At 34.1% G+C, this 50,639-nt stretch carries 48 protein-coding genes, 1 tRNA gene and 3 pseudogenes; 30 read left to right on the forward strand and 22 right to left on the reverse strand.

The window, feature by feature from the left end; translation table 11 throughout:
* Positions 1–282 (reverse strand): annotated as a pseudogene (locus RT037_RS09400) (peptidase M28 family protein); the annotation flags it as partial.
* A 121-nt stretch (positions 283–403) separates the two neighbouring features.
* Entirely contained in the window at positions 404–1,237 is an 834-nt protein-coding gene (locus RT037_RS09405) for an ion transporter (RefSeq protein ID WP_312323021.1), read from the reverse strand.
* A gap of 63 nt (positions 1,238–1,300) precedes the next feature.
* Between RT037_RS09405 and RT037_RS09410 the strand changes: the two genes are divergently transcribed.
* Both RT037_RS09410 and RT037_RS09415 read left to right on the forward strand, forming a co-directional pair.
* Complete coding sequence (locus RT037_RS09410) at positions 1,301–2,407, forward strand: Nif3-like dinuclear metal center hexameric protein (RefSeq protein ID WP_313030353.1); 1,107 nt, start codon at positions 1,301–1,303, stop codon at positions 2,405–2,407.
* 3 nt (positions 2,408–2,410) lie between these two features.
* Positions 2,411–3,193 carry a hypothetical protein gene (locus RT037_RS09415; RefSeq protein ID WP_313030355.1) on the forward strand — a complete coding sequence of 261 codons (783 nt, stop codon included), beginning with the start codon at positions 2,411–2,413 and terminating at the stop codon, positions 3,191–3,193.
* A gap of 54 nt (positions 3,194–3,247) precedes the next feature.
* Here RT037_RS09415 and RT037_RS09420 read toward each other — a convergent pair whose 3' ends face one another.
* On the reverse strand, positions 3,248–4,135 hold the full coding sequence (locus RT037_RS09420; RefSeq protein WP_313030356.1) for a LysR family transcriptional regulator: 888 nt from the start codon (positions 4,133–4,135) through the stop codon (positions 3,248–3,250).
* A gap of 290 nt (positions 4,136–4,425) precedes the next feature.
* Complete coding sequence (locus RT037_RS09425) at positions 4,426–5,907, reverse strand: T9SS type A sorting domain-containing protein (protein ID WP_313030357.1); 1,482 nt, start codon at positions 5,905–5,907, stop codon at positions 4,426–4,428.
* Between the two features lie 184 nt (positions 5,908–6,091).
* Between RT037_RS09425 and RT037_RS09430 the strand changes: the two genes are divergently transcribed.
* Both RT037_RS09430 and RT037_RS09435 read left to right on the forward strand, forming a co-directional pair.
* Positions 6,092–6,418, forward strand: a complete 327-nt coding sequence (locus RT037_RS09430) for an RNA recognition motif domain-containing protein (RefSeq protein WP_079665471.1) — start codon at positions 6,092–6,094, stop codon at positions 6,416–6,418.
* 290 nt (positions 6,419–6,708) lie between these two features.
* The gene (locus RT037_RS09435; protein ID WP_313030361.1) at positions 6,709–8,250 is read left to right on the forward strand and encodes a T9SS-dependent choice-of-anchor J family protein; all 1,542 of its coding nucleotides are present in this window, start codon (positions 6,709–6,711) and stop codon (positions 8,248–8,250) included.
* A 34-nt stretch (positions 8,251–8,284) separates the two neighbouring features.
* Here RT037_RS09435 and RT037_RS09440 read toward each other — a convergent pair whose 3' ends face one another.
* A complete protein-coding gene (locus RT037_RS09440) occupies positions 8,285–8,809 on the reverse strand; it encodes a BlaI/MecI/CopY family transcriptional regulator (protein ID WP_313030365.1) in 525 nt (174 codons plus the stop codon).
* Between the two features lie 10 nt (positions 8,810–8,819).
* Positions 8,820–9,413, reverse strand: coding sequence for an ABC transporter permease (locus RT037_RS09445; protein ID WP_312323759.1), 594 nt, complete (start codon positions 9,411–9,413; stop codon positions 8,820–8,822).
* A 162-nt stretch (positions 9,414–9,575) separates the two neighbouring features.
* Between RT037_RS09445 and pdhA the strand changes: the two genes are divergently transcribed.
* The 3 genes from pdhA to RT037_RS09460 all read left to right on the forward strand — a co-directional run bounded on the left by pdhA (position 9,576) and on the right by RT037_RS09460 (position 13,100).
* Positions 9,576–10,580: a pyruvate dehydrogenase (acetyl-transferring) E1 component subunit alpha gene (pdhA, locus tag RT037_RS09450; protein ID WP_312323758.1), complete on the forward strand. Its 1,005-nt coding sequence runs from the start codon at positions 9,576–9,578 to the stop codon at positions 10,578–10,580.
* An 80-nt stretch (positions 10,581–10,660) separates the two neighbouring features.
* The gene (locus RT037_RS09455) at positions 10,661–12,292 is read left to right on the forward strand and encodes a 2-oxo acid dehydrogenase subunit E2 (protein ID WP_313030370.1); all 1,632 of its coding nucleotides are present in this window, start codon (positions 10,661–10,663) and stop codon (positions 12,290–12,292) included.
* 91 nt (positions 12,293–12,383) lie between these two features.
* On the forward strand, positions 12,384–13,100 hold the full coding sequence (locus tag RT037_RS09460; RefSeq protein ID WP_079665466.1) for a DUF2490 domain-containing protein: 717 nt from the start codon (positions 12,384–12,386) through the stop codon (positions 13,098–13,100).
* On the opposite strand, the gene RT037_RS09465 is transcribed toward RT037_RS09460, so the two are convergent.
* From RT037_RS09465 to RT037_RS09475, 3 genes are all read right to left on the reverse strand, one after another.
* Positions 13,097–13,555, reverse strand: coding sequence for a phosphohydrolase (locus RT037_RS09465; protein ID WP_079665465.1), 459 nt, complete (start codon positions 13,553–13,555; stop codon positions 13,097–13,099). The genes RT037_RS09460 and RT037_RS09465 overlap by 4 nt on opposite strands.
* 13 nt (positions 13,556–13,568) lie before the next feature.
* Positions 13,569–13,865, reverse strand: a complete 297-nt coding sequence (locus tag RT037_RS09470; protein WP_313030380.1) for a hypothetical protein — start codon at positions 13,863–13,865, stop codon at positions 13,569–13,571.
* 140 nt (positions 13,866–14,005) lie between these two features.
* Entirely contained in the window at positions 14,006–15,619 is a 1,614-nt protein-coding gene (locus RT037_RS09475; protein ID WP_313030385.1) for a M1 family metallopeptidase, read from the reverse strand.
* Between the two features lie 175 nt (positions 15,620–15,794).
* Between RT037_RS09475 and RT037_RS09480 the strand changes: the two genes are divergently transcribed.
* The 8 genes and pseudogenes from RT037_RS09480 to RT037_RS09510 all read left to right on the forward strand — a co-directional run bounded on the left by RT037_RS09480 (position 15,795) and on the right by RT037_RS09510 (position 22,594).
* Positions 15,795–16,211, forward strand: coding sequence for an SRPBCC domain-containing protein (locus RT037_RS09480; protein ID WP_312324340.1), 417 nt, complete (start codon positions 15,795–15,797; stop codon positions 16,209–16,211).
* A gap of 19 nt (positions 16,212–16,230) precedes the next feature.
* On the forward strand, positions 16,231–17,085 hold the full coding sequence (locus tag RT037_RS09485) for a VOC family protein (RefSeq protein WP_312324338.1): 855 nt from the start codon (positions 16,231–16,233) through the stop codon (positions 17,083–17,085).
* 97 nt (positions 17,086–17,182) lie between these two features.
* Positions 17,183–17,284 (forward strand): annotated as a pseudogene (locus RT037_RS13880) (glyoxalase/bleomycin resistance/extradiol dioxygenase family protein); the annotation flags it as partial.
* Between the two features lie 12 nt (positions 17,285–17,296).
* Complete coding sequence (locus tag RT037_RS09490; protein ID WP_313030395.1) at positions 17,297–17,620, forward strand: hypothetical protein; 324 nt, start codon at positions 17,297–17,299, stop codon at positions 17,618–17,620.
* 103 nt (positions 17,621–17,723) lie between these two features.
* Positions 17,724–17,855 carry a hypothetical protein gene (locus RT037_RS09495; protein WP_313030400.1) on the forward strand — a complete coding sequence of 44 codons (132 nt, stop codon included), beginning with the start codon at positions 17,724–17,726 and terminating at the stop codon, positions 17,853–17,855.
* Positions 17,856–17,931: 76 nt separating this feature from the next.
* Entirely contained in the window at positions 17,932–18,618 is a 687-nt protein-coding gene (locus RT037_RS09500) for a DnaJ domain-containing protein (RefSeq protein WP_313030403.1), read from the forward strand.
* 350 nt (positions 18,619–18,968) lie between these two features.
* Positions 18,969–21,827: an aminomethyl-transferring glycine dehydrogenase gene (gene gcvP, locus RT037_RS09505; protein WP_313030408.1), complete on the forward strand. Its 2,859-nt coding sequence runs from the start codon at positions 18,969–18,971 to the stop codon at positions 21,825–21,827.
* A 104-nt stretch (positions 21,828–21,931) separates the two neighbouring features.
* Positions 21,932–22,594, forward strand: coding sequence for a hypothetical protein (locus RT037_RS09510; protein ID WP_313030411.1), 663 nt, complete (start codon positions 21,932–21,934; stop codon positions 22,592–22,594).
* Between the two features lie 2 nt (positions 22,595–22,596).
* Here the strand turns inward: RT037_RS09510 and RT037_RS09515 are convergent, their stop codons facing one another.
* A complete protein-coding gene (locus RT037_RS09515; RefSeq protein WP_313030415.1) occupies positions 22,597–23,262 on the reverse strand; it encodes a DUF2461 domain-containing protein in 666 nt (221 codons plus the stop codon).
* Between the two features lie 191 nt (positions 23,263–23,453).
* Here RT037_RS09515 and RT037_RS09520 point away from each other — a divergent pair, with 191 nt between their 5' ends.
* Both RT037_RS09520 and RT037_RS09525 read left to right on the forward strand, forming a co-directional pair.
* Positions 23,454–24,893: an amino acid permease gene (locus RT037_RS09520; RefSeq protein ID WP_313030420.1), complete on the forward strand. Its 1,440-nt coding sequence runs from the start codon at positions 23,454–23,456 to the stop codon at positions 24,891–24,893.
* Positions 24,894–25,069: 176 nt separating this feature from the next.
* A pseudogene (locus RT037_RS09525) lies at positions 25,070–25,477 on the forward strand (ecotin family protein).
* 114 nt (positions 25,478–25,591) lie between these two features.
* On the opposite strand, the gene RT037_RS09530 reads toward RT037_RS09525, so the two are convergent.
* Positions 25,592–26,011, reverse strand: a complete 420-nt coding sequence (locus tag RT037_RS09530; protein WP_312323671.1) for a PaaI family thioesterase — start codon at positions 26,009–26,011, stop codon at positions 25,592–25,594.
* A gap of 110 nt (positions 26,012–26,121) precedes the next feature.
* Between RT037_RS09530 and RT037_RS09535 the strand changes: the two genes are divergently transcribed.
* The 3 genes from RT037_RS09535 to RT037_RS09545 all read left to right on the forward strand — a co-directional run bounded on the left by RT037_RS09535 (position 26,122) and on the right by RT037_RS09545 (position 28,636).
* Positions 26,122–28,230 carry a DNA topoisomerase 3 gene (locus tag RT037_RS09535; RefSeq protein WP_313030427.1) on the forward strand — a complete coding sequence of 703 codons (2,109 nt, stop codon included), beginning with the start codon at positions 26,122–26,124 and terminating at the stop codon, positions 28,228–28,230.
* 8 nt (positions 28,231–28,238) lie between these two features.
* On the forward strand, positions 28,239–28,394 hold the full coding sequence (locus tag RT037_RS09540) for a hypothetical protein (RefSeq protein WP_313030431.1): 156 nt from the start codon (positions 28,239–28,241) through the stop codon (positions 28,392–28,394).
* Between the two features lie 89 nt (positions 28,395–28,483).
* Positions 28,484–28,636, forward strand: a complete 153-nt coding sequence (locus tag RT037_RS09545; RefSeq protein ID WP_312323674.1) for a hypothetical protein — start codon at positions 28,484–28,486, stop codon at positions 28,634–28,636.
* 7 nt (positions 28,637–28,643) lie between these two features.
* Here the strand turns inward: RT037_RS09545 and RT037_RS09550 are convergent, their stop codons facing one another.
* From RT037_RS09550 to RT037_RS09580, 7 genes are all read right to left on the reverse strand, one after another.
* Positions 28,644–30,110 (reverse strand): serine hydrolase, encoded by a 1,467-nt coding sequence (locus tag RT037_RS09550; RefSeq protein WP_313030434.1) that lies wholly within the window; start codon positions 30,108–30,110, stop codon positions 28,644–28,646.
* An 86-nt stretch (positions 30,111–30,196) separates the two neighbouring features.
* On the reverse strand, positions 30,197–30,778 hold the full coding sequence (locus tag RT037_RS09555; protein ID WP_313030437.1) for a helix-turn-helix domain-containing protein: 582 nt from the start codon (positions 30,776–30,778) through the stop codon (positions 30,197–30,199).
* A 15-nt stretch (positions 30,779–30,793) separates the two neighbouring features.
* A complete protein-coding gene (gene cobC, locus RT037_RS09560; RefSeq protein WP_312324084.1) occupies positions 30,794–31,348 on the reverse strand; it encodes an alpha-ribazole phosphatase in 555 nt (184 codons plus the stop codon).
* Complete coding sequence (locus tag RT037_RS09565) at positions 31,333–32,118, reverse strand: adenosylcobinamide-GDP ribazoletransferase (protein ID WP_313030443.1); 786 nt, start codon at positions 32,116–32,118, stop codon at positions 31,333–31,335. Before RT037_RS09565 ends, cobC begins: the two co-directional genes overlap by 16 nt.
* Positions 32,119–32,202: 84 nt before the next feature.
* Positions 32,203–33,207: a nicotinate-nucleotide--dimethylbenzimidazole phosphoribosyltransferase gene (gene cobT / locus RT037_RS09570; protein ID WP_313030448.1), complete on the reverse strand. Its 1,005-nt coding sequence runs from the start codon at positions 33,205–33,207 to the stop codon at positions 32,203–32,205.
* Positions 33,208–33,250: 43 nt separating this feature from the next.
* Positions 33,251–33,697, reverse strand: coding sequence for a GyrI-like domain-containing protein (locus RT037_RS09575; RefSeq protein ID WP_313030487.1), 447 nt, complete (start codon positions 33,695–33,697; stop codon positions 33,251–33,253).
* 621 nt (positions 33,698–34,318) lie between these two features.
* On the reverse strand, positions 34,319–34,693 hold the full coding sequence (locus RT037_RS09580; RefSeq protein ID WP_313030450.1) for a RidA family protein: 375 nt from the start codon (positions 34,691–34,693) through the stop codon (positions 34,319–34,321).
* 141 nt (positions 34,694–34,834) lie between these two features.
* Here RT037_RS09580 and RT037_RS09585 point away from each other — a divergent pair, with 141 nt between their 5' ends.
* The 5 genes from RT037_RS09585 to RT037_RS09605 all read left to right on the forward strand — a co-directional run bounded on the left by RT037_RS09585 (position 34,835) and on the right by RT037_RS09605 (position 40,225).
* Positions 34,835–35,386 carry an NAD(P)H-dependent oxidoreductase gene (locus RT037_RS09585; RefSeq protein ID WP_313030453.1) on the forward strand — a complete coding sequence of 184 codons (552 nt, stop codon included), beginning with the start codon at positions 34,835–34,837 and terminating at the stop codon, positions 35,384–35,386.
* Positions 35,387–35,767: 381 nt separating this feature from the next.
* Positions 35,768–36,757, forward strand: coding sequence for a phosphoribosylformylglycinamidine cyclo-ligase (gene purM, locus RT037_RS09590; protein WP_313030458.1), 990 nt, complete (start codon positions 35,768–35,770; stop codon positions 36,755–36,757).
* 77 nt (positions 36,758–36,834) lie between these two features.
* Positions 36,835–37,398: a phosphoribosylglycinamide formyltransferase gene (purN, locus tag RT037_RS09595; RefSeq protein ID WP_312323234.1), complete on the forward strand. Its 564-nt coding sequence runs from the start codon at positions 36,835–36,837 to the stop codon at positions 37,396–37,398.
* A 188-nt stretch (positions 37,399–37,586) separates the two neighbouring features.
* The gene (purH, locus tag RT037_RS09600) at positions 37,587–39,101 is read left to right on the forward strand and encodes a bifunctional phosphoribosylaminoimidazolecarboxamide formyltransferase/IMP cyclohydrolase (RefSeq protein WP_312323235.1); all 1,515 of its coding nucleotides are present in this window, start codon (positions 37,587–37,589) and stop codon (positions 39,099–39,101) included.
* Positions 39,102–39,394: 293 nt separating this feature from the next.
* Positions 39,395–40,225 (forward strand): 5'-nucleotidase, lipoprotein e(P4) family, encoded by an 831-nt coding sequence (locus RT037_RS09605; protein ID WP_312323237.1) that lies wholly within the window; start codon positions 39,395–39,397, stop codon positions 40,223–40,225.
* A gap of 75 nt (positions 40,226–40,300) precedes the next feature.
* Here the strand turns inward: RT037_RS09605 and RT037_RS09610 are convergent, their stop codons facing one another.
* Positions 40,301–40,549: a hypothetical protein gene (locus tag RT037_RS09610; protein ID WP_313030466.1), complete on the reverse strand. Its 249-nt coding sequence runs from the start codon at positions 40,547–40,549 to the stop codon at positions 40,301–40,303.
* 6 nt (positions 40,550–40,555) lie between these two features.
* Complete coding sequence (locus RT037_RS09615; protein ID WP_313030470.1) at positions 40,556–40,882, reverse strand: DUF2752 domain-containing protein; 327 nt, start codon at positions 40,880–40,882, stop codon at positions 40,556–40,558.
* 329 nt (positions 40,883–41,211) lie between these two features.
* Here RT037_RS09615 and RT037_RS09620 point away from each other — a divergent pair, with 329 nt between their 5' ends.
* Positions 41,212–41,745: a glutathione peroxidase gene (locus RT037_RS09620; RefSeq protein WP_313030474.1), complete on the forward strand. Its 534-nt coding sequence runs from the start codon at positions 41,212–41,214 to the stop codon at positions 41,743–41,745.
* Between the two features lie 29 nt (positions 41,746–41,774).
* Here RT037_RS09620 and RT037_RS09625 read toward each other — a convergent pair whose 3' ends face one another.
* Both RT037_RS09625 and RT037_RS09630 read right to left on the reverse strand, forming a co-directional pair.
* On the reverse strand, positions 41,775–42,122 hold the full coding sequence (locus RT037_RS09625) for a DUF4377 domain-containing protein (protein WP_312323241.1): 348 nt from the start codon (positions 42,120–42,122) through the stop codon (positions 41,775–41,777).
* A gap of 116 nt (positions 42,123–42,238) precedes the next feature.
* Positions 42,239–43,906 carry an APC family permease gene (locus RT037_RS09630; protein ID WP_313030479.1) on the reverse strand — a complete coding sequence of 556 codons (1,668 nt, stop codon included), beginning with the start codon at positions 43,904–43,906 and terminating at the stop codon, positions 42,239–42,241.
* 399 nt (positions 43,907–44,305) lie between these two features.
* Between RT037_RS09630 and RT037_RS09635 the strand changes: the two genes are divergently transcribed.
* The 4 genes from RT037_RS09635 (at position 44,306) to RT037_RS09650 (ending at position 50,223) form a co-directional block, all read left to right on the forward strand.
* Positions 44,306–47,281 carry a tetratricopeptide repeat protein gene (locus RT037_RS09635; RefSeq protein WP_313030483.1) on the forward strand — a complete coding sequence of 992 codons (2,976 nt, stop codon included), beginning with the start codon at positions 44,306–44,308 and terminating at the stop codon, positions 47,279–47,281.
* Positions 47,282–47,350: 69 nt separating this feature from the next.
* Entirely contained in the window at positions 47,351–48,235 is an 885-nt protein-coding gene (gene bla / locus RT037_RS09640; RefSeq protein ID WP_312323853.1) for a class A beta-lactamase, subclass A2, read from the forward strand.
* 106 nt (positions 48,236–48,341) lie between these two features.
* Positions 48,342–50,114 carry a TonB-dependent receptor gene (locus RT037_RS09645; protein ID WP_313030486.1) on the forward strand — a complete coding sequence of 591 codons (1,773 nt, stop codon included), beginning with the start codon at positions 48,342–48,344 and terminating at the stop codon, positions 50,112–50,114.
* Between the two features lie 35 nt (positions 50,115–50,149).
* Positions 50,150–50,223: transfer RNA gene (locus RT037_RS09650), tRNA-Arg, on the forward strand.
* Positions 50,224–50,639 lie beyond the last annotated feature (416 nt).

The raw sequence follows: 50,639 nt of genomic DNA on the forward strand, positions 1-50,639 counted from the left end.
TAAAATTGTGTTAATTATTTTAACATTTGTTGCACTAAATTTCTGAAACGGCGTTTTTATTTTCTTCCAAGATCCGTTAGCGGTTTTAATGTTCAAAGATTCTTCACCGCGATACCAATTAGGAACCATAACTTCTTCTAACCAAACTTTATCTGCGCCAGCTTCTTTTAGTTTCTGCTCAGCCCATTTTACAGCTTTCGCATTAGCGTCGGATCCGCTTAATCGATGGCCGATATTTTTCGTTAAATCATAAAGTTGATCGTAGGCTTGACCATCTTTCATAATTAAATTTGAAATTGATTTAAACTGAATCGAATCTTGTTTATTCTGTGAAAAGGCAAAAAAACTTGCTGAAATAGCTATGGAGAAGAAGAGTTTTTTCATTGATTGTTTTAAATTTAATTTAAGCGAATTTTTCACCGCATTGTTTACAATATCTTGCATCGTTGTCGTTGTCATCATTACCGCAACGACCGCACATAAAGTGATAACGTTTTCCTTTTCTGAACTCAGAAGTTACAATCCCAGTTGGTACTGCAATGATGCTATAACCGCAAAGCATTACAATAATAGATAAGAATTTCCCGACTGGCGTTGCAGGCGAGATGTCACCATAACCAACAGTTGTAATGGTCACAACTGCCCAATATATACTTTGAGGAATACTCGTAAAACCGTTTTTTCCACCTTCTATCAGATACATCATCGAGCCAATAATGACAATGAAAATCACCATAAACAAAAGGAAAATATAAATTTTTCTAGAACTATGGTTAAGAGCAGTCAAAATATATCGACCATCGTGCATATAATCGGCAAGGTTGAAAATTCTAAAAATCCTTAGCATTCGCAACATTCTCAAAATGCCGATGTAATGGATAATTGGGAAGAATAAACTTAGATAAAAAGGGATAATAGACAAGAAATCTATAATACCGATCGGACTAAAAATATATTCTTTTTTATCCTTGATACAAGCAATTCTTAGAATATATTCCACTGTGAAAATCATTGTAATAATGAACTCCGCAGTGTAAAAAAGATTATGATATTTAAGATTAACCAATGGGATTGTTTCCACCATTAGTAAGCCCACACTTATCAATATTAAAATAAGAAGACTAACATCAAAAATTTTCCCTTGGCGTGTGTTGTCAAGGTAGATAATGTTATAAACTTTTCTGAGCCATCCGTCTGCGGGTATTAAGTCGAACTCAGGTTTTATTATTCGTCTCATATTTTTTAAAATAACTGTAAATTTACACTTAGTTTTTAAATGAGAAAAAGTTCCTGTAAAAATATGAGCGCAAAAACACTAAAAGAAGTTTGTAGTCAGTTAGATAAAATTTTTAAAATTCGACAAGCCGAAGATTTTGACAATGTTGGTTTGTTATGCGGAAATCCTGATCGCGAAGTAACAGGGATTTTGGTGACGCACGACGCCTTAGAAGATGTTGTGGAAGAAGCCATTGAAAAAGGATTTAATATGATTGTTGCTTTTCATCCCATTATTTTTTCGGGTCTAAAATCTTTAACGGGAAAAAATTATGTTGAGAAAGCTGTTCTTAAAGCCATCGAAAACAAAATCGCTATCTATGCCATGCACACGGCTTTTGATAATGATTATTTTGGTGTTAATTATAAGATCTGTGAGGTTTTAGGTTTAAAAAATCAAAAGATCTTGATGCCCAAATCCAAGAATTTTAAAAAGCTTGAAGTCTTCGTTCCTAATGATCATGCTGACCAAGTAAAAAATGCAATTTTGGAAGCAGGAGCGGGCAGTATTGGCTTCTATGACGAATGTAGCTTTGCAGTGGAAGGGACGGGAAGTTATCGAGCGAAAGAAGGGGCGAATCCTTTTTTAGGAGAAATTAACGAACGTGAAGTTGTCAAAGAAAATGTGTTGTCTTTTATTTTTGAAAATTTTAGACAAAATGATATTCTAAAATCGATGTTCGCTGCCCATCCTTATGAAGAAGTTGCTTACAATATTATTAGTCTCGAAAATGATAATCAGTATGCTGGGCTCGGACGTTATGGCGATTTGGATACAGAAATGCCGTTGGATGAGTTTTTAAAATTTGTAAAGAAGATTTTTAATTTAGAAATAATTAGGTATAGCAATACCAGTAAAAAAACGATAAAAAGAGTAGGCGTGCTTGGTGGAAGTGGTGCTAGCGGTATAAAGTCTGCAATGGCAGTTGGTTGCGATGCTTATCTGACAGGCGATGTCAAATACCACGACTTCTTTTCGGGAGAAAACAAATTATTAATTGCGGATATTGGACATTTTGAGAGCGAACAATTTGTAACTCAACAATTATATGAAATATTGTCCGAAAATTTTACTAACTTTGCAATCGCTAAAACGAGCAAAAAAAACAACCCTGTAAATTATTTTATTTAAGATATGGCTAAAAAAGCAAACGATATCTCGGTTGAAGAGAAACTAAGAGCACTTTACGACCTACAAATCATTGACTCTAGATTAGACGAAATTCGCAATACGAGAGGAGAGTTGCCTATCGAAGTTGAAGATTTAGAAATCGAAATCGAAGGCTTAGATAAAAGAGCTAGCAAATTCGATGCTGAAATAAAAGAGCAAAATGCTGAGATTAACGCTAAAAAAGAGTTGATCGCACAAGCTCAAACACTTATTTCTAAATATAAGTCGCAACAAGATAATGTTAGAAATAACAAAGAGTACGAATCTTTAGATAAAGAAATTGAATATCAAACTTTAGAAATTGAGTTGGCTGAGAAAAGAATTAAAGAATTTGGTTCTAAAATTTCTCATAAAAACGAGATGCTAAGTGAGTTGACAACTAAGATTGAAGAACTTCGTAATCACCTGGCACACAAGAAGAATGAGTTGGATGAGCTAATTGCAGAAACTCAAAAAGAGGAAGAATTCTTGTTAGCAAAATCTGAGGAATTCTCAGAAAAAATTGACTCTAGATTGTTAAGCTCTTACCAAAGAATCCGCAAAGGTTCTATCAATGGACTTGCTGTTGTTGGTCTAGAACGAGGTGCGCCAAAAGGATCTTTCTTTACAATTCCACCACAAAAACAAATGGAGATTGCCCAAAGAAAGAAAATTATTATCGACGAAAATAGTGGTAAAATCCTTGTTGACGACGAATTGGTAAACGAAGAAAATGCTAAAATGGAAGAAATCATCAACTTCGGTTAAGATTTCGAAATTTAAAATATGTAAAAATCCGAGTGGTAAAACGCTCGGATTTTTTTATTTTTTCATTATGCCACAAGTTTTCATAAAAAGCCGAACCAACTCCGACTGTTCACCTTTTAAAACGATGAACTGAAATTGTCTTTTAATTTCAAAATGTTTGATATCGATAATGTTTAACTTGTTGTATTTCAGTTCGTTTGTGATGCTGCTAACCGACAGAAAAGCCATAGCATCCGATTGCGCCAAATAATTTTTGATGCTTTCTGTACTGTCAAGATTCATGATAACATGAAGCTTTGATGCTAGAAGTTTGCTCTTCTGAAGTTCGGAATCGATAAAATCTTGCGTGCCCGATCCTTTTTCACGGCTCACAAAATCAAGTTCTGTAAGATCTTTAACAGAAATAGTTTTGCTAGACAAAGGATGCCCAACTCGTGCAACCAACACAATTTCGTCTAACATAAACGGAATATAATCGAATTGCGCCGATTGAAAAGGACCTTCAATAATACCAATATCTATTTTGTTTTTCTTCAATAAATCTGAAATTTTTTCGGTGTTTTGAGAAGTCAAATCGATATGGATATCTTCATAATAAGAATGAAATTTTACCAATATTTCTGGTAAAATATATTGAGCGATGGTTGTGCTAGCACCAATTTTTAAATTGCCTTTTAGTTTATTATTAACTTTGTTAATTTCGAATTCGGTTTCGCGATAGATTTCAAAAATCTGATTGGCCTTTTCTAAAAGAATTTTTCCACTTAAAGTTAAATCGATACTTGTGCCATTTCGGGTAAAAAGTTTGGTGCTAAGTTGTTGTTCTAATTCTTGAATGTGCTTTGTAACAGCTGGTTGAGATATGTACAGCTCTTGGGAAGCTTTTGTAAAACTAAGTCGTTTTGCAACCGTTGCAAAGACTTTTAATCGAAAATCAAGCATTTGATTTTTATTTAAACAGTAAATATAGGAAAATGCTAGTCATTGTTTTTTTTGAAAAAGTAAGCCGTTGTTATCTTTCGTAATATCAGATGAAAAAATTATCCAAGATCCCTCGAATATTAAGAGGATGAACTATTTTTGAAACAATAGTAGACAGATAATATTAGTTTTTACGGTTATTATGATGGAGTGACTAAGTGTTTTTATTATCAAGTTTAAAGCTATAAATCTTTTCTAAATTTTTAACATAAAAAAAAGGTTAGTGTAAATATTTACACTAACCTTTTTTGTTACTTCACAAAAATTTTACTTGACGCTTTCGAAGTTCCGTTGTTGAAATTAAGAATATAGACGCCAGGTGCCGCCTTTAAAGAAATTTTATTTTCACCTTTTATAACAATGGCAGAATGAATTAACTTTCCCGATAGGTCTGTTACAACAATATTTCCAGAAGTTTCTGATTTGAAACTAAAATCACCCTGACTTGGATTTGGATATACTTGCAGTTTTAATTTATTAACATCATTAACAGCTTGTGTTGCAGCGCAGTCATAATGTTTAAAATTAACCAAACCATATTTAGTATCATCAACCTGATGCGTTACAACATCTTCAACCATGATGTCATTTGATAATTCGCCCTCTCTCCAGCAGTTGAACTTGGCCTCCAAATTATTCGGTGTATTGTTGAAAAGCGCGTAAGTCACCCCGTTATTAATATTATCTTTAAAAATATTTTTACCGATATTTTCTTTACCAGGCAAGTCGCTTCCAAAGTTAGCTTGCGCTGTTCCTTGCAAAGTTACACCCCAAAGATTTCCGCGAAGTTGGTTTTCGCTGACTTTAACATCCATCACAGTGGTGCCACTCCCGATAAAGTTGATGCCGCTTCCGCCAAGCATTGGGTCGTTTTGGGTATTGTTATTTTCGATAATGTTTTTAGCAACGGTTCCGTATGATGAGTTCCCAGCGACTGTAATTCCGTAACGATTATCACGAATGGTGTTATTTTCGATTTTTACATTGTTAGCGCCACCCACAAGTGCTGAAGCCGAAATTCCGCCTGTCATAGGGAGATTTCTGTTACCAATAATTTGGTTGTTTGTGATGATAATTCCGGCACTTCCGCCAGGTCCCATATTAATTTGCGGACGGTTTTGATTACTTGTATTGTTTCCGTAAAAATAGTTGTTATCGATAATTCCGGATACGCTGATGTTAGCGCCAGAACCGATCGCTGATCCAACATTTTCTAAAAATTGTGAGTTTGTAATGGAAATTCCAGTAGTGCTTCCAAACTGAACTGCTGCGCTCGAAGCCGCTCCGCCACTTACGGTTTGGTTATTTTTAATAATACAATTATCCATAATAAAGTTGGATGTATTAACGCGAAGTCCGCCGCCGTTTTCGATGGTCGTATTTTTTAGACTAACATTAGAAGTGTCTTCGAAGCGGATACCTTTGTAAGCCTCACCTGCAATATTTGTGGTATAAATTAGTTGTGTTGCATTGGTTTGATATTGTCCAAAAACGAAAAGCATGACGTCTTTACTAAGTTTTACAGTTGTATTTTCGTCGATTATAAGCTTGTCGTTGGCAGAAATCGTTACATTTTGAGATATTAAAAAATGATCGCCATTGTTAGTAACAGTCCCCGAAGCAGCTTGCGCTAAGCTTGTTAAATTATAAGTTATCCCAGTATTAGGACTTGTAAATTGCGCATTAAGCCCAAAATAGGCTACTGCAGCGAAAAGTGTAAAGGTCTTTTTCATAACTAAATTTTAAATCAAATTTATAAAAGAATTAATTAATCAATAATTTTTTTTAAAATAGTAGGTGAATTGAAAATAAAGTGTAAATTGCAATGTTTTTATAGTCGAAATCCAAGTGTTCAGTCAGTTGTTGTTTTCTCCTTATAACAACAAATTTTTTATACCAATTTAATTTTTTTATACAATGAACATTTTTGTTTCAAACATCAATTACGCAACTAAAGAAGAGCAGTTGTTAGAATTATTCCAAAATCAAGGAGAAGTTACTTCTGCAAAGATCATTATGGATCGCGAAACTGGAAGATCTAAAGGATTCGGTTTCGTAGAAATGCCAAACGACGCTGAGGCTAAGCAAGCTATTGAAGCGCTTAACCAACAAGATTTTAACGGTAAAACTCTTAACGTTAGCGAAGCTAGACCAAGAGAAGAAAAACCAAGAAGATCATTTGATAATAATAGAGGTGGTGGTTATGGTAACAACGGTGGAAACCGTGGTGGTAACCGTTGGTAAAATATCATTAAAAGATAAAAAAGCGATTCTTAGGAATCGCTTTTTTTTTGGGTTGAAATCGCTTTCTATTAATGAAATAATTTAAAAAATAGAAATTCTAACGCAAAAAAAATATTGTATATGGAAATATTGATATACTAATAATTTTTTTCATATTTATCTTAGTTTAATATTAATATTGTTAATCTTTATAAAATTTATTATGTATGTGTTCTAAAAATTATTAATTACATATTGTGTGTGTCGTGAAAATGATTTAGTTTGGTCTCACCATTCAAAAATTAATAATCATGAAAAAACAATTTTTTATTTTAGCGGTAGCTTTACCGTTAGCATTTAATGCGCAATTTTTTCAGAATTTTGACGCTAATACTAATATTCCCACAGGATGGGCTGTCATTAATGGTGGAGATACTAATACTTGGCAGATAGTAAATTTTACAGGATCAACTGGTATTGCTGCCTACAGTGGTACTAATACAGTTTCTATTGGTTACAATGCTGTTGCGCATGATGATTATTTAGTCACTCCTGCTATAGCTGTAACAGCAGGTGTTAATGATTATTTTAGCTTTTATGCTAGAAGTAGAGATCCTTTATACCCTGAAAAGATTGCTCTAAAGTTATCAGAAACTACACCTACTGCAGCTGCCTTTACAACTGTTTTAGCGGCTAACGTGGATCCCGCCAGTGGTGCTAATTTTTATAAGTATGAATATGATTTATCATCTTATGTAGGAAAAACAGTGTATATCGCGTTTCATTCGACAACTCAAGATAAATTCTATTTTGATATTGATGACGTTGCGTCTTTGGCGAAACCTTTATGTAATATACCTGTAAATGTGACCTATAGCAATGTTACTAGTAACTCCGCTAAGATTAATTGGGCTGCAAATGGAACTGGTAATAACTATCAGGTAGAATACGGGCCTGCTGGATTTTCACATGGCGGGGGGACAGTCTTATCAGTTTCTGACGAAACTGCTAATCTAAGTTTAACACCAAATACTGCTTATGATGTGTACGTTAGAAAAAACTGTAATCCAACATTCAGTGATTGGTCTAATAAGATTAGTTTTACAACAAATTGTTCAGCCAATACAGTTTTCCCAATGATTGAAAAATTTGATGCCAATGCAGTACCCACTTGTTGGAAAAATGAAACAGTGAGTGGTGGTGGATCTGCAGTTTGGACGTATGTGACAACAAATGGTAATGCTACGATTACTCCTAAATCTGCCCCTCGAATGGCAGAATTCAGAACAACGACAGTAGGTAACAAATCGATGCTGGTTGTAAAGCCGTTAGATTTATCTTCAGTAACCAACCCAGTTGTAAAGTTTAGTTATGCCAATACTAATTGGTTTGGAGATGTTGACGAACTAAGAGTCTACTATAAAGCAAACAGTTCGGATCAATGGACGCAGTTAGGTCCTGCTTATACTACTGAAAAAACTGCGTGGACTGATGTTACTTTGCCACTTCCAAATAAATCGTCTAATTATCAAATTGCATTTGAAGGTATGTCAAATTGGGCAAGAGGAATTAATTTGGATGATGTAATGGTCGGAGATGCGACTACTCTTGCAGTCGGAGATTTATTGAAATCTAAAGTGAAATTATATCCTAATCCGGTAAAAGATGTTTTAAATATTGACGTCAATACAAACATCAATAGCATTGAAATCTATACAATAACAGGACAATTGGTTAGATCTTTAGATAAAAAAACGAAGCAAGTGGATGTTTCGCACTTAGCAAATGGTGTTTACATTTTAAGACTTAAATCTGATTCTACTGATGAATCTTACAAAATTGTAAAAGATTAAAATTACAATATCATTAAAAGATAAAAAGCGATTCTTAGGAATCGCTTTTTTTATGATTGTTTTTCTTCTTTTCTTTTTTCTCCTTTTCCTTTTTGTCTTTCTTCTTTTTACCAGATTTTTCTGATGGTGTGTCTAGTGTAAGGACTTGTGCATCCAGTATCTCGATCTCTTTTTGTAGAGCTTCGTCATTGGATTGCGTCGTTTCTTCGATGATTTCTGCAATACTTTTTTCTTCAATTTCTATAGCTTTTTCGGGGACTTTTAAGTCTTTAAGAAGAAGATCAACATCATTATGATAAAATATTTCTAATAAATTTTCTAACTGAAATTTTCGATAATCCTCAAAGTTTATTTTAGGAATATATTTAAAGATGCGACCTTTCTTTTCAATTTTTAAATAATTTTTTTCAACTAAAATTTTCAAAAATGTCGAAACTGTATTTTGATGCGGTTTCGGTTCTGGATAAGCCGTCATGATGTCTTTCATAAAGGCTGCTTCCAAATTCCAAATCACTAACATGAGTTGTTCTTCCGAACTTGTCAAACTAAGAATTTTCATATTTCTATTTTTAGATTACAAGATAATAAGCCAATCCGACCAAGCTTCCCAATACCGCTCCAGAAATGACTTCTGCTAAGGTATGTCTTTTTAATATAATTCTTGTAATGCCGATGATAATTGATAAAATTATCCAAAATATTCCCCAAGGCAAGCTGAATTTTAAAAATAAAAATGCAACAAAAAGATTAAGAGAAGTGTGCATTGAGCTTTTAATAAAGAAGTTGCTGATCTGCATCAAAATCAACAATATCAAAAGAAAGAAAACTGTCGTGTCTTTGTTTCCGTTTCTAAAAAATTCGTAGGCTAGATAAATCGCGCAAAGAATGACAATGACGATGTACAGGCTGTTCCGTTGCTTTCTGTTGGAAACATCCATGTTGGTATAATGCCCTTTTTTGACGTTCCAAATTATCCAAACCACAACTGGTATAACAAGGATAAAAAGAATAGGGAAGAAATCGGTAACGTTGAGATTACTCGCATGTGGCGTATAGGAGAGAACAATATAATAGATGATTAACGATACAATCGGATTGGAAAAATTTGATATAACTTTTGATATTTTTATTAAAAGTGAATCCGAAGTTAGGTTGTCTGTCATTTTTTAAAATAAAGATTATGTTGCAATTTACATTTTAGAAATTTAAAATAAATCATCTTTTAGTTAATTAATTTTATCGATAGCGGCAAGATATTAATTTAAGCATAACACTATTAATAACTAAAGATATTTTCTTATTTTTGCTAAATATTTCGAAATCATATGAAAGAATTTTCCAAAGAGATTTACCTTAAATGGTACGAGGATATGACGATGTGGAGAAGGTTTGAAGACAAATGCCGTTCTCTTTACTTAAAACAAAAAATCAGAGGTTTTTTACATTTATATAACGGACAAGAGGCAATTCCTGCAGGTTTTACCCATGCGATGGATTTATCAAAGGATAGTATGATCACAGCTTATCGTTGTCATATTCATCCAATGGCAATGGGCGTTGATCCTAAAAGAATCCTTGCCGAACTTTGCGGGAAAGCTACGGGTACGTCAAAAGGTATGGGTGGATCGATGCATATTTTTAGCAAAGAACACCGTTTTTATGGTGGTCATGGTATTGTAGGTGGACAAATTCCTTTGGGAGCAGGTATCGCTTTTGCTGATAAGTATTTTGACAGAAAAGCTGTTAACATTTGTTTTATGGGAGATGGTGCAGTACGTCAAGGTGCTTTGCATGAGACTTTCAATATGGCAATGAACTGGAAACTTCCTGTAGTTTTCGTTTGTGAAAATAACCAATACGCGATGGGTACGTCTGTTAAAAGAACAGCTAACCACGAAGATATTTACAAATTAGGTTTAGGTTACGAAATGCCTTGTTTACCTATTGATGCGATGGATCCTGAGAAAGTTGCAGAAGCTGCTTTTGAAGCAATTGAAAGAGCAAGACGTGGTGATGGCCCAACTTTTATCGAAGCTAGAACTTATCGTTACAGAGGTCACTCTATGTCTGATGCTGAGCCTTACAGAAGTAAAGACGAAGTTGCAGAACACAAAAAAGATGATCCAATCGAAATTGTAAAGCACAGACTTTTAGAAAACAATTGGGCTACAGAAGCGGAGTTGGAAGCTATTGACGAAAAATCTAGAGCTTTTGTTGACGAATGTGTTGAGTTCATGGAGAATTCTCCGTATCCAGATTTGTCACAAGTTTACGATTTCGTATACGCGACGCCGGATTATCCATTCTTAGATAAATTAGAAAATAACTAAAATTATTAATTTGGGATTTGATGTTTGACTTTCAATGAATTTCAAATCTCGAATCTCGAATCTCAAATCAATAAAAATATATGGCTGAAGTAATCACAATGCCTCGTCTGTCGGATACGATGACAGAAGGAAAAGTTTCCAAATGGCACAAAAAAGTTGGAGACGCAGTTAAAGAAGGCGATATCTTAGCAGAAATTGAAACTGATAAAGCCGTTCAGGATTTTGAATCTGAATTTAACGGAACTTTATTATATATCGGTGTTGAAGAAGGTGCACAAGCGCCAGTTGACAATGTTTTAGCAATTATCGGTAACCAAGGAGAAGATATATCTAGCCTTATTGGTGGCGGATCATCAGCGACGGCTGCAGAAGCTAAAGTTGAAGAAGAAAGTAAAACTCAAAATGAGTCAACACCAGTTGAGAATGCACCAGTTGTTGAGGCTACAATGCCAGAAGGTGTAGAAGTCATCACGATGCCAAGACTTTCTGATACAATGACAGAAGGTAAAGTTGCTAAGTGGCAAAAAGCTGTTGGCGATGCTGTTAAAGAAGGTGATATCCTTGCAGAAATTGAAACAGATAAAGCGATTCAAGATTTTGAATCTGAGTTCAACGGAACTTTATTATACCAAGGTGTTGCCGAAGGTGACGCTGCGGAAGTTGATAAGATTTTAGCAATTATAGGACCTGCGGGGACTGATATTTCTGCGGTTGTTGCAGGAGATGGAAAACCTGCTGCTGCGCCAGCGCAAACGACGCAAACGCAAGCTCCAACAACTCCAGCTGCAACGACATCAACAGAAACTGCTCCTGTACAAACTGGTGCTAATGGAGAGCGTGTTCATATTTCGCCTTTGGCTAAGAAAATGGCGGAAGATAAAGGTATCGATCTTCAATCAGTACAAGGTTCTGGTGAAGGTGGTCGTATCGTTAAAAAAGATATTGAAAACTATCAAGCACCGGCGCAAGCTGCTACCACTGCAGATGCTCCGAAAGTTGTTGCTGCACCAGCGCTTAATTTCACTCCAGGTGAAGATACAGAAACTGTAAATTCTCAAGTTAGAAATATTATTGCAAAACGCCTTGCTGAAAGTAAATTCACGGCGCCTCATTACTATCTAATGGTTGAGATTAACATGGATAAAGCGATCCAAGCGCGTAAAGAAATCAACAGCATTCCTGATACGAAAGTATCTTTCAATGATATGATTATCAAAGCGACTGCGATGGCGCTTAGAAAGCATCCACAAGTTAACTCATCTTGGGCTGGTGATAAGATTATCCACCACGGTAATATCAACGTTGGTGTTGCGGTTGCAATTCCTGACGGATTGGTTGTTCCGGTTCTTAAGAATGCAGATTATATGAACTATAATCAAATCTCTGCTTCGGTTAAGGATATGGCTTCTAGAGCGAAAAGCAAAGGTCTTAAAGCTAACGAAATGGAAGGTTCTACTTTCTCAGTTTCTAACCTTGGTATGTTCGGTATTGAGACATTTACGTCAATTATCAATCAACCAAATTCAGCTATTCTTTCTGTTGGTGCGATTATCGAAAAACCAATTGTTAAAGACGGACAAATCGTTGTTGGTAACACTATGAAGTTATCGCTTGCATGTGACCACAGAGTAGTGGACGGTGCAACTGGTGCTGAGTTCTTACAAACTTTAAGATTGTATTTAGAAAATCCGCTTTCTCTTTTATTAGGTTAAAATGTAGGTTTCTAAATCTTTATGATATAAATCCTCCTGAATTTCGGGAGGATTTTTTTTTTAGATTTTAGAAAAAGAATATCTTTGCAAAATGAAAAAATTCCTGCTCCCATTAGTTGTATTAATCAGTGTTTTTGGAAAAGCGCAAGACAAAGAGAATCTTTCTGGTTTTAACATGGTATCTTTCACTTATAAATTTGCACCAGAATGGATGGCTTACGCTGAATTTCAAACGCGATCAATAGAAGATTACACCTATATCGATTACTACGAGGCGAAAGGAGGAGTTGGCTATAATATTAATAAAAATAACCAGGCTTTCATCGGCGTTGGTCGATACGGAACTTACAAAAATCACAAGATTTCTCAAGAAGAGCATCGTGTTTGGTTACAATATACACTAACCAACCGTATCAAAAGTTTAAAACTTGATCACAGATTAAGAGCTGAGCAACGTTTTTTTCATAATTCAATCACGGATGTTAACACCAATACACAACGTTTTCGTTATCGTCTGAGTGGGACTTTACCATTAAATAATACAAAAGTGCAATCAGGAACCGTTTTTGCCAACGCTTTCGAAGAAGTTTTTGTCGGTCCCGAAGATAAATTCTTCAAGCGTAGTCGTACTTTCGGCGGAATTGGTTATCAGTTTAATGATAATATGAATGCCACTGCAGGTTATATGTTCCAGAGAGAATTTGCTTCTAAAGGAAACACCAACCTACATTTCTTATATTTTGCACTCAACTTTACCATCGATCCATCGGATGACGAAAAAGACATCCATATCCCAATGGCCGATTAATAGGTACTTGTTAAATATTGATAAGCTTTCAAATATTTGTTAAGACGTTTTAGATCTTTCGCTTCGATAGGTCGAGTGAAACGTCTCAAATCCATATTATCTTTAAGATCATTGATTTTTACTTTAACCGCAAGTGGATTTTGCTCTATTCTTTTAACAAAATCTTCATAAGGTTCATTAAGTTCTGGATCTTCGGATTCGCGCTTGGTAAGGCATTCGACAGCATCGATAATATATTGGGGAAATCCTTGTTCCAGAAGATATTCGAACGAAAATTCTGGATGATCTTCCACAACGTCGTGTAACGCGCCAACAATTTTTTCGTCGATAGTTTTTCCTGCTTCCATAACGCGGAAAACGTGTCCTAGATAAGGCGCATCGTATTTGTCGGTTTGTTTTTTGTGCGCTTTTTGTGCGATTTTAATCGCTTTATATAATAATTGAATATCTGCCATTTGGGGTTTTTGACTATTTGTCGGATTTTTCTTTTAAATCTTTTAATTTCAAGTTGGGAGTTGTTAACTCGATTTGTTTTTGTTTTTTTAAACTTGAATAATTTTCAGATTTAGGTTTCTTATTTAACATTTTGTATTGCGATGCTTTTGCAGAATCTATGTTTTTATAAAAAGGATTACTATTGGACAATTTTGGAGATTTAGTAAAAGGTTTCGCTTCCAAAATCTTTACAGAATCTTTTTTTGGTGTTTCTTGTGCAGCAATTGTCACGCCTATTCCTATTAATATAAAAGTTAGAATCGTTTTCATCACGTTCGGTTTTAAAAAGTAAATTTAAAAAAATGAATGTCGTGACAAAGATTTTTTTCGAAAATTTATCAACAAAAAAGCCATCATTTCTGATAGCTTAATTTTTTCTAAAAAAGTTTGATTTTAAACAAAACTAAAATTTATTGCTTATTATAAAGAATGTAATAGTTGTTATTAAATTCCACGGGATTATTCGATTTCAAATCTGTGGTTTGCCATTTTTCAGTTGGCGTAATCATTTCGCCAGAAGCTAATCTTAGAGGCATTTTAAAATCTTTAACCGTATGTGTCCAGCGATAACTTAATTTATTATTTTCTTGTTTATATTCCAAAGTTGGGATATAAGTTGTTCTCAAATATTGGTCAAAAATCGTTGATAAATCCATCCCTGATTTTTGACTAAAATAATCTTCAACTTGCTTTCCTGTAACCGTTTGATGATAAAAATCTTTGTTAAGTCCTCTCAAAATTTGACGAAATTTTTCATCATTATTTATCACTTGACGAATCGTGTGTAACATGTTTGCACCTTTGTAATACATATCACCGCTGCCTTCATTTCTCACGCCATAAGTTCCAATAATAGGAATGTCATTGTGAATATTTTTTCGCGTTCCAGTCACATATTTATCGGCATCTTCTTTTCCAAAAAGACTTTCGGTGTACAAGGTTTCTGAGTAACTTGTAAAAGCCTCATGAACCCACATATCCGCTTGATCTTTTGCCGTGATGTTATTAGCAAACCATTCGTGTCCAGTTTCGTGGATGATGATAAAATCCCACTTAAGTCCCACGCCAGAACCCGAAAGATCGCGACCTAGATAACCGTTTCCAAATTTATTACCATAAGCAACGTTGCTTTGATGTTCCATCCCAAGATGCGGCGATTCAACTAATTTGTAAGAATCTTCGTAGAAAGGATAAGCGCCAAACCAATACTCAAAGGACTTCATCATCGGTTTTACCTGTGCAAATTGCTTTTTAGCTTTGTCAAGATTGTAATCCAAAACCCAATAGTCTAGATCTAGTTTTCCCTTTTCGCCATCATAAGTTTCTTTAAAGTTGACATACTTCCCAATCGACGGAATGATAGAATAAGCGTTAATCGGATTTTTGACTTCCCACAGATAAGACTTTTTGTTACCAAGTGTTTTAGTCTCAACTAATCGGCCGTTGGCAACGCCAACTAAATCTTTCGGTGTTGTGATTTTAAAACCAATGCCATTGTCGGGTTCGTCACTCCAGATATCTTTACATGGCAACCAAATACTCGCGCCAATCCCTTCGTCGGCAGCCGTCATCCAAGGATTTCCGTTTTTATCTTTTTCAAAAACCCAACCGCCATCCCATGGTGCTTTTTTCGCAACAACAGGATTTCCTTCAAAAGTGACAACGAAATTTAGTTTTTCACCTTTTTTAAATTTTCTATTTGTTTTAATAAAAATGAAATCGTCTTCTTGTTGATATTTTGCTTTTTTGTCGAAGCTAGCGGCAAGTTTTGCGACTTTCATTGGCTTTTGCAAATCGATTTGGAAGGTCGGATTAACCACATCTTTTGTAATTTCAAAAGAGATTTTGTTAGTTCCTGCGATACTTCTATTTTCGAAATTTGCTTCTAGATTAATGTCATATTTTTTTACGTCCCAAAAATTTCGGAATTCGGTATCAGAACCTTTTAAAGTATCTTGTTTTGTAAAATTTTGAGCAGTGAGACTTAACGATACAAAACTTAGTAATAGCGTGGCTTTCTTCATAGTTTAAAAAAAATAATTTGTCCTAAAGACAGGATAAAGTTACAAATCATTTTTCATTTTTAATACTAATAAATTTTGTTAAAAGATAATTGAATTGTCTTATGACAAGTGCTTCGAATATTCTAAAGGATTAAATTTGATTTAATAATTTTAATTAATAATTAAAATATTAAAAATGGGAAAACTCACAATATCAGCAGAAATCAACAAGCCAGTTGACCAAGTTTGGGAAGCTTATAACGATCCAAAAGATATCGTGAATTGGAATTTTGCACACGAATCTTGGTCTTGTCCAAGCTCCGAAAACGATTTGCAAGTTGGTGGAAAATTCAAAAACAGAATGGAAGCCAAAGATGGAATTTTTGGGTTTTATTTTGAAGGTGTCTATGACGACGTTAAACCTTTAGAATTAATAAAATACCACATGGAAGCCGGTCGCGAAGTGGAAACAAATTTTAAAGCTTTGAATCTTAATAAAACAGAAATCTCAGTGAAATTTGATTTAGAAACTCAAAATCCAGAAGATATGCAATTGCAAGGCTGGCAGGCGATTCTTAACAGTTTTAAAAATTATGCAGAGACAAAACTGTAACTAAAAAAAATTTAAACTTATGATTAATCCAAATATTTTCCCTTGTTTTTGGTTCAATGGCAATGCGAGTGAAGCCGCAAAATTATATGCAGATGTTTTTCCAAATTCGCATGTTAGTGTAGATTCGCCAATGGTAGTTAATGTTGATTTAAATGGTCAAAAATTAATGTTATTAAATGGTAGATCAATGTTTCAGCCAAATCCTAGTATTTCGATTATGGTGATGTGCGAAACGGACGAAGAAGTCGAGGATTACTACAATAAATTATCTTCTGATGCTAAGGTTTTAATGGAATTAAATTCTTATCCGTGGAGTGAAAAATATGCATGGATTAACGATAAATTCGGTGTAAGTTGGCAGTTCTACAAAGGTGATAAAATGGAACAAAAGTATATCCCAACCTTTATGTTTATTCAACAAAGTAATGGTAAATGTCGCGAAGCAATGGATTTTTATGTTTCAAATTTCCCAAATTCTGAAATCAATGGAATAATGGAGCATCCTCAAAATTCTGGAGATTTAGCAGGAATGGTGGCACATGCGCAATTTACAATCGACAATTATGCTTTGTATGCGATGGATGGCGGCACGACGCATGATTTTAATTTCACCGAAGGCGTTTCTATGGTCGTTATGACGAATGACCAGACGGAAACCGATAAATATTGGAATGCTTTTACAGAAAATGGTGGGCAAGAAAGTCAATGCGGTTGGCTCAAAGATAAATATGGTGTAAGCTGGCAAATTGTGCCACATCGATTGATTGAATTGATGGGCGATCCTAATCATGAGAAAGCGCAAAAAGTTGTTGAAGCAATGCTAAAGATGAAGAAAATTGTCATCGCTGATTTAGAAGCGGCTTATAATTCTTGAAAATGTTTTTGAATTATGAATTATGAATTATGAATTATGAATTATGAATTATGAATTATGAATTATTTTCACTAATCACAAATAACACATTATAAATATCAACGAAGTTTACGTCAATCTCCCAATAAAAGATGTCGAAAAAACAAAGGCTTTTTGGAAAGCTTTAGGTTTTGAAATTAATCCTCACATAACCGATGAAAAGGCGGTTTCCATGATTCTAAAGGAAGAACTTATCAATGTTATGTTTTTAACCGAAGAGTTTTTCGAAACTTTTTCTGAAAGACCAGTTCCAAAAGGTGATACGACGCAAGTTTTGGTTGCGATTAGTCTTAATAGTCACGAAGAAGTGGATAAAGTCGTAAATGCCGCACTTGCTAACGGAAACAAATCCAGTTTGTTGGTTCGAGATTTATGTTCAAGATATGAGCAGACCTCAAAAATTTTATTAAGAAGTTTTGCAAAAGAAAATTATGCAAATGACCGATCCTACGTACGAAAATATGAATATGGTTGGCTTCCCAATGGAAGGCGCTAACGATGAGATGCTTCCTGGTTGATCTGCCGCTTTAGTCCAGATGCAAGGCGTGCCAAGCGGCAGAAATAGCACCATTGTATATTTTAGTTGCTAAGATTGTAGTGTGGAAGAAGCTAGAGTAGAAGCTGCAGGAGGAAAAGTTGTTAAACCAAAAATGGGGATCGGTGAGTTTGAATTTATGTCTTTGATTACCGCTACAGAAGGAAACATGGTTGGACTTCATTCTTTGAAGTAGAAGTATATAATTTGAAAAATATCTAGAAACGAAGGGAAATCTCTCTTCGTTTTTTTATTTTTGTACTAGAATTAAAATGAAGAACTATTATTATTTTTTAGGTGTTAGCGAAGATGCTTCCGCAGAGGACATTAAAAAGGCTTATCGAAAATTGTCGATGAAGTATCATCCTGATAAAAATGATAATGATGAGTTTTTTGAATTGCGTTTTCGCGAAGTTCAGGAGGCGTACGAAGTTTTGATTGATGTGGATAGACGCAAATCTTACGACAACCAATTTAATTCAGTTCAAAGAAATATAAAGTCGACGCTACCTCCGAAGATTCAGAAGTTTCATTCAGATAAAATTCGGGCGCGTGTTGGTGATGAGATTAGATTGTATTGGCAGACTTACGATGCTGACTTGGTGAAGATTATTCCGTTTGGACTAGAAAAAGTAAATGGAGAAAGACGCTTTAAGATTACACAATTTGATAGCCAAGGCAAGTTCCAGTTGTTGTTACATGCGACCAATACGGCGATTCATAAAACTGTTGTACAAGCCATTACCATTACACAATTACTAGTTGGAGAGGTTGATGAAGAACCTCAGGTTAAAGAACGTCTTAATAATAGGAGAGAAGAACATCATCCTAGACAAGCGAGTTCTCCATTATTTATAAAAGATAAACGGTTTTTAGCTTATAGAATTAAAGTTGTAACAATTGTTCTGTTAATTGCTTTTATTCTGTTGGTACTAAAAAAAGTTTTTGCTTTGTTCTAAGCCGTTTTGGCTCTACCAGGACATTTTTTGCAACGTTTCCCTTTTTTAAATTTTTTGCAACAATTCTTTTTTTCGCAATACAATTCGGTATTGTTAGAAAATGCTGGCGTCAAAGCTGGAATTTTAAAAGCAATAATTGGGTGATTCATACTGCAAATATAAATTAATTTAGAATAATTACAAACAATATTTTTAATAATTCTAAATTAGTCTTTCAGATTTGAATATTTTATAAGTTTTATCAATTGTTGCGATTGCTAATATGTCATGAATAATAGGCTTTGTAATTTCTGTTATTTATCGTAAATTTACGCTCATTAATATTTGATAATTCCTAATAAAAAGTATAAATGAATACACAGCAGTTTGTGAACCGTCACATAAGCCTGAACGACGCTGATAAAGCGGCAATGTTAAAAAGAATAGGCGTTGATTCTGTAGAACAACTTATTTCGCAAACCATTCCAGATGCTATTAGACTAGAAAAAGACCTTGATATTTCGGCGCCACTTTCGGAGTACGAAATGTTATTGCATTCTAAAGATTTGGCGTCTCAAAATGCAATGTTTGACAACTACATTGGATTTGGATATTTTAATACAATTTTGCCATCGGCTATCCAAAGAAATATTTTGGAAAATCCATCTTGGTACACAGCTTACACGCCTTACCAAGCTGAGATTGCACAAGGTCGTCTAGAAGCTTTACTTAATTTCCAAACGGTTGTTTGCGATTTAACAGGTTTCCAATTGGCAAATGCATCATTATTGGATGAGTCAACTGCGGCTGCTGAGGCGATGCACATGTTCTATAACAACAGAACTAAAGATCAAAAAAAAGCCAATGCTAACAAGTTTTTTGTTTCGGATTTGGTTTTGCCACAAACGATTTCAGTTCTTAAAACTAAAGCAGAAGGATTAGAAATTGAGCTTATCGTTGGCAATTTTGAAGAGCATCAACTTAACGATTCTTATTACGGTGTACTTTTACAATATCCAGGAAAAAATGGCGTTGTTATCGATTACACAGAAAAAATCGCTGAGTACAAAAACTTAGATCTTCAAGTGGTTGTTGCTTGTGATCCAATGGCTTTGGTGAAATTAAAATCACCTGCTTCGATGGGCGCAGATTGTGCAGTTGGTACAACACAACGTTTCGGTATTCCGATGGGTTATGGTGGTCCACACGCAGCTTTCTTCGCTTGCAAAGAGGATTACAAAAGAGATATTCCGGGACGTATTATTGGGGTTTCTCAAGATATGTACGGAAGACGTGCGCTTCGTATGGCATTACAAACGAGAGAGCAACATATTAAAAGAGAAAAAGCAACATCTAACATTTGTACAGCGCAAGTATTGCTAGCGGTTATGGCTGGTATGTACGCTGTGTATCATGGTCCAAAAGGTTTAGATTTTATCGCTAACCAAATTCATTATAAAGCGAATGCCCTTCGCGATGCGCTTAAAGTATTAGGTTATGATGTTGTTGCTGAGCCAGTATTTGATACGGTTAAATTTAGAATTCATGAGGAAGAGAAAGCATCTTTAAAGCTGTTAATGATTGATCAAAAGATTAACCTTAACTATTTTTCGCAAGGCTTTATAAGTATTTCGATCAACGAAACTTCTACGATTGATAAACTTCAAAAATTAGTTGAAGCTTTTGCTAGTTTTAAAGGTAAACAAGCTTACCAATTAGAATTAAAAGAGGAAATCACGATTCCTGCTGATATGCTTAGAAATGATGAAATCCTTAAAGAAGAGGTTTTCAACAAATATCATACAGAGACAGAATTGATGCGTTACATCAAGCGTCTAGAGCGTAAAGATTTGTCATTAACGCATTCGATGATTTCTTTAGGTTCTTGTACAATGAAGTTAAATGCAGCAACGCAAATGATTCCTTTATCTTGGGGAGAATGGGGAAGTGTTCATCCATTTGTACCAAGAGAGCAAGCTGGAGGTTATCAAAAATTAATTAAAGAATTAGAAAAAGATTTAGCAGAAATTACAGGTTTTGCAGGAACTTCACTTCAACCAAACTCTGGCGCGCAAGGTGAATATGCAGGATTAATGGTAATTCGCGAATATCATAAGTCTAGAGGAGAACTTCACAGAAATGTTGTGGTTATTCCTCAATCTGCACATGGTACTAACCCAGCATCGGCTGCAATGGCAGGAATGAAAATCGTTGTTGTTAAAAATTTAGAAAATGGAGAAATCGATTTCGAAGATCTAAAAGCTAAAGTGGAGCAACATTCAGAAAACCTTTCTGCGATTATGATTACATATCCATCGACTTATGGTTTCTTTGATAAAAACGTAAAAGAAATTACAGATCTTATTCACCAACACGGTGGACAAGTTTATATGGATGGCGCGAATATGAATGCTCAAGTTGGCTACACAAGCCCAGGTAACATTGGTGCTGACGTTTGCCACCTTAACTTGCACAAGACTTTCGCTATTCCTCACGGTGGTGGAGGTCCAGGTGTTGGTCCAATCTGTGTTGCTGAGCATTTAGTACCATTCTTGCCAAGCAACGCGAATATCCAAACTGGTGGTAAAGAAGCTATTGACGCGATTTCTGCAGCACCTTACGGATCAGGTTTAATCCTAAACATTTCGTATGCTTACATCAAATTGTTAGGAACTTCAGGGCTTATGAAAGCGACTGAACACGCGATTCTTAACGCTAATTATCTTAAAGAAATTCTTGCGGATCACTTCCCAATTTTATATTCAAATGAGCACGGAAGAGTAGCACACGAGTGTATCGTAGATTTCCGTCAGTTCAAAGCTTTAGGTATTGAAGTTGCTGATGTTGCAAAACGATTGATGGATTACGGATTCCATGCGCCAACAGTGAGTTTCCCAGTTGCTGGAACTTTGATGATCGAACCAACAGAATCTGAATCTAAGTCAGAAATTGACAGATTTGCTGAAGCTTTAATTTCTATTAAACAAGAGATTGACGAGATTGCAAATGGTGAAGCTGACAAAGAAAATAACGTGTTGAAAAATGCGCCTCACACAGAGCAAGTGATTATTTCTGATGCTTGGGACAAACCTTATGGTAGAGAAAAAGCGGCTTATCCATTAGATTGGGTACGCGATCATAAATTCTTCGCAACGGTTTCTAGAATTGATGAAGCTTACGGAGACAGAAATTTAGTTTGTACTTGTGAGCCAATCGAAGCTTATATGTAATTAATTTTTCTCAACGAAAAATTTAGATATTAACAGCAGCAAATTTAGTTTTGTTGCTGTTTTTTTATGATTAAATATTATCTTTCAATCTATTAATCTTCTTAATGTCAAAACGGAAATTTTCACTTGATAAGCTTCTAAAAGATCCACTATTTTGGAGCATTTTATTATTGAATCTTTTCGTGGTTTTTCGTTACGGAAGTAATATTGAGTTTCAGTACAATCTTGTTGTTATTCAGATTATCCAAACTTTCTGTTTGATTGTTGCACATTATTTCTTAATCCGAAATACACCGATAAAATATCTCAAAAAGAAATACAAACTCAACAGAACCCGCAAGAAAACAGATAAAAATAGAAAAGAATTTGGATCTTACATCGACAAAGACGAAACGGGAGATTCAATTTTTGCTGCTATTTTTTTAATAATGGGATGCTTTGTCAGTGTTTTCTTGTTAGCCATTTTTTATGCATTTAATCTTTGGAAAAATGAAGGGGAATTTATTTTTCAATGGTCAGATTTGTTGTCTTCATTTTGGGCAATCGCGAATGGAATTACATATTATCAAAACAATAAAAAACGCTTAACATATTCCAATGCAAGTGCTTCAGATCTTATCGCAATACCATTTTTTAAGTTTTATATTCCGTTGTTTGCAATGTTGTCTGGTTATATTTTGGTAATGAAAGTTGTCGGCGATATTATTAGTTTTATCCTTTCAAATCCTAAATATTGGGAAAATATGGAAGAGGAAAATGAAGTTTAATTTTAACTCAAAGCCTCATTTAAAAACTGATTAAATGGATAAATTTCTTTAAAAATCTTAACAGCTTTTTCCACAAATTTTTTGTCTAAAACATCGTCATCCGTCAATTGATGAAAAACCGTGAACTGCTTGTATTTAAGGTAATCTGCCATCGGATCTTCTTTGTCAAATCCTTGTGGAACTTTAACCAGTCGATCACCACGAAGTTCTAGATTTTTCTTAAAGTTTTTGTTATTTAAAATATTTAAAAATTCTTCGGATTCATCACTTATTTTTTGTCGAATTAATTTTAGATTAACCGTTTCGGTCATGTAAACGCCGCCAGCTAAAAAAGATTCACCAGGTTGCAGATGGATGTAATAACCAGCGTGACTCAGCGTTTTAGTTCCTTTTTCTGCTAAAGAAGCGCCCATATTGGTTTTGTAAGGTGTTTTATCTTTTGAAAATCGCGTGTCTTTGTATATTCTAAAAACGCAATTTTTAGCTTCCAATTTTTGAACGCTACTGTCAAAATTTGAAATCCCTTGAATAATATCGTCAACAACTGTAATGAAATTCTGTTGCGCTTCAACGTACAAATTTTTATTTTCATTAAACCAATCGCGGTTGTTATTGATTTCAAGCTTTGAAAGAAAATTTAAAGTCGTGGTTTTAATCTGGTTTTCCATCTTTAATATTTTTTATAAAATTAAATGTTTTAAAAATTAGATTGACTTTTTATCGAATTTTTTTCTAGCATTTCGTTACTAAATTTCTTTCTGAAAAAAAATCTTAACAAATATTTAAGGATTCAAAATATTTCGGTTGTTGAATGCAATTAAATTGCTATTTTAGGGACTTTATTTCAAAAGAAAAGAATTTGGAAACACAACAACAATCTGGTGAATCTAAAACCGAATTAAAAAGAGGTCTCAAAAATCGTCATATTCAGCTAATTGCCTTAGGAGGAGCAATCGGTACAGGTCTGTTTTTAGGGATTGGCCCAGCTGCTGTTTTGGCGGGGCCATCAGTAATTTTGGGTTATGCTTTTGCAGGACTTATCGCTTTTTTTATCATGCGTCAACTTGGAGAGATGGTCGTTCAGGAGCCAGTTTCAGGAAGTTTTAGTCATTTTGCGTATAAATATTGGGGCTCATTTGCTGGTTTTGCTTCTGGTTGGAATTATTGGTTGTTGTACATTCTTGTAAGTATGGCAGAGCTAACGGCAATTGGCGTTTATGTCCAGTTTTGGTGGCCCGAAATCCCATTATGGATGTCAAGTTTATTTTTCTTTTTTGTCATTAATGCGTTGAATCTTGCTTCGGTTAAAGTCTATGGCGAAGCCGAATTTTGGTTTTCTATCGTTAAAGTTGTTGCAATCATCGCGATGATTATTTTCGGAAGTTATTTGTTGATTAGCGGAACTGGCGGTGATCAAGCAACTATTTCTAACCTATGGAATAATGGTGGTTTCTTCCCAAAAGGATGGATTTACACTGACGGAAAAGGTGGTTTTGTAGGGCTTTTGGCTGCAATGGCTCTAATTATGTTTTCATTCGGTGGATTAGAATTGGTTGGTATTACGGCAGCAGAAGCTGAGAATCCAGAAAAAAATATACCTAGAGCGACCAATCAAGTTATTTATAGAATTTTAATTTTTTATGTTGGAGCTTTGATAATCTTGTTTTCGTTGTCGCCTTGGGAAAAAATTACAGCAGGAAGTAGCCCATTTGTTATGGTTTTTGAAAGGTTAAATAGTTTTCAATTTGAAATATTTGGTACGACAATCCAGTTTACAAAATTAATTGCTAATGTTCTTAATATCATTGTTTTAACAGCTGCTTTATCAGTTTATAACAGTAGTGTTTATAGTAATAGTAGAATGTTATTTGGTCTTGCCGAACAAGGTAATGCTCCTCGATTTTTGTCTAAATTAAATAAAAATCACGTTCCTGTAATGGCGATTTTGGTGTCAGCTGCGTTTGCTGCAATTTGTATCGTTATTAATAAAATAATACCAGAGCAAGCTTTAGAAATCCTAATGTCATTAGTCGTTTCTTGCCTTGTAATCAATTGGATAATGATTAGTTACACGCATATTAAATTCAAACAAGCTTATAAAAATTCAAAAACCTTATTCCCATCTTTCGCTTATCCTTTAACCAATTATATCTGTCTTATTTTCTTATTAGGAATTTTGGTGATCATGTGGTTCACAGGACTAAAAATTTCGGTAGAACTTATTCCGATTTGGTTGGCATTCTTATTTTTATGTTATCTAGGTGTTAAGAAGAACAATGCCAAAAAGCTTTCAAAATAGTTAAATTTAAAAGTCTCATTTTTGAGGCTTTTTTTATTGAAAATACTTCTGCGATTGCTTTTCATTAAAAAGGTTAAATTGATTCTTGTCAGTTTTTGAAAGATTGTTTTGTTATGTTAATTGCGTCTTAGCTTGTAGCAAAAAATAAAGAAATGAAAAGTACATTAACTGGCGGAATGCTTTTAGGATTGAGTTTATTATCAGGTTTAGCATTTGCTCAGTCGACGCAAAATGTTGATATTATACCTTTTCCAAAAGCAGAAAAAGGCATGAAACAAGTGGTTATCGAAGTGCCACATTCTAACAATGAAGTGAACAAAAAGATCGAAATATTTGTTGTTAAATCCATGCAAACGGATGGTTGTAACAGAATTGGGTTATCTGGGCAATTTTCTAAGTCTTAGTTGAAAGGTTGGGGTTACGATTATTTAACCTTTAAGACTGATGGATCAACTCCTTCGACCAATATGGCTTGTCCAAATGCAGCGCCTAAGAATGAGTTTGTAAAATCACAAGGATACTTCACAGACTATAATGGACGAATGCCTATCGTGTTATACATTCCTGATGGTTACGAAGCATAATTTAGAATTTATAAAGCCGAAAAGGATCTTTATAGCGCACCAGAAATTATTTCAAAATCGAAATAAAATTTATAAATATTCTACATAAAAAGCAGTCAAAGGAGTGTTTTTTTTTTATTTAATTCTCATCATGGTTACAAGCGAAGTTGCAACATGCGATTCTTTTTGATTTTCGGAGATGCAATAGATTTCGGTGCGGACAACGCTGATGCTTTTTCCACCTTTTATAACATAGGATTTGCTAAGAAGTGCATCGCCAATTGCAGGTCTTAGATAATTAACTTTTAGTTCAACTGTTACAACATAACAATCGTCGTCATAATGTGTAACCGCCGCATAACCTGAAGAAACATCGACCAAAGACGCCATCATTGCACCGTTAAACATTCCAGCTTTGCGCGTCATTCTGTCTTGTTTGGGGATTTTAATAGAGATATAATCGGTGTCCAATTCTTCCAAAGTTGCTTTGTAGAACTTTAAAGTTTCGGAATTGTTAAAACTTTTCTCGACCAATTGTCGTTTTTTGGGTGTCATAATTTTAATTTAAGTTTTCCTAATTTCTGAAAAAAAATCAAAACAAGACCAATTGTCTTTTAATGAAAAATTGTCGACCTTTGTTTGTTCAAATTTAGAACTGAAAATCTATGAAGTTGTGTATTGCCGAAAAACCAAGTGTTGCCCGAGATATCGCCAAAGTTTTGGGTGCAGATATGCCTAAACAAGGCTATTACGAAGGTAACGGCTATTGCGTAACTTGGACTTTTGGACATCTTTGTACACTAAAAGAACCACATGATTACAGTCCACATTTCAAATCCTGGGATTTAGTTTTTTTACCGATTATTCCACAGAATTTTGGAATTAAATTAATCCCTAATAACGGCGTTGAAAAACAATTTAAAACCATAGAAAAATTAGTTGAAGATTGTGATGAAGTCATCAACTGTGGGGATGCTGGGCAAGAAGGAGAGTTGATACAACGTTGGGTTTTACAAAAAGCAAAATGTAAAAAACCGATGAAGCGTCTTTGGATTTCGTCTTTGACAGAAGATGCGATCAAAGAAGGTTTTGAAACTTTGAAACCTGCGGAAGATTATCAAAATCTTTATTTGGCGGGAAATGCGCGCGCGATTGGTGATTGGCTTTTAGGAATTAACGCGACAAGATTGTTCACAAAAAAATATGGTGGCAATAAAGCGGTTTTATCAATTGGACGCGTACAAACGCCGACTTTAGCGATGTTGGTGCAACGTCAAAAAGAGATTGACGCTTTCCAAACAGAAGAATATTGGGAGCTAAAAACTAAATACAGAGATGTTGTTTTTAATGCTGCAATCGACCGTCTAAAATCTTTGGACAAAGCTGAAAAAGGTTTAGAATATCTTAAACAACATTTATTTGAAATTTTATCTTTTGAAATAAAAGAAGGTCGCGAAAAAAATCCTAGATTGTTTGACTTGACGGCTTTGCAGGTCGAAGCCAACAAAAAATATGGTTTTTCTGCGGAGAACACTCTAAAATATATCCAAAGTCTTTACGAGAAAAAACATACAACTTACCCAAGAGTTGACACGACATATCTATCCGATAGTTTGTATCCCAAAATCGTTGGAATCCTTTCTTCTATGAAGTTTTATACAGAATGGACAAATGTTTTGCTGAGTCAGCCAATTCCCAAGTCTAAAGCGGTTTTTGATGATTCTAAAGTAACAGATCACCACGCAATTATTCCGACTGAAATTCCGCCAACTTCAAATCTTAGTAAAGAAGAAAAGCTGATTTATGATTTGGTAGCAAAACGTTTTATCGCTGTTTTTTATCCAGAATGTAAAATTTCGAACACTTTGGTTGAAGCGCAAGTTGGGACAATTCCTTTTAAAGCTTCAGGAAGACAAATCCTCGAAATGGGTTGGCGCGAAGTGTATGCGAAAGATAAAAAAGATGATTCTGAAAAGAAAGAAAAAGACGAAGAACAATCGATTCCAGAATTTGTTATTGGTGAAAAAGGGGAGCACGAACCTCTGATCCATCAAGGAAAAACGAGTCCGCCAAAACCTTATACCGAAGCGACTTTGTTGCGCGCTATGGAAACTGCGGGTAAACAAGTTGAAGATGAAGAACTTCGCGAAATGCTCAAAAACAACGGCATTGGACGACCATCAACAAGAGCGAATATTATTGAAACTTTATTTAAAAGAAAATATATTGATCGCAAAAAGAAGAATATTTTTGCAACAACAGTCGGCATTGAGTTAATTGACACGATCGAAGATGAACTTCTGAAAAGCCCCGAATTAACTGGAGAATGGGAGTCCAAACTTCGTAAAATTGAAAAAGGGGAGTACGAGGCCAATCATTTCAAAGATGAGTTGATACAAATGGTGACAGATTTAACAAGGAAAGTTATCCATGAGAAACCAAAAGTTATTGTACATCAAGAAGTTGAAGCTCCAAAAGAGAAGAAAGAACGCGCTCCGCGAAAATCGACAAGCATAGTTTGGGAAGAAGAAGATTGTCCAAAATGCAAAAAAAGCAAGCTAATGAAAGGGAAGACCGCAATTGGTTGTTCGGATTTTAAAGTTTGTGGTTTCAAAGTTGGATTTGAGGTTTTTGGAAAAAAGCTGACCGAAAAACAGATTGTTGATTTAATAAAAAAAGGAAAAACCTCGAAGCTAAAAGGTTTTACAACTCATCCTGAAAATATTGAAGAAGGTGTTTTAAGTTTTGACGAAAATTTTAGTTTAATTTTATAAACATGAAAATGAATTTTCTCGCTTTTAGCATCATTAGTTACGCCATTAGTTTGGTGACGCCTGTGTTTCAGATATTCCGCCAGATTTTACGAGATCAGAAACTTTTGGTTATCAGTATGCAGGTTTGGGTTGGATGGCATTTTCGACAGTGCCAGATTTTGTAACCTGGTTGTGTAATTTTACTTTAATAATTTCTTGAATACTTTATACTGCGAATGTTGGAAAATATTAAGCTTATTTTACAATAATTACAATGTTGGTTTATGGTCTAGATTATATTTTAAAACTAGATTTTTATGCAATGACAGAATATCATAAAGTGCCAGTTGGTTATATATTTTGGTTGCTTTCAGGATTATTGAATGCTTATTATTTCTATAATAAAACTAAAATATCATCCATTTAGTCGAGAGTTATTTAGTCTCTATTTCAATTATTTGTTTTCCAATATTTCCAAGAAAATATTCTAGAATTGGGGCAAAAACCGCGTAACCATTATCTTTGTTTGTGAAAATTAGCAAGCCTGATTTTGTCTCAGGAAGTAGAAAAAAAATAGTCTGTACACCTTTGTCAGATCCGCCATGAGAAATTGCGATTTCGTTATTTTTAAGTTTATAAATTTCGAAACCTAAACCAAAAGCTTTGTTATCTTTTGTTTTCACTTGTTCGGTTATTATTTGGTTAAAGCTGTTTTTATTTAAAATTTGATTATTTAGAATTGCTACTAAAAAATTGGCGTAATCATCGATCGTTGTTAGCAAATCATCGGCAGAATTGATGTTGTTATTTTTTACAATACCATAATTTTCTCCAGAATCGCTAAAGCCACTTAATAATAAAGATTTGTCTTTTACTTTATTAAAAGTGAAATGTGTATCATTCATTTTTAAATTTCTGAATACATAAGATTCAGCCAAGTCTTCCAAAGACTTTTTAAATTTAAACTCAATAGCTTTTCTCAGATATTCGAAACCTTCTCCAGAATATTGGTACTTTGTATTTGGTTCAAATTTAAAATCCAATTTTTTATCATGGTTTTGCCATCTCCAGTTAGGAAATCCCGTCTGGTGGCTTAATACGCTTCGAGTTGTAACTTTGTTTAGATAAGGATGATTTTTGATATCGGGATCGATCCAATATTTAGAAAGAGGTTCATCTAGATTCCAAAGTCCGAGTTCTACAAGTTTTAAAACCGTAACCGCAGTAATAGGTTTTGTTAAAGAAGCCACATTAAAAACGCTATTTTGCGGTGTTTTGATACCATTATTTATTTCATCAAAAACTTTAGAAAAACTAATTTTTCCATTTTGAAATAAAGCAAAACCTAAAGTGGGAATCTTATTTTTTATTCTTAAATCATCAATAAATGCAGAATCCAACTGTGCTTGACTTTTTTCTTGATGATTATAGCTTAAGACTTCACTTAACTTCCAGTCATTTTTATTTTTCAACCAAACGGAAGTGAATTGTGCCGTTCCCGTTATACTATCAGATTTATTATTCTGTCGGATAAAAAAATCATGTGTTCCTGTTTGTATTGCACCATAAAGTTTTCCATTATTATACAACGGAAAAACGTTTAAGCTTTCAACATTAGCTTTTCTAATAGGTTTCTTATTGAGATTAGAACAAATGTATTTTTTAGTTCGCGTTATAAACTCTTTTTTATTTTGAAAACCACCAGTATCATGAAAAAATTTTAAATTATCAGCTGTTGTATTTTCTAAATATTGGATGTCACATTGGTTGAATCCTCTCTCAAAAAGTAGACTGTCTTGCTTTTCTAAATCTAAAAAAAGTGCATCAGTTTTTGAAATCTGAGCATTGAAAAAATTGGTAAAAAGTAATAGAACTAAAGTTGATTTAAATAGAATTTGCATTTTGTTTTTTTTGCAAATATTCTTTTAAACTAGAATTTAATGCAAAAAAAGAAGCCGACAATAACCCGCCAAATTCCTGACAAGTTTTATAACATATTAAAATTCAGCTTAAAATATAGTTTTTGTTTTCTGTCGATTTCCATTGCATTTCTGAGAATTATGAAAATATTTGACAGAACTAAGACGATCATTGTGATAATTGTGGAAGATTTGCCGAGCTTCATAAAGATGATAATCATAAAAATAACAGGTGCCAAAATTGACCACAATATTTGTAAAGAAATTATCTGCTTTATGATGTTTGACTTTTGTTTATAAACCAACTTTAAGATTAACGGTGGCAAAAAACATAAAATCGGAATGAACGAAACTGGAAGCGAAGAAAGGTTAATGATTTTAGTTAAACCAAAATTAGCATCGATTTTTTCTTCTGAAGTAGTGATCGGAATTTGAGAATTGTTAACAAAACTTTCTTGTATTATTGGAGTTATTTCTAAAAAATCTTGCGCAGCAACGTCCAAAGATTTCGCAAGCGCTTTTAAAGTAAAGCCTTTTGGAGGCGTTCCAGCTTCTATGCGTTGGATGGTTCTCACCGAAATTCCTGACAATTCTGCCAATTCTTCCTGAGTTAGGTTTTTCTGCTCACGTATTTTTTTGAGTTTCGACATTTTGTTTAATAAAGATTAAATAAACCATTGATCCATTAGCGAATCGTCTTTAAGGTCAAATTTGTAAACCTTTCCAAAGCCAACTTGGATTTTAAAAATGTTCTCTAACGGAATTTGTAACATGTAAGCTATCATGCAACGGATAACGCCAGCATGTGCAACAATCACAATATCTTGATCATCATACATTCTTAAAGTATCAAAAAATTGACTGGTACGTTCAAAAAGTTTTAGTAGATTTTCTCCTTTTGGCGGTTTTTCGGTAACAAAATTTTCGCCCCAAATTTTTAGTTCATGTTCTGGGATATCTTGCCAAAGCATGCCTTCCCAATCTCCAAAATTGAGTTCTAAAAGTGCTTTTTCTGTTTTAAAATTAGGACTTAAAAACTGTGCTAATTCTGTACAACGTTGACTCGGACTGCTGTATACAACATCATAAGACTTCGGTAAAAGTCGTTTTAATTTCGCAAACTCTTTCTCTGCATTTTTCTTCAAAGGCACATCTTTTTGCCCATAACAAGTCCCTTTCGGAACATCCACTTCTGTGTGACGAATTAAATATATCGACATACTGCAACAATCGTTAATAAAATAAATACTTCCGCAAACTGCTCAACAGTACCCAAACAATCGCCTGTAAAGCCATCTATCCATTTGTTAAAATAGTATTTGGCATACATAACCAACATCATTAAAACGGGAATAATTGCGAAAAAATATAAAGAGAAAGATACTAAAAATAACAACGTTAAACAACCAAAAAAATAAGCGCCAAAAACTTCCTTCCAAGTATAAGAAACTGCCAAAGGTTTACTTTTACTACTGGCATCTTCGCGAGAATAGGGTATAAGAAAACTTAGTGTAATACCTGCAGTTCTGGCCAAGGCATGATAACAGATAAATCCAACAAAAATTAAAAACCAATCTGTATTTGCAAATTCAACAAACTGAAGAAGTGCATAAAATTTAAGAGCAAACATTAGTAAAAGCGCCACTGTTCCGTAAGTTCCGAGGCGACTGTCTTTCATAATGTCTAGGATTTTGGTCTTCGTCCAACCACCGCCAAAACCATCAAAAACATCAGCGAATCCATCTTCGTGAAAAGCGCCTGTGGTCAAAATACCAGCAACGAAAGAGAAAATAATGGCTATTTCTACTGAGAAAAATAAACTCGAAATCCAAAATGCTAAAAATGAAATACTTCCCACCAAAATCCCTATCAATGAAAAATACCGCGTACATTGGTTAAGTAGTTTTTCATCGTAGTTTTTGAAACTCGGGATCGGAATCCTAGTGAAAAACATTAAAGTCGTTAAAAATATATGGAATTCTCTTTTCATTGATTAAAATAACGATTTACGAATTTTGAAATAAGATTTGTAAATTTATCATAAAAGATAATGACACAATCGTAAATCAAAAATCTATTTATTGCTGACACCAGCGCTTTCAAAACTCGCCATGTCATTTAAAAAATTAACAGCAGCCTCGATCAAAGGATAGGCGAGTGCACAGCCTGTACCTTCACCCAAACGTAAATCCAAATCTAACAAAGCTTTTTCTTCAAAATAATCAAGCAGCAATCGATGGCCAACTTCCTGACTTTGATGACAAAAAATAGCATTATTTTTTATTTCAGGATTGATTTTGTAAGCGACTAAAAAAGCTGCACTTGCAATAAAGCCATCTATCATCAACAATATATTCTTTTCAAATGCAGCCAACATTGCACCTGTAATTTGGGCAACTTCATAACCTCCAAAAGTCAATAAAACTTCTTTGGGATCAGAAATATTCCCGTGAAAATCTCTAGCTCTCGTAAGAATTTCTAGTTTTTTAGTAACGCCTTCATTATCCAAACCAGTTCCTCTACCAACACATTCCTCCAACGAAATATCTGTGAGTGCATTAACTATCATCGAAGCGGAAGAAGTGTTGCCAATACCCATTTCACCAAAACCGATAATATTGGTGCCTTGTTTTGCAATGTCGTTGACTAAGCTTCTCGAATATTCAAAACATTGTTCTAAATCTTCGTTTGACATTGCTTTATCAGACGAAAAACTCTTTGTTCCTTTTGCAATTTTATGATGAATTAAATTCTTATTTCCGTCAAAATCTCCATTAACGCCAGCGTCAACAATCGATAAATTGATATTATTTTGTTTACAAAAAATATTTATTGCAGCACCATTATTTAAAAAGTTTAAAACCATTTGGTAAGTCACTTCCGGCGGATACGCGCTGACACCTTCTTTTGCAATGCCGTGATCGCCAGCGAAGACAATTAAATATGGATTTTTAAGTTCTGGTGTTAAGGTATTTTGTGCTAAACCAATTTTTAAAGCTAATTTTTCAAGTTGTCCCAAAGCTCCCAAAGGCTTGGTTTTAAAATCTATTTTATGTTGAAGATCTTCTTTTAAAGACATTTTTTACGAATTGAATTATGAATTAATTTACTAAAAACTATATCTATTTAATGCCAATAAAAATTTCAATTTTGGCATTATTTGGATCTTGAGCTTTTTCGCCATAGACTTCATAATCGTAAAGATAAGTTCGGTTAAGTTCTTTATCTTTTGCCCAAATTTGACCCCAAGTTTCGCCAACGGCTTTATGGATTTCACCTTTTGCAACAAACTTTTCAGATTTTTGTGCTGCAAATTCTCTTCCGATTAAGCCATCGGGGATGTTGTCTAAGTTATCAACTTCACATCCTATAATTGTGGTGTATTTTCCTTTGTAATCGCTTTCATAATCGGTATAGACTGCGTAGATAGTATCAGAAATTTTGTTCGGAATTTTAGAAGCAATATTTTCGCTGAAGAATTGTCCCCATAATTTTCCTAAGTCCTCGATGGCGACACCATTTTCGTTAGAAGTTCGAGTTTCAATACCGATAATTTTTAAAGCTTTCATAACAATGTAATTTCTACAAACATAAGCTTTATCAATCGCGTTTACCAAGCTTTTCATGGTTGAATTTTTATATTTTTGTAAAAAATAAAAGATGACTAAAAAAAAGACTTTTTCAGAATTTTCATTAAGATTTTAGCTCTTCTTGTGTTTATTCAAACTGTTTTTTCGTTAATAAAGACTATTGCGAATTCATTGACAAGCGAAATTCGGTTTTACTTAATAATAGTAAACTTAGTAGCAATTTTAGCTGTTTTACTACTTTTAAAGTTTGTAATAACAAAACCTGACTTTATTATTAACTTATTTAAGCTGGATAAAAATTTCGATGATGATAATATAATTTTAGGAAATCTTACTTCTCAAAAACTTTTGAATCTCGGACTTTTTACAGTTGGTGTTTATTTTGTGATAACTAGTCTTAGTTTGTTGATTTCCAGTGTGTTTTTGCTTTCTGGTGATTCTTCAATAATGCAGAATCCATATTTTAAACATATATGGTCAAAACAAGAATTTATAATTTAGCTTATAAATATACTAATTGGTTTAATATTAATAATTTACAAGAAAAATATTACAACATATTTTGAAAAATAAAAGACCATTTAAAAATGGTCTTTTATCTTAAACTCTCTCCGCTGTACATTCAACTTCGATAAGGCAACCACCATTTAATGGACCAATAGGAATGATGCAACGCACCGGCTTATGATCACCGAAAAACTCGGTGTAGACTCTGTTAACGTCTGCCCAATAAGCAATATCTGTTATATAAACCACCATTCTGATAACCGATGTTTTATCTTGTCCAAAAGCTTTTAGGACATTTTCAACATTTTCTAGAGATAATTTGGTTTGTGATTCAATACCTTCAGGAACTTCTTTCGTTACTGGATGTTTTGGAAGTTGACCAGATAGGTACAATACACCATTATGTTCTATAGCTGGCGAAAAATGCCCTGCTGGAGCTGGAAGCGAAGCGCTTTCTAAAATTTTCATTGAGATTTATTTTTTAAAGTTCGAAAATACTTTTTCTAAATGACATTTTTATTATCAAAACTAAAAATCTTACGATACATCAATGTAATCGCCTCAAAAGTCTTCTATCTTTGCAGAGTAAAATTATTAAAACAATAAAAAATGAAAATATTAGCACTTTCTGGAAGTAATGCAGAAAATTCGATGAACAGCATTTTGGTTAAATATGTAGCAAAACAATTCGGAGAAAACAATGAAGTAGAGTTCTTTGATATGAACGATTTCGAAATGCCAATCTACAAACATGAAATCGAAGTTAAATCTGCTGTTCCTGCAGAAGCTCAAAAATTAGCTGATAAAATTGATGCTTCAGACGTTATTTTGTTATCGTTGCCAGAACATAACGGGACTTATACAACCGCTTTCAAAAATGTATTTGACTGGGTTTCTAGAATTAAGGACAGAACCGTTTGGAGCGAAGTGCCAATGTTATTGATGTCAACTTCTCCAGGTGCAAGAGGTGGTGCAGGCGTGTTAGAAGCGGCTAGCAAAAGATTTCCTTTCCATGGTGGTAATGTTGTTGAAACATTTTCAGTACCTTTTTATCAAGATAATATTGATAAAAATGAAGGTCTAGTTAACGCCGATAAAATCAATGAGTTAAAAGAGAAAATTGCGAAGATTAAACAACTTGAAACAATTTTAGAAAAGTAGAATTAAAATTTGTTTAGGATATTTATTCAAAAAGTTTTAATTTTGTCAAAAAGAACGAAAGTGAATATGCAGACCAATTTCTTGAAGCCGAGCTATTATTTCAATAAAGGGAAAGCTGTGGGCTCTGAAATCCTGAACTAAAATACTGGCCGATAATCTGAAAGATTGTCGGCTTTTTTATTGTCCTTTTTTGGATGATAATTGGCTAGCAAACAATATAGTTTGAAATAAATCTGAAAGTCCTAGCAAATTGTTGCAGGCAAAATGAAAAGTGAACATGAAATGCGGCATTGTCGGATTTCGACCTGGAGCTAAAGGCGTAAGACTTAATCTATTTTGCGTCTTTGGTTTTCCAAAACAATCTAAAAAGTAAAAAGAATCATGAGCAACACTTACAAGTCAGCTGGCGTTGACAAAGAAGAAGGTTACAAAACCGTAGACAAGATAAAATCTGCCGTAGCAGAAACGCATAACAAAAACGTACTTAATAATTTAGGAAGTTTTGGTGCATTCTATGAAATTGGAAACTATAAAAATCCAGTTTTGGTATCGGGTACAGATGGCGTTGGTACAAAGCTGAAAGTGGCTTTGGATACCAAACAATACGATTCTATCGGTGTTGACTGTTTTGCAATGTGTGCTAACGACATCCTTTGTCATGGTGCAAAACCTTTGTTTTTTCTAGATTATTTAGCTTGTGGGAAGTTAGATTCTGACATTGCTGCCGAGATTGTTCTTGGCATGGTGAAAGCTTGTAAGGATAACGAATGTGCATTAATCGGTGGCGAAACTGCAGAAATGCCGGGAATGTACCAACCTGGCGATTACGATGTTGCAGGATTTTGCGTTGGTATCGTAGAGAAAGACCAAATTATTGATGGTTCAAAAATCAAAACTGGAGACAAAATTATTGCATTGCCGAGTTCTGGTTTCCATTCTAATGGTTTTTCTTTGGTTAGAAAAGTATTCCCAAATTTTGAAGAAGAATTTGAAGGAAAGCCTTTGTACGAAACGCTTTTGATACCGACAAGATTATATTATCAAGATATTCATAAATTGTTAAATGAAGTGCCTTTGCACGGCATCGCACACATTACTGGTGGTGGATTGTATGAGAATATTCCTAGGATTATTGGTGATGGACTTTGTGCAAGTATTGAAGCTTCAAATATCAAAATTCCAAGTATAATGTTGGAATTAGAAAAACGTGGAGGCATCGCAAGAGAAGAGATGTTCGGGACTTTCAATATGGGCGTTGGGATGATCGTTGTTGTTGATGCAGATCACGCACACAAAGTTCTTGAACTTCTTGATGACGCTTACGAAATTGGAGAAATCACAGAAGGAAACGAGAAAATCAAACTAGTTTAAAAGACTCTAGATTTCAGATACTAGATCCAAGATTTTTCTCTGATCTGATATCTAAAATCAGATATCTAATATCTAAAATGAAAAAGATTACAATTTTAGTTTCTGGTTCTGGCACCAATTTGCAAAGAGTTATTGATTGTATTGAGGCAAACGAAATTCAAAATGCGAAAATCAACCTTGTTGTTGCAGACCGCGAATGTTTTGGATTGGAAAGAGCTGCTAAACATCAAATTGACAATGTTTTAATCCCGAGAGGGAAAGCTTCTTCCGAAGAGTTGGATAAGATAATTCCGAAAGATACAGATTTGATTGTTTTGGCGGGTTTTCTGTCAATTCTTAAATCAGATTTCTGTCAGAAGTGGGATAAAAAAATGATTAATATTCATCCGTCTTTGTTACCAAAATTTGGTGGGAAAGGAATGTGGGGACATCATGTTCATGAAGCGGTTATTGAAGCTAAAGAAAAGGAGAGTGGAGCAACTGTTCATTATGTGACTTCTGGTGTTGACGAAGGTGATATTATTTTGCAAGGAAAAGTTGCATTAGATGAAAATGAAACTGCCGAAAGTTTAGCTCAAAAAATTCACCTTGTTGAATATGAAATTTTTCCTAAAGCAATCAATAAAGTCCTAAATTCATAAATTATTTATTTAAAGTAAAATTTGTTTAAAATCTATAAAAACCTGTTTGTCAGTTGTTAAAGTGGTTTTTAATTAAATAAAAACTTTAAGTAAAATTAAAAATAGAATAAAGTAATAAATTTATAAATCCGGAGGTGAAAGAACCGGTAAACTGCAGTTTTGAAATAGCTGTAAAAAGTAATATTGAAATGAAAAAAAGAGCATTAATTAGTGTCTCAGACAAAAGTGGATTGCAAGATTTTGCAAAGTTTTTAGAGCAAAACAACTGGGAATTAATTTCTACAGGAGGAACTTTTAAACATCTAAAAGACGCAGGTCTTAATCCAATTCAGATTGATGAAGTAACCGATTTTCCAGAGATGTTGGACGGTCGCGTAAAGACATTGCATCCAAAAGTGCACGGTGGACTTCTTGCAGTTCGTGATAATGAAGAACACATGAATACGGTTAAAGAGCACGAAATCGGACTTATCGATATGGTTATTGTTAATCTTTATCCATTTTTCGAAAACGCTAACAAAGATATTTCATTAGATGAAAAAGTAGAATTTATCGATATCGGTGGACCTTCTATGCTTCGTTCTGCTGCTAAGAATTTTAAATCCGTTACAGTTATCACCAATGTTGAAGATTATGACTTGGTAAAACAAGAAATGGAAACTTCTGGCGATACAACTTTAGAAACGAGAAAAACACTTGCTGGTAAAGTATTCAACTTGACTTCGGCTTATGATGCGGCGATTGCTAAGATGTTGTTGGATGAAGAATATCCGCAATATTTAAATGCTTCTTATAAAAAGGTGGCTGATCTTCGTTACGGAGAAAATCCGCATCAATCGGCTGCTTATTACGTTTCGACAATTGAAAATGGTGCGATGAAGGATTTTGAACAACTTGGAGGTAAAGACTTGTCTTTCAATAATTTAAGAGATATGGATCTTTGTTGGAAAGTTGTTACTGAGTTCAAAGAAGAGATGGCTTGTTGTGCGGTTAAGCATTCAACGCCTTGCGGTGTTGCGATTGGTACTTCGGCTTTAGAAACTTATCAAAAGACTTTCGAGTGTGATCCAGTTTCAATTTTTGGTGGAATCGTAGCCATGAATTATACTGTTGACGCGCCAACTGCTGAAGAGCTTAACAAAACTTTCTTAGAGATTGTTATGGCACCAGATTTTACAGCAGAAGCTTTGGAAATTTTAAACAAGAAGAAAAACCTTCGCGTTATCAAAATCAAAAATGCTGTTTCTGACAAGCAAACTTGGGTTAAGGTTGATGGCGGAATACTGGTGCAAGATAATGATAATCAGTTTTCTAACGATATTAAAGTTGTTACAGAAACGCAACCGACAGAAGCACAAAGAAAAGCTTTATTGTTCTCGCAACGTGTAGTTAAATATGTAAAATCAAACGCAATTGTTGTGTCAAATGGCATCCAAGCCTTCGGAATTGGTGGTGGTCAAGTTAACAGAATTTGGGCAACACAACAAGCCATTGAAAGAGCAAAAGAGAAATTCTCTGGTGATTTGGTTTTGGCTTCTGATGCATTTTTCCCTTTCAGAGATGTTGTTGATTTCTGCGCTCAGGAAGGTATTACAGCAATTATTCAACCTGGCGGAAGTATGAAGGATCAAGAAAGTATTGATGCTGCCAACGAGCACAAAATCCCAATGATGTTCACAGGAATGAGACATTTTTTCCATTAAAAAAATTAATAGATTAAGTAATAGTTTGTTGCATCGCCCGAGTTTTTGACTTGGGCGATGTTTTTTTATTTAAGACAAAAAACTAAATTGTAATTTTTTTTAACTTTTAAAAATGATAGGACCAATATAATTAAGAGACGCCGATCGAATTTCTGAACTTTTGGTGCAAATGGACTATCCAAATACAGAATCTTTTATGTCTTCTAAAATTTCAAAATTAATCACTAGATTTTTTTGAGTTTTTGAAGAAGAACTAAATTCTTCTTTTTAATTTTGTGAAAAATAATTTTTAAATGAAATATTTTAATTGGATTGTTGGTGGTGCAATGTTGGTGGGAGTAAGTGCTTGTCAAACAACACAAAAGACTGTAGAATACGCACAGCATACAAAACCAGCTTATCAAAATCTTCAAGTTGATGGAAAGCTTTATGCTGCATTTTTTCAGCAAAGAGCTGCCGAATATCAAGCTTTGTGTCAACAAGCTTATAATGTTGCACAATTCCGATTGGATGAAGCTTTAGCAAAAAAATCGGCTAAGCCTTTAGCAATTGTAACCGACATTGACGAAACCTTTATGGACAATTCTTATTACGCTGTGGAAATGGCTAAAGAGGGAAAAATCTATGATTTGCAAAGTTGGAAAAATTGGACTTCAAAAGGGATTGCAAAACCACTTTCTGGCTCTTTAGATTTCTTTAATTATGCGGCATCAAAAGGTGTTCAGATTTTCTATATCACCAACCGAAACGAAGACGAGCGTGCTGGGACAGTTGCCAATTTAGAACGTTATAAATTCCCTATCCAAAGTCCTCAAAATGTGATTTTGCGAAGCAAAGAAAGTAGTAAGGAAAATCGTCGTCAAGATGTAGCAAAAAATTATGACATCGTGATGTTGTTAGGTGATAGTTTGACAGATTTTTCGTCTTTGTTTGATAATCATCCAAGTGAAGAAAAACGTGCACAAGCTGTACAAACGCTTAAAAATGAATTTGGAAAGAAATTTATTGTTCTTCCAAATGTGGGTTATGGCGACTGGGAAGCTGCGGTGTTTGACTATAAAAATGATCTGCCACAAGCCAAAAGAGATTCGATTTTATATAATGTTGTGAAATCAAATCCTTAAAAAATTTATCATACAATAAAAAAGCAGTTTTTTAAATAATCAAAAACTTATTTTTTATTGTTAGTTGGTTGATTATTACAATATTCCGCCACCAACGATAAGTCTTGCAAATCCTAAAACCATTGCAATAGAACACATGATAATGCCTGCCATTGCATTGGATTTTGATGTGCCATCTTCTTTACCATGTGCGACGATGCTTACAACTAATCCGATTAATGCAAACGGAATGTTGATCCAGTTAAAAGCGCCTAGGCATGGGATAAAACCAAGCAACATACCGAAGATGGAAAGGATACCAAGAATTAATGCGATTGTTCTCATAAATATTTATTTTCTTAAATTTTTAGCGTGATAGGTTATAAAAATTCCAGCATTAATTAACAGTCCAAAGAATATAAAAATACTAGCTTTATTCAGTTGAAAAGCTTTTTGGAAGTTAAGATTTTTAATTTCGAAAAAGGCGCGTGAAGAGCCACAAAGTACACATGTTTTCCCTTGTAATTGTGAGGGACAAGTCGGTATTTTACTAAGTAAAAAATCTTCCGTTGTAAAAAACACCAATACTAAAATCAAAATTGAAATAAGCCCTGAAATTTGCCAAACGATGAAGATGGCTTTTTGTAATTCAGTGTTGGTTTTTAAGGCTTGGATCAATTTGTTGAGAAAAATATTTTGTGTTTTAAGTGGACTAAAATAGTTTATTTTAAAATATTTTCCAAGTTTTTGATGAATGTTTTTTACTAAATTAAGTGTATTTTTCTTTTTTAATTTAGTTATGTCATGTAGTCTTATGTTTTATTAATTTTCTATCTTTATCACTGGATTTGCGTGAGGGCGAAGCGCATTGTTGGAGCTCGTTTTTTTTGAATGGAATTCGAAATGGCAAAAAAACAGCGACTGTGCGGAGACCGACCGCTTGTAGCGGGGGGCGAGCGAAGCGAGCCTAATGGCGGCAAGTGGGCACGCCCAAAATTTTATAAATTATGAAATATCTACTGATTATGTTATTTGGATTGTTTAGTTGTACGAAGGGAAATTCGCAAGCGAAGTCGATACATAGCTTTAAAGTTGAGGCATTGGATGGTAGCACGATTGATTTTTCGAACTTCAAAGGGAAGAAAATTTTGATCGTGAATACGGCATCGGAGTGTGGTTTTACGCCACAATATAAAGAGCTTGAGGCCTTGTATAAAACCTATAAAGACAAATTGGTGATAGTTGGTTTTCCTGCTAATAATTTTGGAGGTCAAGAACCAGGCACTAATCAAGAAATCGCAAGTTTTTGTGAGAAGAATTATGGCGTGACTTTTCCTATGGCTGCGAAAGTTTCGGTGAAAGGAGATGACATGGCGCCCATTTATAAATTTTTGACAAAAAAGAAAGAAAATGGTGTTAGAAATACTTCGATCTTATGGAATTTTACAAAAATTATGCTAGATGAAGATGGCAATATCATCGATAGTTTTGTAAGTACAACAAAACCTAATAGTGATAAAATTACAAAATATCTGAAATAAAAAATAACCTCCATTGAGGTTATTTTTGTTTAATACTGCTCTCTTTTCGTTTTAGAGATTTGCTTGATTAACGTATATTTTATCGAGCTAGAATCTGCTGGTGGATTTTCTATTTTTGCCGTGCTGACAGTCAATACATAATCATAACCTGGTTGGTAAGTAAATCCATCAATATTGCTATAAAAATAAGACCATTGATCTGTTGGTTTCTCTCGAACCAACATACATTTTTGGGTTCCGGCACCATTAGAACAGTCTTTTTGTTCTGCGCTGACAAATAAAGTTTTGATACTTGTATTTTCGGAAGTTTGGACGCTACATTGTGCTAAGGAGAATAGTAAAACTCCTGCAAATAGGCATTTAATAATTGATTTCATAAGCGTTTATTTATTTTTAACTGAAGTTTCAAGTATTATGCCATCAAAGTTTTTAAAATAAAAAATCGGAAGCTTATCAAAGTTTCCGATTTGTATTTTTTTTGTTTTAAAAGAGATTAAGCTTTATTCAGCTTGCTATGTTTTCTACCATAAGTAAAATAAATTACTAAACCGATTGCGAACCAAAGTCCGAACCAAAACCAGTTGTTATGTGTCATTCCTGTTAATAAATATAGACAAGAACTTAAGCCTACAAGTGGAATTAAAGATAGATTTTTGCTAAAAGCTAAGTAGCAAAGCACAAAATTTAATATAATATAAATACTCATTGACAGTCGGAATTCGCCTTCAACTTGATCGCCCCAATTGAGCAAAGTATGGAAAAAATCGGGCTGCCAAAAGTAGAATAATATCAATCCGCCAAGGAAAACAATCGGGAAAATATACTTCGAATTAATGTACGGCATGTGGAATCTTCCTTTGATTTTTTCTTTTGGAGGAAGCGTTAAAACACCAGCACAAACCAGCACAAATGCGAAAATTGTCCCAATACTTGTGAAGTCAAGAATGAAGGTTTTATCAGTGAAAAAAATCGGAATTCCAACGACAATACCCGTTACAATTGTTGCAAACGATGGTACTTTATTTTTGTTGTGTACTTCTTGGAATTTTTTTGGAATCAAACCATCTCGACTCATCGCCATCCAGATTCTTGGTTGTCCCATTTGAAAGACCAAAAGCACCGTTGTAATTGCCACAATCGCAATTAAAGCCACGACAAATTCCATCCAAGGGAGGTTAAGATTTTCTTTTTGAAACACAAATGCCAGCGGATCGCCAACACCATCAAATTTTCTATAATCGACTAATCCTGTTAATGTTAAGGTCAAAACAATATAAATTGCTGTACAAAGTCCTAACGAAATCATCATACCTCGCGGCAAGTCACGTTGCGGATTTTTAGTTTCTTCTGATAAAACACTTAACGCATCGAATCCGATATATGCGAAAAATACGCCACTAACAGCACTCATAACACCAGAAAAACCATTAGGCATCATGCTTTTAACACCTTCGTTATTGGTCGGGAACCAGTTGCCTGTGTTAACATATGCGACACCAACCGCGATTACTAATAGGATCACGAATAGTTTTAATAATACAAAAAAATTGTTAAAATTTTTACTTTCTTTTATCCCTTGATAACACAGCCAAGTGATAATTCCGTTGATCATTAAAGCTGGTAAATCGAAAATAACTTTAAGATTTCCTACAACTGGCGCGGTGTTCCATGCATTGATAAGTTCTTTATTGAGAGAGTCGCCAGCAACAGCTTTTTTGGCTTCGGTATAGCTACATGTCAGATAATCAGGAATATGGATACCAATTCGACTCATGAAACTTGTGAAATAATCGGACCATGAAAATGCAACGTAAATGTTTCCAAAACTGTATTCCATAATTAAAGCCCAGCCAATAACCCAAGCGATTAATTCTCCAAAACTGGCATAGGCATAAGTGTAAGCACTACCAGCTGTTGGTATTCTACTCGCAAATTCTGCGTAACAAATGGCTGTAAAAGCACAAGCAAATCCACAGATTAGGTACAAAATAATAACACCAGGACCTCCACGGAAAATCGCTTCGCCCAAACTGCTAAAACTCCCAGCACCGATGATGGCTGCAATCCCGAAAAATACGATGTCCCAAGTGCCTAAAACACGATTCAGTTGACCTTGGTTAGGATCCGATGAATATTGTTTTCTTCTAAAAAGTGAATTCATTAATAGTCGTTTATTTTTGAAAATAAAAACAAATGTAACAAAATTTTGATAGGCTGTTAGCTTTATGTTAATAAACTTAAACTTTGTTAAAGTTAGATTTGTTCAGATATTTCAAGAATTAACTATTAAGTTTTTCTTTTTTAATTATAAAATCTTTTAATCATTGTTAAACAGAGAATTTGTCTTGTTTTTAAAAATAATTTGGATGAAGATTTTTTAGTCGGTTTTTGAGGATTTTCTATTTTTAGATTTTTGGAAATGTTTAACACAGAAAAAAGTGATTTTTTATTAAATTTTAATCATATAAAAAGCTTTTGTAAGTTGCTTAGATAATAAGTTTTCCTTATTTTCGTTACCTAACTAATAACATCAGTTTCAGCAAAAAAGTTTAAGACTTAGATGAATTCAAAAAAAATAATTCTTGCGTCGTTGATTTCTTTCTACGGAATCTCCCAAGCGCAACAATCAAAATACTTTAACGACAAAGAGGCTTATCGCTACAATCTAGCCGAAAACCTTTATCAATCAAAAATCTACAGTGCATCTCAATACGAGTATGCGCGACAGTATTTTTATAACCAAACTTTGTCGGAGTCAAAAAAGGAAGCAGCTTTGTTTTTTAACCAAGTTATTTCGATGATTCTTCAACAAAATCATTCGGAAGAAGGTTTTGAAGCGTTTATGAAAGAATATCCCAATTCTTCATTTTTTGCACAAGCTAATGGACCTTTGGCGGATTATTATCTAGCGAAGAAAGATTTCCCGAAAGCTTTGGAAACTTTGCAAAAGATTAATCAATATCAATTAAGTCAGGAAGAAAACACGCAGTACATCATGAAGTTGGGTTATGCCAAATTTATGACTGGTGATTCTGCTGGCGCAATCGAGCCTTTGGAAGAGGCGCACAAAAATGCTTCTAACGAGAATGATAAGGCGGGAATGGCTTATATGTTGGGGCATTTGTATTATGCGAATCATGAAAGTGATAAGGCGTTCACGTATTTTGACCAAGTGAAATTCAATGAGCAATATGCGACAATGGTACGTCCATATTACGTTCAGATGTATTTTAATAACAAAGATTATGATAAAGCAATTTCTGAAGCAAAAGATCTTTTAGCGTCAGGAACTTCGTCGGCTTACGAAAACGAAATCCAAAAGATAATAGGAGAGAGTTACTTTATGAAAGGTGACTATCAATCGGCTTATCCTTATCTTAAAAAATATATTGACCAATCAAGTAACGCGACGGAAAGTGATCTTTACGAAATGGGATTTGTGGCTGCAAAAGCTGGAAAGTCCGAAGAAGCAGTTAGTTACTACAATCAATTGATTAATAGTCAGTCGCCTTTGGCGCAGAATGCTTACTATCAATTAGGGAACGCTTATTTGCAAACCAACAAAAAGCAAGAAGCGCTTTCTGCTTACAAGAATGCAGCTGAAATGAAGTACGATGCTAAGCTTCAACAACTGGCTTTGGAGCAATATGCAAAATTGAGTTACGACATCGGAAATCCTTTTGAGACGGCGCCTAAAGTTATTCAACGTTATATTGATAAATATCCAAATTCTCCAAAATCTTCTGAAATGAAGAAGCTTTTGGTGAAATCTTATCTGTATTCTGGCAACTATCAAGAGACTTTAAATGTCTTAAAAAAGATGGATTCCAAAACGCCAGAAACTTATAAAATAGAACAAGATGTTGCTTATCTTTTAGGTACGGAAGAGTTTAACAAAGGAAATTATGACGCAGCAGAGCAATATTTTAAACAAAGTCTTCAATATAATTTAAATAAAGATTTTGCTAAAAAAGCAAGATATTGGTTAGGTCAAACTTATTATCAAAAATCAGATTATCGTTCCGCAATTATTGAATATTTAAAACTTGAAAACGAAACTGCCGAAAATTTCCCAGAGCGCGAACAATTGGATTACGATTTGGGTTATGCCTATTTTAAAAATAAAAATTTCGAATCAGCGCAGGAGCATTTTAAAGAATATTTGAGATTCCCGAGACCAGAATTTAAGGCGGATGCAGAATTACGTTTGGCGGACACTTATTATGCGGACAACAAACTGAATGAGGCGATTGATATTTATAATAAAGCTGAAGGTGCAGCAGATTATGTGTTGTTCCAAAAGTCGATGGCTTTAGGTTTCAAAGGCGATACTGTTGCTAAAATTGCGGAGCTTAAAAAGTTGATTTCGTCTTACCCAAACAGCGATTACAAAGACGATGCGCAATACGAAATAGGAACTGCTTATTCTGCAAATGACGATTTTGCAAATTCGAATTCTTATTTTGATCAAGTTATTAAATCGAGTTCGGACAAAGATTTAGTAGCAAATGCGCAGATCTATCGTGCCCAAAATTACATTGAACAAAATCAAATTGACAAAGCTTTAACAGAGTTAAAACAGCTTGGTACGCAATATAAAAATTCGGCTTATGCTGATAAAATTGTAGCAGCTTCGCGTCCAGCTTTTGTTAAAAATGGCGACGTTGCAGGTTACGAAAATTTTGCAAAAAGTCTTGGCGTTAATATTTCGAGCACCGAAAAAGATCAACTTAATTTGACATTAGCGCAAGATAGTTATGCTAAAAAAGACTTTACAAAAGCCATTACTTATTACGAAAAATATCTAGCAAACGATCCGACGGGTTCTAATTTTTATCAAGCGCAATACGAGTTGGGCGAAAGTTATTATCAAACTAAAAACTTGAACAAAGCTTTGTTAATTTTGCAAAATGTTGCCGATTTCCAAAATGATTATCAGCAAGATTCGCAAGTTAGATTGGCGCAAATCTACATCAATCAAGGTAAATCTGCGGATGCACAAAAATATCTAGAAGCGGTTGCAAATTCTAACGATGCGAATATCAAAAACTTTGCGTCTTTAGAATTGATGAAAATTTATGCTGAGAAAAAAGAATTTTCGAAAGCGGAACAATATGCAGATATCGTTCTTAAAAATACTAAAAACTCAGCAGCAGTTTTGGAACAGGCTAAAATTATAAAGGCGAGAGGCGCAATGCAAAACGGAAAAGATAAAGAGGCGCAAACCGCATATACTGCATTAGAGAAATCTTCGAATCCGGCTGTTGCTGCGGAAGCACTTTATGCTAAAGCATTTTATCAAAATAAAGGAAAAGCTTTCAAAAGTAGTAACGAAACGATTTTCAAACTTGCAAACAATTACGCTTCCGAAGAATATTGGGGTGCAAAAGCTTTGGTGATCATGGCAAAAAATTATTTAGCCTTGAAAGACAATTATCAAGCGTCTTATACTTGTGACCAAATTATAAATAACTATGGCGATTTCCCAGATGTTGTGGCAGAAGCAAAAGAGGTTAAAGCTCAAATCAAAAAGTAATACGAGAAGTCCCGAAGGGACGACTTAATAAAGAATAGGACGAAGTCCTATTATATTCAAATAAAAAAAATGAATCACATCACAAAAATATTATCAGCAGCAGTTGTTGTAGCATCACCGTTTTTATTTGCGCAGAAAGACCTTAGTGCAAGGATTCAAGAGATTGTTAAAAACAAAAAAGCGAATATTGGTGTTGCAGTTTGGCATCTCGAAAAACAAGACACCTTGAGTGTTAATGGACATCGACATGTTCCTATGCAAAGTGTATTCAAACTTCCGATTGGTTTAGCGATTTTAGATTTGGTGGATAAAGGAAAATTTAAGATTGATCAAAAAATTAAATTCTCTAAAGAAGAATTACTACCAAATACACATAGTCCGATGCGCCATGCCCATCCTAATGGCGGCGAATTAACACTGCGCGAAATGATAAAATATACTGTGGCAAATAGTGATAATAATGGTTGCGATATTTTATTAGACAGAATTGGAGGTGTGGATGTTGTTCAAAAATATATGAACAGAATCGGAATTAAAGACTTCCAGATTGCTACCAACGAGCAAGAAATGCATGTCGTGACTGAACTTCAATATCAAAACTATTGGAACGCCAACTCTGCGAATGATCTTTTAGAAAAGCTTTACACAAAACCGATTTTAAAAGAAGCTTCAAAAAAAGAAATGATTAAGATTCTTGAAGAAACCAATACTGGTGTTAATCGTCTAAAAGGTGAATTGCCGCAAGGGACTTTGGTGGCGCACAAAACAGGAACTTCTTATACGGATGCAACTGGAAAAACTGCGGCTACTAACGACGTTGGCGTTATTACTTTGCCTAATAAAGAACATGTTATTGTCAGTGTTTTTGTGAGCGATTCTTACGAGAAGGAAGCTACTAATGAGAAAATTATCGCTGATATTGCAAAGGCGAGTTTCGATTATTACTCGAAATAAAATTTAGAAATAGAACTCAAAATTACTTAAAAAACTGAAAAATAATTATTAGAAAATACTTCTACTAAAGACGATTATTCGATTTTTTAATCATTTAAAATAAAAAATGAACAAACTAAAATACATAGCAGTTATTGCATTTTTGAGCGGATTCGGAAACCAAAATTCTTTTGCACAGCTTAAGGAAGAAAAATTGGTTTTGGATAGAAAGCGTGAGCCTGAAGTTAAACGTATCGAAAAAAAGAAAACTTCGGTGCAACAAGAGAAAAATTATCCGCCAGAAGCCAAAGCTAATGAAGTTGTAAAGTACGATGTAACGGACGTTCCACCAGTTTCGGATTTTAAAACTTCGGAAATCCAAGCGGAAGATATTTCTCCAAAATTCAATTTCGAAAAACAGAATAACTATTTCCAAATTGGTTATGGTAATTATGGGAAATTCCTCGCTGATGCTAATATTTCGGGAAAAGTTAATGATAATGTGGAAGTTGGTGCCGATGTTCATTATTTGTCGACAACCGGCTTGAAGAAAGAATATGATTGGTCTTCGAAGCAAAGTCAATTGGGCGCTGGTTTGTTCCTTAATGTTTACACCGAAACTGGAAAATTCAATATTGATGCTAATTTTGGCATGGATAAGTACAATTATTATGGTATTTATGCTTTAACGCCGAACGCTGATGTTGATTTGGAACAGAAAGTTAATCATTTCAAAATTAATGCGTTTTATGATCATTATTCTAATGAATATCTTAATAATGTTCGTGTAAAATCTTCAATTCTTAGCGATCATTTCGATTCTAAAGAAACACAAGCCGAAGTCTTAGCAAATCTTTCTATGCACGATGTTGACGTGTATACAGATACAAAAATGAATGCTGATTTGGGCGTTGGTTTGGATTTGGTTAATTCTAAATTCGGGATTTTGGATAAGAATGAAAGCAATTTGTTCAATTTTAATTTAGCTCCAAAGTTGAAATTTTATAAAGGAAATTCTTACTTAACTATTGGTTCAGATTTCTCATTTTTTAATCAAAAACATCAAAGTTTAGTTTTAGAACAAGAAAAAAATAGCAAGTTTTATTGGTTTCCAAATGCTGAATTACAAATCTCAGCAACCGATCAATTCAAGTTTTTTGGCGGTGTTGAAGGTGGTTTAAAACTAAATTCTTATAATCAATTATTAGAGGAAAATCCTTACATGATTTCGGATTTATACTTAAAACCAACCGAAACAAAATACCGAATTTATGTAGGGATAAAGGGCGATGTTGACCAAACTTTGAAGTATAACATCAGCGCTGGATTTAGTAAACAAAATGACATTTTATTCTTCCATAACAGTAGTTTGATAGATCCAACGATGACGGACACGCGCAAAGCTTATGATTTTGCAAATACTTTTGGAGCCATCTATGACAACGGAACAACCAGCGAAGTTAAAGCAAGCGTACAGTTTTTTCCTTTAGAGAATTTAGTTTTAGATGGCGAATTTAAGTTCGTTAAATATAAACTGGATAATCTTAAAGAAACCTATTACAAACCTTTGGTACAAACAACTTTTGGTGCAAAATATTCTATGCTCGGGAAGAAGTTAAATCTTGGTTTTAAAGGGATTTTTGTAACGGATAGAACAGCTAATAGCTACGAATTAACAGAAAATATGGCGACGTATCCAACGACTTATGATATTAAAGAAAATGAAAATCAGAAAGTTGGCGGTTATGTTGATCTAAACTTGTCTGCGGAATATAAAGTCCACAAAAATTTCAGTATTTTCGTGCTCGGAAATAACCTTCTAAATACCAAGTATCAAACATTTTATGGATACAAAGTTTTAGGTGCTCAAGTTATGGGAGGAGTTAAAATTTCCTTTTAAATAAAAAGCTTTTAAATCGCTTTAGAAATATTGTTGGCTGCGTAGTTCAACTGGATAGAATATCAGATTTCGGCTCTGAGGGTTGGGGGTTCGAATCCCTCCGCGGTCACAAAGTGAACAATGACTTACTTTTAAATTATTGAAAATCAATAGTTTAATTGTAAGTTGTTTTTTTTATAGTATCACAAATAGTATCCCAATTTAGAAACAGTAAGTATTTTTGTGGAAAAGTACCTTGAAAATTTTTATATTAAATGGTTTAATTAGTGCTTATTTGCACAATAAAGATAAACTTTTTAAAAACTAATATAAAAAATGGCAACTAGAATTGATACAAATAGCATCTTTGCTGATTTTAATGAACATTTTTTGTAGACTGATGATCAAAGAATTATTTTCTCATCTGCTTTTGGAACAGGTAAATCTACTTTCCTCACTGAATATTTTAAAGACAATAATGTATTATATAATTGTAAGTCTCCCCAAAAACCGGACATTTTATAACCCTAAAGTTATTAGCAAAAA

Origin of the sequence: Soonwooa sp. (genome assembly GCF_032062245.1) — a bacterium.
Classification (GTDB): Bacteria; Bacteroidota; Bacteroidia; order Flavobacteriales; family Weeksellaceae; genus Soonwooa.

Coding starts and splice junctions, on each gene's coding strand:
- RT037_RS09415 (WP_313030355.1), top strand. CDS start 2,411: ATGGCTAAAAAAGCAAACGATATCTCGGTTGAAGAGAAACTAAGAGCA.
- RT037_RS09475 (WP_313030385.1), bottom strand. CDS start 15,619: ATGAAGAAAGCCACGCTATTACTAAGTTTTGTATCGTTAAGTCTCACT.
- RT037_RS09410 (WP_313030353.1), top strand. CDS start 1,301: ATGAGCGCAAAAACACTAAAAGAAGTTTGTAGTCAGTTAGATAAAATT.
- RT037_RS09515 (WP_313030415.1), bottom strand. CDS start 23,262: ATGGAAAACCAGATTAAAACCACGACTTTAAATTTTCTTTCAAAGCTT.
- pdhA (WP_312323758.1), top strand. CDS start 9,576: ATGAAAGAATTTTCCAAAGAGATTTACCTTAAATGGTACGAGGATATG.
- RT037_RS09575 (WP_313030487.1), bottom strand. CDS start 33,697: ATGAAAGCTTTAAAAATTATCGGTATTGAAACTCGAACTTCTAACGAA.
- RT037_RS09445 (WP_312323759.1), bottom strand. CDS start 9,413: ATGACAGACAACCTAACTTCGGATTCACTTTTAATAAAAATATCAAAA.
- RT037_RS09630 (WP_313030479.1), bottom strand. CDS start 43,906: ATGAATTCACTTTTTAGAAGAAAACAATATTCATCGGATCCTAACCAA.
- RT037_RS09530 (WP_312323671.1), bottom strand. CDS start 26,011: ATGACACCCAAAAAACGACAATTGGTCGAGAAAAGTTTTAACAATTCC.
- RT037_RS09435 (WP_313030361.1), top strand. CDS start 6,709: ATGAAAAAACAATTTTTTATTTTAGCGGTAGCTTTACCGTTAGCATTT.
- RT037_RS09430 (WP_079665471.1), top strand. CDS start 6,092: ATGAACATTTTTGTTTCAAACATCAATTACGCAACTAAAGAAGAGCAG.
- RT037_RS09535 (WP_313030427.1), top strand. CDS start 26,122: ATGAAGTTGTGTATTGCCGAAAAACCAAGTGTTGCCCGAGATATCGCC.
- RT037_RS09480 (WP_312324340.1), top strand. CDS start 15,795: ATGGGAAAACTCACAATATCAGCAGAAATCAACAAGCCAGTTGACCAA.
- RT037_RS09645 (WP_313030486.1), top strand. CDS start 48,342: ATGAACAAACTAAAATACATAGCAGTTATTGCATTTTTGAGCGGATTC.
- RT037_RS09565 (WP_313030443.1), bottom strand. CDS start 32,118: ATGAAAAGAGAATTCCATATATTTTTAACGACTTTAATGTTTTTCACT.
- RT037_RS09405 (WP_312323021.1), bottom strand. CDS start 1,237: ATGAGACGAATAATAAAACCTGAGTTCGACTTAATACCCGCAGACGGA.
- RT037_RS09460 (WP_079665466.1), top strand. CDS start 12,384: ATGAAAAAATTCCTGCTCCCATTAGTTGTATTAATCAGTGTTTTTGGA.
- RT037_RS09465 (WP_079665465.1), bottom strand. CDS start 13,555: ATGGCAGATATTCAATTATTATATAAAGCGATTAAAATCGCACAAAAA.
- RT037_RS09555 (WP_313030437.1), bottom strand. CDS start 30,778: ATGTCGAAACTCAAAAAAATACGTGAGCAGAAAAACCTAACTCAGGAA.
- bla (WP_312323853.1), top strand. CDS start 47,351: ATGAATCACATCACAAAAATATTATCAGCAGCAGTTGTTGTAGCATCA.
- RT037_RS09545 (WP_312323674.1), top strand. CDS start 28,484: ATGTTGGTTTATGGTCTAGATTATATTTTAAAACTAGATTTTTATGCA.
- RT037_RS09610 (WP_313030466.1), bottom strand. CDS start 40,549: ATGAGAACAATCGCATTAATTCTTGGTATCCTTTCCATCTTCGGTATG.
- RT037_RS09420 (WP_313030356.1), bottom strand. CDS start 4,135: ATGCTTGATTTTCGATTAAAAGTCTTTGCAACGGTTGCAAAACGACTT.
- RT037_RS09485 (WP_312324338.1), top strand. CDS start 16,231: ATGATTAATCCAAATATTTTCCCTTGTTTTTGGTTCAATGGCAATGCG.
- RT037_RS09550 (WP_313030434.1), bottom strand. CDS start 30,110: ATGCAAATTCTATTTAAATCAACTTTAGTTCTATTACTTTTTACCAAT.
- RT037_RS09470 (WP_313030380.1), bottom strand. CDS start 13,865: ATGAAAACGATTCTAACTTTTATATTAATAGGAATAGGCGTGACAATT.
- RT037_RS09500 (WP_313030403.1), top strand. CDS start 17,932: ATGAAGAACTATTATTATTTTTTAGGTGTTAGCGAAGATGCTTCCGCA.
- RT037_RS09620 (WP_313030474.1), top strand. CDS start 41,212: ATGAAATATCTACTGATTATGTTATTTGGATTGTTTAGTTGTACGAAG.
- RT037_RS09490 (WP_313030395.1), top strand. CDS start 17,297: ATGATTCTAAAGGAAGAACTTATCAATGTTATGTTTTTAACCGAAGAG.
- gcvP (WP_313030408.1), top strand. CDS start 18,969: ATGAATACACAGCAGTTTGTGAACCGTCACATAAGCCTGAACGACGCT.
- RT037_RS09585 (WP_313030453.1), top strand. CDS start 34,835: ATGAAAATATTAGCACTTTCTGGAAGTAATGCAGAAAATTCGATGAAC.
- RT037_RS09455 (WP_313030370.1), top strand. CDS start 10,661: ATGGCTGAAGTAATCACAATGCCTCGTCTGTCGGATACGATGACAGAA.
- RT037_RS09510 (WP_313030411.1), top strand. CDS start 21,932: ATGTCAAAACGGAAATTTTCACTTGATAAGCTTCTAAAAGATCCACTA.
- purN (WP_312323234.1), top strand. CDS start 36,835: ATGAAAAAGATTACAATTTTAGTTTCTGGTTCTGGCACCAATTTGCAA.
- cobC (WP_312324084.1), bottom strand. CDS start 31,348: ATGTCGATATATTTAATTCGTCACACAGAAGTGGATGTTCCGAAAGGG.
- cobT (WP_313030448.1), bottom strand. CDS start 33,207: ATGTCTTTAAAAGAAGATCTTCAACATAAAATAGATTTTAAAACCAAG.
- RT037_RS09625 (WP_312323241.1), bottom strand. CDS start 42,122: ATGAAATCAATTATTAAATGCCTATTTGCAGGAGTTTTACTATTCTCC.
- RT037_RS09425 (WP_313030357.1), bottom strand. CDS start 5,907: ATGAAAAAGACCTTTACACTTTTCGCTGCAGTAGCCTATTTTGGGCTT.
- purM (WP_313030458.1), top strand. CDS start 35,768: ATGAGCAACACTTACAAGTCAGCTGGCGTTGACAAAGAAGAAGGTTAC.
- RT037_RS09635 (WP_313030483.1), top strand. CDS start 44,306: ATGAATTCAAAAAAAATAATTCTTGCGTCGTTGATTTCTTTCTACGGA.
- RT037_RS09605 (WP_312323237.1), top strand. CDS start 39,395: ATGAAATATTTTAATTGGATTGTTGGTGGTGCAATGTTGGTGGGAGTA.
- RT037_RS09580 (WP_313030450.1), bottom strand. CDS start 34,693: ATGAAAATTTTAGAAAGCGCTTCGCTTCCAGCTCCAGCAGGGCATTTT.
- RT037_RS09440 (WP_313030365.1), bottom strand. CDS start 8,809: ATGAAAATTCTTAGTTTGACAAGTTCGGAAGAACAACTCATGTTAGTG.
- purH (WP_312323235.1), top strand. CDS start 37,587: ATGAAAAAAAGAGCATTAATTAGTGTCTCAGACAAAAGTGGATTGCAA.
- RT037_RS09540 (WP_313030431.1), top strand. CDS start 28,239: ATGAATTTTCTCGCTTTTAGCATCATTAGTTACGCCATTAGTTTGGTG.